A 54,013-nucleotide genomic window follows, 5' to 3' on the forward strand; every position below is an offset into this window, starting at 1 on the left:
GCCGTCGCGCAAACCGTCGGCGATCAGTTTCTCGGCTTGAGTGGCACTGAGACCACCGATGCGGATACTGCCCAGCAAGGGAAAGGAAATGACGCCGCTCTCCGACACCCGGGTTTCCAGGGTCAGGTCTTGATTCTGGTACACGGTGATGCGCAGCACATCGCCCGAACCCAGGCGATATTCAGCCGGAGCGCTGGCGCCGGGCAAGGCGGCAGCCGGGGCTTGCGCCTGCGCCGAGGCAGCCACCGACAGGGCACCCAGCAATGCCAGGGCCGCCGCAGCCACCCGGGCCGGGCGCGAAGGAGCGAAGGTCAGGAAAGACGACGTCATGTTGAAACTCACTTGAGACCCATGCCCTTGGAGATGTCAGCAGCATTCAGACCGCTGGCGGCCGGAGCAACCGGATCGGCAGCCACGGGCGCCGCCGTCGGAGCCGGCGTGGCGGCTGCGGCCGGGGCGGAGGCGGCGGCGCCCTTGGCACCCGGCGCGCCTTCGGCAAACTTGCCGATGTAGTCGATCTTGGCGGCTTCGCGCAGGCCCTTCAGGTCCTTTTGCACCAGCTCAGCCTTGCGCTGATTGACCAGGAAGGCCTCGATGGCCGGGCGGGCCCGGGCCTCGTCGACCGGCTGGCTGCGCGAGCCGACCAGGAACAGCACGGTGATGCCATTGGCGGTCTGGGTGACCGCCGAGTCGCCGTCCTTCATGCGGGCGATCGACTCCAGGCCGTTGAGCGGCAATTGCTCGGCGGCGCGCACTGCCTGGTTGGCGGTGAAACGGAAATCATTGGATTTCAGATACTCGGCAAACTCGCCAATATTCTTGGCGCTTTCGAGTTTCTGACGCAGCTGACCAAATTGCTCGGGTTTGGCTTCAATCGCCAATTCCTGCAGGCTGTAAATACGGCGGTCTTTGAACAGCGCGGGTTTCTCGTTGTAATACTTGCTGACTTCTTCGCTGCTCGGCTTGGCCACCGATTCACCGATGCGCTCGACGTAGGAGCGGGCGATGATTTCGCGCTTGGCGGCTTCGATTTGCTGCACGACACGCGGGTCGCGGTCCAGTTTCAGCTCCTGGGCCTTTTGCACGGCCAGTTCCTGCTCGATCAGACGCTCCAGCACCTGGCGGCTGGCCGCTTCGGCTTGTTCGGGCTTGAGGCCTTGTTGGCGCTGCAGGACGAAGTTGATCTGGTGAACGGTGATCTCTTCCTTGTTCACCTTGGCAGCCGTTTGCGAGGCCTTGTCCGACTTCTTGTCGTCACCGCAACCACTCAGCATCACGGCCACCACGGCGGCGGCCACCGCGGCCACGCGCAGGCCCTTGAAAGCGGAAGCGTTCTCTTGATTCGTCAGGTACATGGCTTGTCTTTCTCTCTTCTAGCGCGGTGCCCCGAGCCGGGGCCCCAAAACTGATGCTGCAGCGCAGCAAGCTACCTCGCCCACGCTGGGACGAGCGAGTGTAACTTTGGAAAATGACAATTCGCCCCCCGGGAAACCGGCAATCAGGGGGGCGCCCCTCACGGATTACCCGCGGTATTTCACGGGCGTGCCCAAGAATGAATCGACAGCCCAGGGAATACCCTCGCGCCACCGGGATTCGGCGGCAGGCACTGTTTCATTTCGGTTTATGACAAATCAAGGGCTGGGGCGCCTTGCGCACAAATACTCAAGCTCCCCACCATCACATCAGCACTTGATGCCGACATGCAGAGCCACCACCCCGGCGCTCAGGTTGTGCACATCGACATGGCCGAAGCCGGCCGTCTTCATCATGGCCTTGAGCTCCTGCTGGCCCGGGTGCATGCGGATGGACTCGGCCAGGTAGCGGTAGCTCTCGGCGTCGCCGGCAATCATCTGGCCCAGCTTGGGCAGGATCTTGAAGGAGTACCAGTCGTAGGGCTTCTGCAGCGGCGCGGCCACCTTGGAGAACTCCAGCACCAGCAGGCGGCCGCCTGGGCGCAGCACCCGGCACATCTCGGCCAGAGCCACATCCTTGTGGGTCATATTGCGCAGGCCGAACGCCACGCTGACCAGATCGAAGCTGCCAGCCTTGTAGGGCAGCTTTTCCGCGTCACACAGATTGGTCGGCAGGATCAGGCCTTCGTCGAGCAGGCGGTTGCGGCCCTGGCGCAGCATGGCCTCGTTGATGTCGGTGTGCACCACCATGCCGGTTTCGCCCACCTTCTTGGCAAAGGCACGCGACAGATCACCGGTGCCGCCGGCAATGTCCAGCACCCGATCGCCGGCCTTGAGGTTGGCCACGGCCACGGTGTAGGCCTTCCAGGCGCGGTGCATGCCCATGGACATCAAGTCGTTCATGACGTCGTACTTGGACGCCACCGAGTCGAACACGCCGCGCACACGGCTGGCTTTCTCGCGCTCGTCAACGGTCTGGTAGCCGAAATGGGTGCTGCTCATGATGAATGGGTCTCGCGGGAAATGGGTGGGCTGAAGCGCTGTGGGCCGGTTTGGGCGAGGCTTCAGTTCAGTGATGGCTGTGGCTGGCGCAGCCATGGCCGCCGGCCGGCGCCGGGGCGGCCATGTCGGCATCGCGGCTCAGGCCGGCCGCGGCCAGGCGGGCTTCGTAATCGGCCCAAAGCTGGGCCTGCCGCTCGCCGAGCTGGTACAGATAGTCCCAGGTGAACAGGCCGCTGTCATGGCCATCGGAAAACTGCGGCCGCACGGCGTAGTGGCCGACAGGCTCCAGGCCAGTGATCTGCACCTCGCGCTTGCCGGTCTGCAGCACCTCCTGACCCGGGCCATGGCCTTGCACCTCGGCCGAGGGGCTGTAGACCCGCATCAGCTCGAACGGGATGCGAAAGCGCGCGCCGTCCGAAAACGCCACCTCCAGCACGCGGGACTGCTGGTGCACGGTGATCTCGGTGGGGCTGGGGGTCTTGGGGCTGAGGCCGGCCATGGTCAGGGTTGCAGTGGATGCAATTCAAAGCAGAGGCATGCAGGCGGCCCGAGAGACTCGGGAAGGAAGCGCAGACAAGGTCCATACCAGCGGCGCATCACAGCCCGAGCCGGGCCGCCACAAAGGGCGCCCAGTGTAACTTTGCCCCACCCTTGCCGGCGCACGCCCTGCCGGCAGCCCGGATATCACAGCCCTTGCACGGTCTGGAACAGGCCGCTGGGGTCCTGCGCCTGCTTGATCTGCTGAAGCCGGGCCAGATGGCTGCCATGGTAGGCCGGCAGCGGGTCGGCAATGCTGGCATCCGGGTAATTGAGATAGGCGCGGCCACTGCTCCAGGGCCGCATCAGCTCGCGCAGGCCGTGGGTCCAACGGGCCCCCTCCTCCACCGCCGATGCGGTGGCGAAAGGCGGCAGCTCCACCCCGTACTGGGCGCTGAACAAGGCCGCGCGGTGCGGAAATGCCGTGGCCTGATGTGAAAGCTGGGCGATGGCCCCACCCATCAGATTCAGGATCACCCCGCCCGAGCCCTGGCCGCGCCGCGCACGCAGGGCGTCGGCCAAGGCCCGCTGGCCCTCGGGCGGCAGGGCTTGGTCGTAAAAGTCCGAGCTGGCCGCCATGGTCACGCGACCGAGCCGCCCCTCCGGGTTCTGCGCTGGCAGATGGCATTGCGCCAGGCTCAGGCCGGCGCAATCGCCGAGCAAGACATCCCGGTAGCTGCGCGCCTGCAGCGCGGCCGGCGCCAGACCGGTCCGGTTGATGCGCGCCAGCAGCGCCTGCCAGATCGGAGAAAACTGCGCCGCGTCGCTGTGAGGGCCCAATGCCAATCCCCAGAGGCGCCCACCCTGGGGCGACACCGCCAGCTGCGACCAGGCCGAGCCGGGCAAACCTTGCTCCGGCCAGCGCTGCCAGGCGGCCAGCACCGCCTCCAGATCGTCCAGGCCGAAGCTCGCGCTGAACTGCAGCAATGGCCCCACCGCATGGCTTTGAAAGCGCAGCTCGGTCAGCACACCGAAGCGCCCGCCGCCGCCGCCGCGCAAGGCCCAGAACAGATCGCTGTTGCGGCCGGCATCGCAGACCAATGCCTGACCCTCGGCATTGACCACGGTGGCGCCAATCAAAGCGTCGCAGCTGAGGCCGTAGGCCCGGTCCAGCACCCCAAAGCCACCGCCGAGGGTGATGCCGGCAATGCCCACGCTCAAGCAGCTGCCCGAGGGGATGCAGCGGCCCTGGCTGATCAAGCCCTCGTAGACATCGGCCAGGGTGGCACCGGCGCCGACCACGGCCACCTCGCCCTCCAGCCTGACCCCGTTCATCGGCCCGACATCGAGCACCAAGCCCGGCCCGGTCGAGGCGCCCAGATAGCTGTGGCCACCGCCACGCAGGGCCAGAGGCATGGCCTTGCGGCGCGCAAAGGCCAAGCCCGCCGCCACATCGGCCGCACTGGCGCAGCGCAACAGACCCAGCGGACGCAGAGCGTCATAACGGGCATTGGCGACCAGGCGCCGGGTGTCGTAGCCGCTATCGCCGGGGCGCAAGACTTGCCCTGCACCTTGGGCTTGCACCTGGGCGGCCAGAGCATCCCAATCGGCATCCGGGCTGGGCCCCGGTGCGGGCGGCGGCGCCGGCGCAGCCTCCACCACGCCTCCACTTCGGCCGCCACCCCCGCCGCCACAGCCGGCCAGCCCACCCCCCAGCACCGCCGCCGCAGGCCAAGCCGCCCCGCGGGCGAGAAAACGCCGTCGATCCATCTTGCCCTCCTCCTCGAGTCGCAAAATACCAAACGACACCCAATTTAAGACCAGTCTAGAACCAAATTGATAACAACCATGTCAGGGCTTGTGCCGAGCCCGGTTGGCGGCGGACCTCAGGGCTGTGCGAATGGCAGCCTCGGGAATGAAAGAAAAGCGAAAGTTCTGCAACGGGCAACCGATAGAGCTTGAAGCCATGAAGTGTTGAGGCGGCGCAGCACAAACGCGGCGCCGGGAGCTGTTCCCCGGCGCTGCCGCGCGCCAGGCTTTGATGTCCCATTCCCCAGCCCTTCGATTTCCTGCATCCATGTTTCTTTCGCCCCTGCAAGCCCTGGCGCGCCTGCGCATCGGTACCCGCCTGGCCCTGCGTTCCGTGCTGGTGCTCTTGCTGCTGACCCTGGCTGGGCTGAGCCAGCTGGAACGCATGAACCAGCTCTCGGTGGCCCTGAACGAGCTGGCCAGCCAGCGCCTGACCCTGCTGCATTTGTCGGAGGACATCAGCGCGCAGGCGCACAAAACCTCGCGCAAGCTGCTGGTGCTGATCAGCGCGCCGCGCGAACAGCGCATTGCGGCCTACCGCGAGGCCGACGCGGCCAACCGGCAGATCGACCAGGATCTCAGTCGCCTTGGTCAGCAATTGCGCGGTGCGGCCAGCCGTCGGGCTTTTGCAGAATTGAGCCAGGCCCTCGATCAGTACCGTGCGGCCTATGGCCGCAACATCGACCTGATCGAGGCCGATGACCTGAACGCCGCACGCGCGATGATGGCGCGTGAGACCGAGCAGGCCCTGGACCAGCTGGCTCGCGCTGCCGACCGTCTGCTCGAACTCCAGCAGAAAGATACGGCCGACCATGCCCACGAGCTGCAGGACGAGATCCGCAAGGACCGCCAGTGGATGCTGATCCTGGGCGTGCTGGTGGTGGTCTTCAGCGGTGCGCTGGACGGCGTGGTGCGCCGCTCCATCACCGTGCCCTTGGGCCATGCCGAACAGGCGGCCCAGCGCCTGGCCGCCGGCGACTACAGCGCGCGCGCCGAGCTGCAGGGCCAGGACGAGGTGACCCGCGTCGGCCAGGCCCTGAACACCCTGGCGGCCGCCGTGGGCGAGCGCGAGCTGCGCCTGCGCCGCCTGGCCAACACCGATGCCATGACCGGCCTGGCCCAGCGCGCGCGCTTTCTGGTCGAGGCCAACGAGCTGCTGCAACAGCGGCGCAACCAGGGCGGCCTGGCCTCCTGCCTGCTCTGCCTGGATCTGGACCGGCTCAAGACCATCAACGCCCTGCTCGGCTTCGATGCCGGCGATGCCGTGATCCGCCGCGCCAGCAGCCATCTGGCCGAAGCCCTGGGGGCGCAAGCCCCGCTGGCCCGCCTGGCCGGCGGCACCTTCGCCGCCCTGCTGCAGGTGCGCGACGCCGCCGACGCCCAGCTGCAGGCCGAAAGCCTGCGCCGCGCCATCGAGCAGCCGCTGGACTGGCAGGGCCAACGCCTGGACCTGTCCATCTCCTGCGGCGCCGCGCTCTGCCCCGAGCATGGTCATGAGGCCGAGTCCCTGCTGCGCCAGGCCGAGCAGGCCTTGTTCGAATCCAAGCGTTCCAAGGCGGCGCTGCGTTTCTACAGCAGCGGCACCGAGCAAGCTCGCCAGCAAGACCTGACCCTGGCGTCGGACCTGCAAGCGGCCCTGCAGGGCGAGCAGCTGCATGCCTATCTGCAGCCCAAGCTGCGCCTGGGCAGCGGCGAGCTGGAAGGCGCCGAAGCCCTGGTGCGCTGGAAGCACCCGACCCGCGGCTGGGTGCCGCCGGGCGAGTTCATCCCCTTTGCCGAGCGCACCGGCCGGGTCAGCCAGCTGACGCGCTGGATGCTGGGCGAGGCCTTGCGCTTGCTGGCCGAGCCACGCATGGCCGGCCTGCACATCGCCGTCAACATCTCCACCCAGGATCTGCAGAACGGCGAGCTGCTGGACTTTCTGCGCGAGCGCCTGCAGCAGCACGACGTCGACCCGCAACACCTGACCCTGGAGCTGACCGAAACCGGCCTGATGGACAGCAGCGACGACCCGGTGGCCCTGCTGCATGGCCTGCGTACCCTGGGCGTGCGCCTGTCGATCGACGACTTCGGCACCGGCCACTCTTCGCTGGCCTATCTGCAGCGCCTGCCGGTGGATGAGCTCAAGATCGATCGATCCTTTGTGCGCGAGGTGGACCTCTCACCGCGGCGCTACGAGCTGCTGGAAACCATCGCCCGCCTGGGCCACAGCCTGGGCTTGACGGTCACCGCCGAAGGCATCGAGCGCGAGGGCGAGCTGGATGCGGTGCGCCGCGTCGGTTGTGACCAGGTGCAAGGCTTCCTGCTGGGCCGGCCGATGGACTTCGAGTCCTTCCTGGCCTGGCGAGATGCGCGCGAGGCTGCTGCTCCGGCATGAAAAAAAAGCCACGTGGGCATGGAGCACACGTGGCTGGGTCCTGCGGTGTGTGAGGCCCGAAGCGACGAATGTTTCGCCGGGCTTGGGGCCTGCCTGTCCTTCTTACTTGGCCTTCTTGCTGCGATCGGGCACCACGGTGGTGACCGTGGGCATCACCGCGCCGGATGAAATCGGCTTGGGCGGAGAGCTGTCCTTCTTCGGCTTCTTCGCTTCCTTGTTGCTCTTTTGCTGACCTTTGGCCATGAGTCGCTCCTCAGTTGGCGTGCCTGCGGCACAGATGGACGATGGGGTGTTTCCAGCGAACTCGAAAAACCGTGCAGCAGTGTGACATGAAGCGGGCTCAGGCCCGGGGTCGGCGCAGCCAGCTGCGCCTCAAAAACGCCTCAGACGCTGCCTCAGAAGGCGCCCATATAGTCCTTCTTGCCCAGCTCCACGCCGTTGTGACGCAGGATGGCGTAGGCCGTGGTCACGTGGAAGAAAAACTGCGGCAGACCATAGCTCAGGAGATAGGCCTGGCCGGCGAAGCGGCGCTCTTTCGGCGTGCCCGGGCGCAACACCACCTCGCGGCTGGCGGCCTCGGCAAAGGCCTCGGCAGGCAGGCCATCGATGAAGGCCAGGGTGGCTTGGATGCGCGCCTGCAGCTCGGCAAAACTCTTTTCCTCGTCCGCCACGCTGGGCACCTCGGCGCCAGCCAGGCGGGCGCTCACGCCCTTGGCGAAATCGCAGGCGATCTGCACCTGGCGCAGCAGCGCGAACATGTCCGGGAACAGGCGCGCCTGCAGGAACACCTGCGGGTCGATATTGCGCGCTGCGGCATGGGCCTCGGCCTTGCTCAGGACATCGGCCAGGCCGCCCAGCATCTGCTTGAAGACGGGCACGCTGGCTTGGTGCAGGACGGGGGTGGATGCGGTCATGGCGGCACTTTCTAAAAAGGCGGTTGGGGAAACATGGGAGCGATGGGCCTGCGGCCCGGCGCCGCGCATTCTGTCAGCCCCGTGTGAAAGCCGCTGGCGCCGCACCGAATGACCGGATAGGTCAGCATCTCAAACCTCATATATGCAAATTCGGATAAGCAATCTACAAATAAATGGTTTGTATATATATGAAGACTGCATAAAGTCCGCCCCCTGAGACGCAGACCTGCGCCTCAGCAACTGGGAGCAGATGTGGACTGGATGGCAATTGCAAGTGGATTTGGCGTCGGCGCCATCGTCGGTGTGACCGGCGTGGGCGGCGGTTCGCTGATGACGCCGCTGTTGCTGTCGGTGTTCCGGCTCAGCCCGGCCGTGGCCATCGGCACCGATCTGTGGTTCGCCGCACTGACCAAGATGTCCGGTTCGGTCGCCCACGCCCGCCACGGTCATGTGAAATGGGGCCTGACCGCCCTGCTGCTGGCTGGCAGCATCCCGGCCTCCATCGCCACCGTGGCCCTGATGCACGCCACCGACATCACCAAGGGCTGGGCCAGCACACTGACTTTTTCCCTGGGCATTGCCCTCTTCCTGACCGCCCTGGTGGTGGCCTTCAAGAAATCCTGGCAAGCCGTGGGCCTGCGCCTGGAACGCCACATCCCCGAGTCGCGCAAGCCGGCGCTAACGGTCGCGGCCGGCGTGCTGCTGGGCGTGCTGGTGTCCTTGTCCTCGATCGGTGCGGGCGCGATCGGCGCCACCCTGATCCTCCTGCTCTACCCGCGCCTGGAGGCGCGCTACATCGTCGGCAGCGACATCGCCCACGCCGTACCCCTGACCCTGGTGGCCGGCATCGGCCATGCCACGCTGGGCCATGTCAACTGGACTTTGCTGCTGCCCTTGCTGATCGGCTCCATGCCCGGCATCTGGTTGGGTGCCCAGCTGACGCGACGCCTGCCCGATGGTGTGGTGCGCGGCCTGCTGTGCGGCTCCCTGCTGCTGGCCGGCTGGAAAGTCATTCACTAAAGCCCCGCCCGGCCGAAACCCCTTCTCAGATCCTCAGATCCTCAGATCCACCGAACTCTTCCGACAAGCCCGCCATGTACCAGTACACCGACTTCGACCGCCAGTTCGTCCGCGCCCGCGCTGCGCAGTTCCGCGACCAGCTGGGGCGCAATCTGGCCGGCACGCTGAGCGACGACGAATTCCGCCCCCTGCGCCTGCAAAACGGCTGGTATGTGCAGCGCCATGCGCCCATGCTGCGCGTGGCCGTGCCTTACGGCGTGCTGTCCAGCACGCAGCTGCGCGCCCTGGCCGGCATCGCCCGTGATTTCGATCGCGGCTATGGCCACTTCACCACGCGCCAGAACCTGCAGTACAACTGGATCCCCCTGCCCCAGGCCGCCGATGTGATGGACCGCCTGGCCGATGTCGACATGCACGGCATCCAGACCAGCGGCAACTGCATCCGCAACATCACCAGCGACTGCTTCGCCGGCATCGCGCCCGACGAGATCGTCGACCCGCGCCCCTATGCCGAAGTGCTGCGCCAGTGGAGCACCCTGCACCCCGAATTCGCCTTCCTGCCGCGCAAGTTCAAGATCGCCATCTCGGGCGCGGCCGAAGACCGCGCCGCCATCGCCTGGCATGACATCGGCCTGCAGCTGAAGAAGAACGAGGCCGGCGAGGTCGGTTTCCAAGTGCTGGTCGGCGGCGGCATGGGCCGCACGCCCATCATCGGCCAGGTGATCAACGAGTTCCTGCCCTGGCAGCAGATCCTGGTCTATCTGGAAGCCATCGTGCGGGTCTACAACCGTTATGGCCGCCGCGACAATATGTACAAGGCCCGGATCAAGATTCTGGTTAAGGCCGAAGGCCAGGCCTTCTTCGACGACGTGAACGCCGAGTTCAAGCAGATCCTGGAGCTGGACGAAGGCGGCCGCGAGCACCTGATCCCGCAAGCCGAGCTGGACCGTGTGACCGCAAGCTTCGTCACGCCGGTCGGCGTGCAGCCGGGCGAGCGCAGCGACATCTTCGCCGGCGTGGCGGACGGCGCCTACAAGCGCTGGCTGGAGCGCAACGTCCACGGCCACCGCGTGCCGGGCTACCGCGCCGTCACCCTCTCGCTCAAGCGCGCCGGCCTCGCCCCGGGTGACGCCACCGATGCCCAGATGGACGGTGCGGCCGATCTGGCCGACCGCTTCGGCCTGGGCGAGCTGCGCGTCAGCCATGACCAGAACCTGGTGCTGACCTGGGTGCGTGAGGCCGAGCTGCCGGCCCTGTTTGAAGCCAGCCGCGCGCTGGGCTTCGCCACCCCGAACATCGGCCTGCTGACCGACATGATCGCCTGCCCCGGCGGTGACTTCTGCGCCCTGGCCAATGCCCGCTCCATCCCGGTGGCCGCGGCCATCACCGAGCGCTTCGATGACCTGGACGAGCTCTACGACATCGGTGACATCGACCTGCACATCAGCGGCTGCATCAACAGCTGCGGCCACCACCACAGCGGCCACATCGGCATCCTCGGCGTCGACAAGGACGGCAAGGAGTGGTACCAGGTCTCGCTGGGCGGCTCGGACGGCTCCACCCTCTCGGGCGCCTCGGTCCCGGGCAAGGTGATCGGCCCCTCCTTCGCGGCCGATGAGGTGCCCGATGTGATCGAGTCCATCGTCCAGACCTACCGCCGTGAGCGCGCTGACCACAGCGAGCGCTTCATCGACACCGTGCGCCGCATCGGCCTCGATCCTTTCAAGGCACCGGCTAACGCCGTCCGCACGCTGACCGGCGCGAATGCCGCTACCGAAGCCCAATGACCACCGCCCAGCCGACGACGACCATGAAATTCATCGACAGCACCCATCCCCAATGGCACCACGTGCTCGGCGAAGACGGCCCCATGCCGCACCCGGACCCGGCGCCCCACCTGCTGCTGAGCCTGGAGCAATGGCATGCCGTGCGCGACCACTGGCCCGCGGGCCTGGCCACCGGCGTGGAAGTGCCCAATGACTACGCCATCGAAGACCTGGCGCATGACCTGCCGCGCCTGGCCCTGGTGGCCCTGAAGTTCCCGAAATGGGTGGATGGCCGCGCCTACAGCCAGGCCCGCCTGCTGCGCGCCCGCTACCGCTTTGCCGGTGAGATCCGCGCCACCGGCGAGGTGATCGTCGACATGCTGCCCTTGCTGGCCCGCTGCGGCTTCGATGCCGTGCAGCTGCGCGCCGGCGAAAGCCAGGCTGCGGCCGAACGCGCCCTGGCCTTCTTCCCGGCCCACTACCAGGGCGATGTGGACCACGCACAACCGGTGTTTGCGCGAGGCGCGGCATGAGCGAGGGCGACGTCTCATCGCTGAGCTCGTCGCTGAGCAGCCTGCCCGGCGCCACGGCCAGTGCCTCGGCCGTGGGCCTGTATGCCCGCGCCACGCCCGGCTTTGAAGATCGCGTGGCCGCGAGCGTCGCCCAGCTTCGCGCGGCCGCCGAGCGCTTCGGCGCCGGTTTGATCCAAAGCAGCAGCCTGGGCGCCGAAGACATGGTCATCACCGACCTGATCGCACGCCACGGCCTCACCATCGATATGGCCACCCTGGACACCGACGCTCTGCATGCCGAGACCCTGGCCCTGCTGCCGCAGATCGAGGCGCGCTACGGCCTCTCGGTGCAGGTCTTCCGCCCGGTGGCCGAGCAAGTGGTCCATTTCGTGAAGACGCATGGCGAGCGCGCCATGTACGAAAGCCTGGCCCTGCGCAAGGCCTGCTGCGGCGTGCGCAAGCTCGAGCCCCTGGGCCGCATGCTGGCCGGCCGCACAGCCTGGATCACCGGCCTGCGCCGCGAGCAAAGCCAGAACCGCGCCGAGGTGCCCGCCGAAGAGCTGGACGGCCAAGGCCGGGTCAAGCTCAATGTGCTGGCCGACTGGAGCTGGGCCGATGTCTGGCATTACATCGCCACCCACCAGGTGCCGTACAACGCCTTGCACGACCAGTTCATGCCCAGCATCGGCTGCGCGCCCTGCACCCGCGCCATTGCGGTGGGCGAGGACTTCCGTGCCGGCCGCTGGTGGTGGGAAAACGACGATGCCAAGGAATGCGGCTTGCACAAGACGCATTCCCCGGCGACAGCCGCTACCGCGCAAGGCGCGGAAGTTGGCAGCGACGTTTCGGCGGAGGCTAACTTCGGCGACGCCGAAGTTAAGGATGCGACAGCGTCCGGCCGGAGCCACGACGAGAACGCCAAGGAGTGCGGCTTGCACCAAGCCCGCTCGAACGAAGAATTGAAGTCAGGAGCCACGGCATGAACGCCCCCCTCAATCTGCAAGCGCTGGCCGCCACCGTGGACCAGCGCCATCTGGACCACCTGGAAGAAGAAGCCATCTTCATCCTGCGCGAAGTGGCCGCTGCTTTCGAGCGCCCGGGCCTGCTGTTCTCCAGCGGCAAGGATTCCTGCGTGGTGCTGCGCCTGGCCGAAAAAGCCTTCAAGACCCGCGTGGCCGGCAATGTGTTCAAGGGCCGCCTGCCCTTCCCCCTGGTCCATGTGGACACCGGCCACAACTTCCCCGAAGTGATCGAGTTCCGCGAGAAACGCGTGGCCGAGATGGGCGAGCGTCTGATCGTCGCCCACATGGACGAGTCGATCAAGAAGGGCACCGTGCGCCTGGCCCACCCGCTGGAATCGCGCAACGGCCACCAGACCGTGACCCTGCTGGAAGCGATCGAAGAGCACCGCTTCGATGTGCTGATCGGCGGCGCCCGCCGTGATGAAGAAAAGGCCCGCGCCAAGGAGCGCATCTTCAGCCACCGCGACAGCTTCGGCCAATGGCAGCCCAAGGAGCAGCGCCCCGAGCTCTGGAATCTGTTCAACACCCGCATCCGCCCGGGCGAGCATTTCCGCGCCTTCCCGATCAGCAACTGGACGGAGCTGGATGTCTGGCTCTACATCGCCCGCGAAAACATCCCCCTGCCCAGCTTGTACTTCAAGCATGAGCGCGAAGTGATCCGCCGCAAGGGCCTGCTGGTGCCGGTGACCGAGGTCACCCCGCCCGAGGCCGGCGAGACGGTGGAAACCGCCACCGTGCGCTTCCGCACCGTGGGCGACATGACCTGCACCTGCCCGGTGGAAAGCACGGCCGCCACGGCCGCCGACATCGTGGCCGAAACGCTGACCGTGACCGTCAGCGAGCGCGGCGCCACCCGCATGGACGACCGCACGTCCGAGGCCTCGATGGAGCGCCGCAAGAAGGAAGGGTATTTCTGATCATGAACGCCGTTGCTGAACACCTGATCCACGACGCTGACGTGGACACCCATCACCGCGCCCTGCGCTTTCTCACGGCCGGCAGCGTCGACGATGGCAAGAGCACCCTGATCGGCCGCCTGCTGTTCGATTCCCGCGCCATCCTGGCCGACCAGCTGGACACCCTGGAAAAGCGCGCCGCCGGTGCGCCCATCGACCTGAGCTTGCTGACCGATGGACTGGAGGCCGAGCGCGAGCAAGGCATCACCATCGATGTGGCCTACCGCTATTTCGCCACCAAGACGCGCAAGTTCATCATTGCCGACGCGCCCGGCCATGAGCAGTACACCCGCAATATGGTGACGGCCGCCGCCGGCAGCGATGCCGCCGTGGTGCTGGTGGACATCACCAAGCTGGACACCTCGGTCGAGGCCATCGAGCTGCTGCCGCAGACCCGCCGCCACAGCCTGCTGGCCCATCTGCTGCGCGTGCCCAGCATCGTCTTCGCCGTCAACAAGCTCGACGCGCTGGAACAGCCCGGCCCGGCCTTCGCTGCGGTGGAAAAGGCCTTGCGCGCCTTTGCCGAGCAGGCCGGCATTGCCGTCACCGCCATCGTGCCGGTCTCGGCCCTGCGCGGCGACAACGTCACCCAGCCCCTGGCCGGTGAATGGGCCACCTGGTACCAAGGCCCCTCGCTGCTGCAGGTGCTGGAAAGCCTGCCGGGCGTGCAGGAGAAGGTGGAGGGTCAGGTCTTGATCCCGGTGCAATATGTCGCCCGAGACTCAGGTGAAACGGGTGAAGGCACGGGCCACCAGCCGCGCACCCTCTGGGGCCGCATCGCCCATGGCCAGATCCAGGCCGGCGACGAGATCCAGATCCTGCCCAGCGGTGAAAAGGCCATCGTGGCCGAGGTGCGCCGCGCCGGCGAGACCGTGAGCCACAGCGTGGCCGGTGAATCGGCCGGCGTGGTGCTGGACCGCCAGCTCGACGTCTCGCGCGGCGACTGGATCGTCACCCCGGGTTCGGCCCAGCCGACGCAAAGCTTCAAAGCCACCCTGGCCTGGCTGGACACCGAGCCGGCCGTGCCGGGCCGCAAATACTGGCTGCGCCACGGCAACCGCTGGGTGCAGGGCCGCATCAGCGCCATCGAGCACCGCCTGGACATCCACAGCCTGCAGCCGCTGGAGGCCGAGCAGCTGAATGTCAACGAGATCGGCCATGTGCAGATCGAGGTGCAGGCCGCCCTGCCGGTGGAGGCCTATGCCAGCAACCGCGTCGGCGGCAGCCTGATCGTCGTCGACCCCAGCAGCAACCGCACCAGCGGTGCCCTGCTGGTGCGCTGAAGCCCAGCGTCACGGCCTGAAACGAATCGCCCCATGAGCCCACAAACCGTCCTCTTCGTCAGCGCTGGCCCCGGCGCCGCCGACCTCATCACCGTGCGCGGCGCACGCGCCCTGGCCGCCGCCGAGGTGGTGCTGTTCGACGCCCTGACCGACCCGGCCCTGCGCGATCTGGCGCCGCACGCGGAATGGATCGATGTGGGCAAGCGCGGCTTTTGCGACTCGACCAAGCAGACCGCCATCAACGCCGCCCTGGTCAGGCAGGCCCTGACCGGCCGCCGCGTCGTACGCCTCAAGGGCGGCGACGCCAGCGTCTTCGGCCGCCTGGAAGAAGAGCTGATCGCACTGCATGAAGCCGGCATCGCCAGCGAAGTGGTGCCTGGCGTGACCGCCGCCATTGCCGCCGCCGCCCAGGTGCAGCGCCCGCTGACCCGCCGCGGCAGCGGCCGCAGCGTCAGCCTGACCACGGCCATGACCCGCGATGGCGAACTGCAGGCCGCCCGCAGCGCCGACACCGAGGTCTTCTACATGGCTGGCCGCCAGCTGGCCGCCCTGGGCCGCAAGCTGCTGGAGGCCGGCTGGCCGGCCGACACGCCGGTGCTGGCGGTCTCGCGCGCCGGCTGCGCCGATGCCCTGAGCAGCGACCACACGGTGGCCGAGCTGGCCGCGGCCTCGCTGCTGCACCGCGGCCGGCCGACCGTGGTCACCGTCGGCGCAGGCGCCCGGCCGCTGACCGCTGCGCGGCGCGGCGTGGGGGTTTCAGGCCACGCTTCGCCCACAAATTCCAGCAACACGCCGGGTCTTGCGCCCCATCAAGGCCTGACTCGCAGCCTCATTGATTAAAATCCGCCTTTTGCCGCTGCTTGGCGCCACGCCCGAAACGGGTGCAGCCCGGCAGCGACTCTGGCCCCAACTACACGAGCTGATCCACCATGACCCACGTCGTCCTTGAATCCTGCATCCGCTGCAAGTACACCGACTGCGTCGACGTGTGCCCCGTTGACTGCTTCCGCGAAGGCCAGAACTTCCTGGCCATTGACCCCGATGAATGCATCGACTGCGCCGTCTGCATCCCCGAGTGCCCGGTCAACGCCATCGTGCCGGAAGAAGATGTGCCGGGCAATCTGCAGCACATGATCAAGCTCAATGCCGACCTCGCCAAGAAGTGGCCCAGCATCACCAAGCGCAAGGGCGCCCTGCCCGACGCCGATGACTGGAAGGACCGCACGGACAAGCTGTCCGAGCTGATCCGCTGAACGACTTCGTAAAACTGCTGACGCGGGGCCTGAACGGGGCCCGGCCAAGAAATGGAATCCCAAGTGAACGTAGAGACGACGACCGCGCCCGCCGACGAACTCCTGGCCCCGGGCCCGGACACCATTGAGACCGATGCCGTCATCGTCGGCGCTGGCCCGGTGGGCCTGTTCCAGGTCTTCGAGCTGGGCCTGCTCGAGGTCAAGGCCCACATCATCGACTCCCTGGCCTACCCCGGTGGCCAGTGCATCGAGCTCTACCCGGACAAGCCGATCTACGACATCCCGGCCGTGCCCATCTGCACCGGCAAGGAGCTGACCGACAACCTGATGAAGCAGATCGAGCCCTTCGGCGCGACCTTCCATCTGGGCCAGGAAGTGACCACCGTGCTCAAGCAGGACGATGGCCGCTTCTTCGTCGCCACCAGCAAGGGCACCAGCTTCCTGACCAAGACCATCTTCATCGCCGGTGGCGTGGGCTCCTTCCAGCCGCGCACGCTGAAGGTCGAGGGCATCGACAAGTACGAAGGCACCCAGCTGCACTACCGTGTGCGCAACCCCGAGCAGTTCGCCGGCAAGAACCTGGTGATCGTCGGTGGCGGTGACTCGGCCCTGGACTGGGCCCTGAACTTCTGCGCCGGCAACGACGACGGTGGCGCCCACAAGGCCGAGAGCGTGATCCTGCTGCACCGCCGCGACGGTTTCCGCGCCGCCCCGGCCAGCGTGGCCAAGATGCGCGAGTTGTGCGAGGCCTACGAGATGCAGTTCGAAGTCGGCCAGGTGACCGACATTGTCGAAGCCGATGGCAAGCTGACCAATATCAAGGTCACCGGCGGCGACGGCGTGACCCGCGTCGTGCCCTGCGACCAGGTGCTGGTGTTCTTCGGCCTGTCGCCGAAGCTGGGCCCGATCGCCGAGTGGGGCCTGGCCCTGGAGCGCAAGCAGATCGTCGTCGACACCGAGAAGTTCCAGACCAGCGTGCCGGGCATCTTCGCCGTCGGCGATGTGAACACCTATCCCGGCAAGAAGAAGCTGATCCTCTCGGGCTTCCATGAGTGCGCTCTGGCCGCCTTCGGCGCCATGCCCTACATCAACCCCGACAAGCGCGTGCACCTGCAGTACACGACCACCAGCCCCAAGCTCCATAAAGTTCTGGGCGTCGAGTCTCCCGTGTTCGATTGATCCGGGCTCACCGATCACCAAAACAAAAGCCGCCCTCGAGGCGGCTTTTTCATGCCTTGATGGGGCTCAGCTGGGCAGGCGGATGATGAACTCCGCCCCGCGGCCCGGCGCGCTGTTCAGCGCCAGTTCGCCGCCCAGACGCTGCACCACCAGGCGCTGCGCGAGGTAGAGGCCCAGGCCCGATCCGCCCTGACCCATGCGGGTGCTGAAGAAGGGGTCGAAGACATGGGCTTGGTGCTCGCGGGCGATGCCATGGCCGCTGTCGGCCACGCGCAGCTCCAGGCCCTCGGGCAGGGCCCGGCCGTGCAGGCTCAGGCGGCGCTCGCCGCTCCAGCCCTGGAAGGCATGCAGCAGCGCGTTCTCGATCAGCTGGGCCAGCACCTGGCTGAGCGCCGCCGCATGGCCACGCAGGCGCAGCGGCTGCAGCCCGCTCAAATCGACCGTCACGCCGGCCTCGCGCAAGGCGCCGGTAAAGGCCTGCAAGGTGTTGTGGGCGACCTGGGCGGCATCCATCCACTCGGCCTCCTCACTGCTGTCCTGCAAGGCCAGGGCCTTGAAATTGCGCAACAGCACGGTGGCACGCTCGAGGCCGTGGCTGACGATGTCGAGATTGGCCTGCAGGTTCTGGCGCAGGCCCTGCACGTCCTGCCGGCGCAAGCGGTTGGCCTCGAAGGCCTGGCCGAATTCCTGCAGCCCGGCCTGGGCCGAGCTGGTGGCCAGCAAGGCATTGCCCAGCGGCGTGTTCAGCTCATGGGCCACGCCGGCCACCAAATAGCTCAGCGCGGCCTGCTTTTCATGCTCCATCAGCCGGCGCATGGCCAGCTCCAGCTCGCGGGTGCGCTGCGCCACCTTGAGCTCCAGCTGGGCATGGGCTTCGGTCAGGGCTGCCTCGGCCGCGCGCCGCACCGACATCTCGGCGCGCAGGCGGCTCAAGGTCTCGTTGAGCTCGCCGTTGCGCTGGGCCAGGGCCTGCTCCAGGCTGTTGCCCTGGCGTTGCAGCAGTTCGTTTTGCGCCGCCACGCGGGCATGCTGAACCAGGCTCAACATGCCCTGGCCGAAGTTCTGCTGCTGGGCGCGCAGATTGGCGCCGAGCAGCTGCACCTGGGCCTGGCGCGCCTCCAGGGCCTGGGCCAAATCGCCGCAGTCCTCGGCGCACTCGGCCAGGCGCAGCAGGGCGCGCCCGAGCAGGAAGAGCAAGCCGCCCTGCTCGCACATGGCCCGCACCTCGCGGAACATGAGCAGGGCCTCGCGGGCCCGGCCCGATTTCCAGGCCAGCAAGGCCTGGTTCTGGCGCAGATGGGCGCGGTTGAGCAGGGACAGCGGCTGCTGCGCCGCCAGCTGTTCCACCTCGCGCAGCAGCTGGGCGGCCTCGTCCAGCTGGCCGGTCCAGATCATCAGATTGGCCAAACTGAAGCGGCAGCGCACCCGCGTCGGCGGGCTGCCGATCAGCTCGGCCAGGGCCAGGGCGCGGCGGTAGATCGGGATGGCCTGGCGTGAATCGATGCCCTCGGCCGAGCCGCTCAGCTCGGTGTTGGCGTTCGCATACGCCGCGCCGACCGAGAGCAGCAAGGCGCAGCGCAGGCGCGGCGGCATGTCGCCATCCTGAACGGGCCGGTCGTCGCAGACATCCGGGCCTTCGAGCAGGGGTTCGAACTGGCGGATCAGCTCGACAAACATCTCGGCCGCCATCAGCACCCGGGCCAGCAGCAGACGGGCCAGCTGGCGCGAGCGCGTATCGCCGATGCTCTCGTACAAGGCATCGGCCTGGCCCACCGCCTGCATGGCGGCGGCGGTCAAGCGGGTGGCGCTTTGCACCAGGGCCATGCTGCACAGCACATCGGCACTGACCCGGGCCGAGCCCAGGCTCTGCGCACTCTCCAGCAAGGCATAGGCCTGCTCGGCCGCGGCCGGGCTGCAGCCGTTGAGCAGCTGCAGGCGCAGCTCGCGGGCTTGCAGGCGCAGCACCAGATCGGGCGTCAGCTCAGGCCGGGCCAGCCATTGGTGCAGGCTGTCCAGCGCCTCGTCCTGCCGCTCCTCCAGGATCAGCTCGTCGAGGGCCTGCAGCCAGGCCGGGTCGGCCTGCGCATCGGCAGGATGCGAACCGGCCGGCCCGACTGGTTCAGGCACAGGGCTGGGTGGCAGGCTGGGCGGGGCGCTGGGTGCCGGACGGAGCGTCATGGCCCGAGTGTCCACGCGGCCCGCAGCCAGAGCAAGCCCGGGAAAGAACGCAAATCGGGCGCGACGCTAGAATGCGCGCTTCGCTGGGGGTGCTGGCTTTCTGAAGGGAAAGCCGGCTGAGAAAGTCCCTTTGAACCTGATCGCTGGCTCCGGCCGGCATGCCGATCCCCGGATCGGCACGAGTTAAGCCCCGACCCACAAAGATAAACTCTCGCGCATCAAGGAGAACAGATGCGCGCGAAGGTCTATAGCTATCTCAGGTTCAGCGATGCGAAGCAGGCCGCAGGGGCCAGCAGCGACCGCCAGCAGGCCTACGCCAAGGAGTGGGCGCGACAGAACGGCCTCACCCTGGATGAGTCTCTTAGCATGCGTGATGAGGGCCTGAGCGCCTATCACCAGAAGCATGTCAAACGTGGCGCCCTGGGCGCGTTTCTCCTGGCCGTCGAAGACGGCAAGGTGCCCACCGGCTCCGTGCTGGTCGTGGAAGGCCTGGACCGCCTGAGCCGGGCCGAGCCCATCGTGGCGCAGGGCCAGCTGGCCCAGATCATCAATGCCGGCATCACGGTGGTCACCGCGAGCGACAGCAAGGCGTACAGCCAAGAAAGCCTCAAGGCCAACCCCATGGATTTGGTCTACAGCTTGCTGGTGATGATCCGCGCCCACGAAGAGTCCGACACCAAGAGCAAGCGCGTGCGAGACGCTATCCGCCGCATGTGCCGCGGCTGGATTGATGGCACATACAAGGGCCTGATCCGATACGGCCAGACACCGGGCTGGCTGCGCGTTGAGGGCGGGAAATGGACCCTCATCCCCGAACGCGCCGAGGCCTACCGTCTGGCCGTGGACAGGTTCCGAGCTGGCCACGGCCTGGGGCCAATTGTCCGAGAGCTGCACGAACGCGGGCTTAGCCTGGGCGGCACTGCGGCCGCATCCGGTCACCTCTTGCGCATGCTGGTGCATCCGGCCCTGAAGGGAGAAAAGCGCATCGAGTTGGACGGCGAGACTTTCGTGCTGGAGGGCTATTACCCGGCCGTCATCAGTCCGGCAGAGTGGGATGAGGTTCAGCTGCTGGCTGGCCAGCGCTCACGCAAGATGATCCGCAACAAGGTGCCGGCCATCCTCACGGGCTTTGGCGTCACCATCTGCGGCTACTGCGGCAAAGCCAAGAAGACGCAGACCATGGTCGCGCGCATGCGAGAAGATGGCTCGGTGCCCGATGGAAACCGCAGGCTGCAATGCACCAGCGACAATACAGCCACCCCCTGCCCGGTGCGCAGCTCATGCTCAGCGGCCCCAATAGAGCGGGCGCTGATGCGCTGGTGCAGCGACATGCTGAACCTGCAGTCCCTTTACTCCAGCGATGCCACAGCTGCGCCCCGGGCCGCAGTTGCAGCCGCCCAGGCCAAACTGGCGCGCATCGATACGCAGCTGGAGCGCCTGACCGAGGCGATGCTGGACGACAGCGCCGGCACGCCTCAGGTGTTTGTCCGCCGAGCCAGAGCCCTGGAGGATGAACGGCAGACCGTAGAGCGAGACCTACAGGCAGCTGAGCGCGCATTGGCTGAAGCTGGCCGATTCGACCCCAGCGGGTCTGAGGAGCAATGGCGCGAGCTGGCGGCCGGCGTTGAAACCCTGGACACCGAGGCCAGACTCAAGGCCCGACAACTCATTGCAGACACCTTTGAGCAGATCGTGGTCTACAGGGTCGGCATCCAGCCCGACACACCCAAGGGAACAATGGACATCCTGCTGCGCGCCAAAGGCGGCAAAAGCCGCCTGCTGCAGATCGACAAGCGGGGTGAACTGCTGGCAGGCGCCGAGTTCACCCCACAGCCGGCCTGAGTCAGCGCGGAGGCTCACCCCGAGGCGGGCCGTCAGCCGACTGCCCGGCGCGCGGGTTGCTGCTGCCGTAGTAGTAGCCCAGCACCAGGCCCAGGCCCATGTCCAGCGTGCCCAGGGTGCGCATGATGATTTCGCGCATCTCCTGGGGCACCACATGCGCCAGCAGCCACGCCTGCACCGCGAACCAGCCCAGCACAATGACCGCAGCCAGCAGGCGCGGCGTCCAGCTGTCGCCCGTGGCCACCTCGCGCTTGCGTGCATCGGCGCGGTCCTGGCCAGCAGCCTGGGTGAGCGCCAGCACGCTACCAAAGCCAAGCTCGCGCATGCGCAGCTGAAAGCCCTGCTCTGCCTCGCGCAGCTTGGCCAGCTGCTCAGGCGAAGCCGCCGCCACGGCCTGCGATACCTGCTCAGCGGTCGCACCCTCTGCCCCCAAGGCCTCGGCCGCCGTCTTGAGCGCCTGCACCGCCAGGCCGCCCGGGCCTGCTGCTGCGGCCGCGATCCAGGGCGCGACCTTGCCCATGAGCTTCTGCAGCTCCATCACGCACCGCCTTTCTGCAGCCAGATCAACAGGGCCGCGATGGCCCAGCCAGGCAAAGCCGTCGCAATGGCATCAGCCAGCTCGACACCATGCATGCCCGGATTGATGCGGTTGTCCTGGGCATCGGCGGCCTCTTTGGTCACCCCGGCCGCCGTGGCCGCCACAAGGGCGCCCGAGGCGGCACCCAGCATGTCAGGCGGCGCCCCCACGACGATGGGCACCAGGCTGGCCAGCACGATGCCCACCAGGGCGGCCAGCAGGCCAGCCATGGCATGCGCGAGCTTGTCTTTCGGAATCGTCATCTCAAATCTCCTGAATGCCCAGCTGGGGACCAGCGGGGCCAATGGTTATCACGCGGTTGACCGGCTTGGCAGGCTGGCGCGTGGAGGTATGCACCCAGGCCGTGCGCCCGGGCTTTTCATAGATCAGCTGACCGATGCCCAGCCCGCGAACCAGAGGCGCCAAGGCCAGAGCGATGAGGTAGGGCGAGCCGAAGTCCGGCGCCGTCCAATCGACGGCCATGGCGCGCGGGTGGTCGCTGCTGGCACTGCTGCCCACGGCCCGATTCAGCTCCAGACTGCGATAGCCGCTGCTGATGAGGATGGGCACCGGCTTGCCCGCGAGGCCGGAAAGCGCCTCTCGAATGCGCTCCATCATCTGGGCGGTACGCCGGGCCTCCTCCAGCAACACGGCCGGCAGCTCGTTGTAAATGCCACGCTCAGCGGCCGTGGCGCTGGCCACGAATTCAGCCAGCGTGAAATGCTGCGAGAGCTTCATAGCGTCCCCTTCAGTTATGGCGGCAGGCGCCCCGGCAACCCGTGCGGGCCTGGCGGCCCTCGCGCTCAATCGCAGCAATGCGCATTGCATGCTCACGCTCATCACGCCGGTCTTGCCGCGTGCGGAAGTACAGATTGACCGCAAAGCCGGCCAGGCCCAGCACCAGGCCCATCAAGACAGCAAAGCCATCCGACAGCACCCAGCCCAGGCCGATGGTGGCCACACCGCCATACGTGGCCTTGGTGGCCGAGGCCGCTACGGCCGCTTCGACCGCTTCAGTTGTTTTCATGCGCGCATGTCTCCGTCATTCATAGACCAAAGAAGCGGCCCGCGAGGCAAAGCCAGGCGGGCCGGATGAGAGAGCAGGTAAGAGAGCGCGCGAGGGCCTGGCAATCAGCCAGCCTGAGGCCCCGTCTGTTCGCCGGACAGTGCCTGCAGCTGAGCCTGGGCCTGCTGCTGGACTTCGGCCACCAGGGCAGCGACCGCGCCATAGGGCAGCTGAGCAGCGCCCTGCAGCAGCGTATTGACAGCGCTCAGGGGCAGCTGCAGAGAAATGGTGGGTTCTTGTTGCGATTGGAGATTCATGGTTTTGATTGGAAGTCAGGGAACAGTCGGCGAAGCCTGGGCGGCGGCGGCAGCCGCGCGGCCATCCCGCGCCTTGGCCGCCGCCATGTAGAGCGAATGCAAAGCCGTGTGCAGCTGCGCATGCGTCATGGCCTGGCCCGTGGCCTCACCCGTCGCAGGGTTGACCAGCGGGAACTCGCCCGCAGGGTCAAACTCCACCGCAACCGGGTCAGAGCCAAAGACTTGCTGCGCGGCAATGACGCGGCCGGCCACGGCCACCACATCGACCTCATCAAACACGATGCGCGGCGCGGCCTGACCCGGCAGCGGGTTGTAAATGGTGGCGCCGCATGCGCGCCGCCAGCTCTTTGCACTCGCGGTGCTTTCTCGATAGTCGGGCATAGCCCCTCCTTTGTTTAGCTCTCTCGGTCTGCAGTGATGGTGAACACACCCGAGCAAACAATGGCAGAGCCGGCACTGTTTGCGCTGATTTCAAAGAGCAGGGTTCCGCTCCGCACCGACGAGGCACCGCCCGTGCCTGACGAATAGAGCCAGGTGCGCGCCTGGCTCAGGGGCAGCCAGACGCCTTGGCCAGGGCCAGTTGTCGGCACAGCACCCGCTTGCAGCGTGGCGCGTATCCAATGGCTCGCCCCAATGCCAGCTTCGGACGCGTCAAACCATGCGCTGTAGCTGTATCGCGCGGGGCCGGCGTACTCCGCCATGGTGATGACGCCATCTGTCTCAAATGAAACGCTGGCAGAAACAGCTGAGGCCCCAATCCCTGAGGCCTGAACGGAGCCGCCGAAGTTCACAGGCGCACTTGCACCCGAGAGCCTCCACGCGGTCCCATCGTGGACGTACACGGACTTGGATTGCCGCCAGGCGGTCCCATCGTGAACATAAATCCGCTTGGCTCTGCGCCAAGCCGCGCCATCATGGAAATGGATCTGGCGCGGCATCAGTACATCACCCAGATATCGCCCTGCACGCCGCCAGACGGCGCAGCAGTGCTGACCTTGATGGAGCCCAAACCGATGCCGTTATCGCTGCCGTCAGAGTTGGCATACACACGGCCGTTCACGTAGTTCGACTTGTTGAAATAGAAGCGCGGCCGGTCTGTCTGAAAGTGGAAGAAATCGGCATTCATCGAACCGATATCGCAGTACCCAGAGGGCGACGAGAGTCGCAAGGCATAGCTATTGCCCCGCGAGAACCGGGTGCCGTTGTCCACGATGTCCAGAGTAGTCGCCACGCGCATGGAGTTGCCGTACACATGTGGCAACCCCCCATTTCGCTCAATGACCGCCCACCAGCCGCTGCCATTCTTTACGTAATAGTCACCTTGGCAGTAGAAGTGGCTGAGGGTTTGGACATAGCCATCAAAAGTGCTATTTGCTGTGAGATTCGCATACTGCGAAGGATTGAAATTCCCCTCATGCCAGACAGCCCGCCAAGGGTTCCACACGTTGCCGTCACCATTGCGGGTACGGAACGCAAGGGCGTTCCCTGCCGCATAGGGCGCATGAAGCTGAAGCCCGTAGCCACTGGCATCAAAGTGAACCAGCGGCCCCGGCCAGGGCGCGTTGTTGGAATAGGTGAACGCCGAACGGTTGCCCGCGAGAGTGTTCGCGTCCGCACCCGGATTTGCAATCCAGCCCACGAACCGGAACGGGTCAACGTTACCCGCATGCCAGACATCATTGCCCCGGTACCTGAACGTCCCGGCGAGGCTTGCCACCAAGACATCAGACCAGGCCACATCCGAGCCGATAGTGCCTACTGGTGCCGCTTGCACCACCAAACCATCAGCCAGATGCACCAGAGTCACCTTGTCCGCAAGCGCATAAGTGTGCCGATTTGTGGTGCCAGTGAAGTCCACACCATAGGCCAGGCCACCGTAATTGCCCCCCGAATATCCGAACTTGACCGCTCGTGCGTTGCCGCTGTTTTGGCCAGCATATGAAAACTCGCGCATCAGCTCGATAGAGCCGCCAGCGCCAATCTGCAGATTTCCCCGCAAGTTGCCGAGCTGGACGTTCCCCAACGCATGGTCAACATAGAACTGCACAGCGCCACCAGCCGAGGTATTCCTGCTTGAAAACAGCCGCCCATAGTCACCGACCACGCGCACTGCACCAGCACTAGGGCTGATCCCAAACACTGTGCCCGCCGCACCCGCCTGAAAATGCACCGAGCCCGCATCCATCTGGGCTGTCGCCAAAGGATGCGCCCCAATAATCCAGGCCTCAGGCTCAGTCGCCCCACCCAGACTGAAATAGCTCCAAGAGTTCGCACTGCTGGAGCGGACAGAGAACGCACGGAACGAACCCGCCCCAGTGAAGAGCCCACCGCCCGCCAGGGGTGCATAGCTGGCCGGGTTGAAGTTGCCGGTATGCCAGACCGCCTTGCCGCCCACAGACAGCACCGTGAAATTGGCCGCCGCCAGATCGGCCTTGGTGGCAGGGTTGAAATTGCCCGCATGCCAGACCGAATTGCCGCCGACCTGCAGGGCCGTGAAGTTGGCATTCGCCAAGTCAGCCTTGGTGGCCGGATTGAAGTTGCCCGCATGCCAGACGGCATTGCCGCCGACCTGCAGCACCACCGAGTCCCAATTGGCCGCATCCGCCGATGGGTCGCCCGGCGAAGCCCCTGCAGCCTTGCGCCGGTACAGCATGCGATTGACTGGCGAGAACACCACCGCATCCTTGGGATAGACGGTGGCCGCCACCCACGCTGCCGCGCCCGCATATCCTGCCGCTAGCTCGGCGCTGGCCTGGGCTGCAGCTCGGGCTGTCGCCGCCGCAGCGCTGTCCCCCGCCGCCGCTGCTGCCTTGGCAATGGCCGAGGCCTCGGCCGCCTCCACCTGATCGAACGCAGCATTGAGCTGCGCGACCATGGGCGTGAGTGCCGCCACATGGGCATCAGCCGCCGCCACAAAATCGGCGGGCGACTGCCGGCGACTTGGCGCAGCCGGCAATGCGCTGATATCAACAATTGGCATCAGATGAGCCCCTCAATTTCTAACGAACAATCCACCCACACCGGGCCGGATATCACGATGTCCACATCCTTGTAAAAGCCGTAGACGATGGACGCGTCATAGAGCGCGGTGGCCACCCATACCAGGGGGACAGCCCGGTATTGCGTCAGCAAGCGCACGACGCGATCGACATCGCCCGCACGCATGCGAATGGGCGCCCTGGCTCGCTTGCTCGCCGGCCGCTCGACCACACGCATTTCGCCGAAGCCGTCGCGCTGCTTGACCGAGTAGTCGGTGATGCCCAGGCTGAGCCCGTAGCGGGTTTCGCCCAGCACATGCTGCTGTCCCAGCACGATCACGCCGACGCTGGCCGTGCCGGTGGGGTTGCTGATCTCAACGCGCACCGTCGCATCGTTGTAGGGCGGCAGATCGAACAGCACCAGGTCACGGCGCCGCAGGATGGGCTCAAAGAAGTACGCATACCAATCATTGACGCCACTGCTGGCCACCAGATCGACGGTGCGGTCATACACCAGGCCATCGGTCGCATCGGTCACGCGCACCCGCACGCTGGTGGCCTCCATGTCCATCAGCGCCACCGCATTGACGCGGCCCGAGCCACGCACGGTGACATCAATCAAGCCCGCCTGCTGGGTGCTGGTGCCCACCGACGCATCAAACGCCGCCCAGCGATTGGTAGAGCCGATGTCCAGCCAGGCGCCGGGCTGGCTGGCCGGGTCTCTGCCCAGGTTGTTATCAATCAGGCTTTCATAGCGCCGATGGGTCGCGGTCACGATGACCCGCGCGCCCTTGGCATACGTGGTGCCTGCAGCCCAGGCGGGATGGTCGGTTTCGGGCACGTTGCTGGCGAGCAGCGCCGGGCCGTCCACCTTCATGGGGCGGATGACTTTCATTCATTCAGCTTTTGAGAAGAAGCCCGGCATCACGCCGGGCGGTTGAACATCACGCAGCCGCGCGAACCAGCAGCGCGTCACCATCCGGGCTCACACGCTCCAGCACCTTGGCCACACGCCCGGTGCCGGCCGCAATCGCAAACTGACTGGCCTCCTGCTCCGAGCGCAGGCGCGACACCTCGGCCCGCAGCTCGCGCACCTCCCGCACCAGCTCACCCAGAGGCGAGGCCGATGGATCAGCAGGCACGACAGGCGGCGGCACACCACCGGCCTGCCCGCCTGTGACGGCCCCCACAGGAACCACCCCCGGTGCAGGCAGACGCAGCGCAGCCAAGGCTTGCAGCTGCCCCAGCGTGCCCTCCAGGCTGGCCATGGTGGCCGCCTGCAGGCGCTTCAGCTCGACCGAGCTGCTCGCGCTGGCCTCGGCCGCCGTGAGCAAGGAACTACTGAGCGCCGGCAGTCGCGCCGCCGCCTCTTGATCCCCAGCCCGCGCTGCTGCCGTATCCAGCGCAAACTGAGTCTGCAGACTCGACAGCCCCAGCTCGGGCGAGTCGGTCAGCAGCCCCTTGATGCGCTTGATTTCGTCAGCCAAGCCATCGCCGAGGCCCTTCCAGGCATCAGCCGCCTTGGCCGCCGCATCGGCCGCCGCTTGCGCTGCAGTCTTTTCATCCTCCAGCGCCCACAGCCGCTCTTGCAGTGGCCGCAGGCTGGCGTCCAGCTTGGCCAGCTCGCGGGCGCGCAGCTCGGCCGTGTTGCCCTGCAGCTGCAGCAGCTGCCCCTCCAGGCTCTCGCGCTGGCCGGCCAGTTGCTGCTGAGCCTGGGCCGCTGCTTGCGCTGCCGCCTGCTCATCCTCCAGCGCCCAGATGCGCTGCTGCATGGGCCGCAGGCCGGCATCCATCTGCGCCAGCTCACGGGCGCGCAGCTCGGCCGTGTTGCCCTGGAGGCGCAGCAGCTGCCCCTCCAGGCTCTCGCGCTGGCTGGCCAGTTGCTGCTGAGCCTGGGCCGCCGCTTGCGCCGCCGCCTGCTCATCCTGCAGCGCCCAGATGCGCTCTTGCATCGGCCGCAGGCTGGCGTCCAGCTTGGCCACCTCAATGGCACGCAGCGCCACGGTGTTGCCCTGCAGCTGCAGCAGTTGAACCTCCAGACCCTGCCGCTGGCTGGCAAGCTGGGCCGCCGCTTGCGCTGCCGCCTGCTCCTCCTGCAGCGCCCAGATGCGCTGCTGCAGCGGGCGCAGGCTGGCGTCCACCTTGGCCAGCTCCGCTGCGCGCAGCGCCACCGTGTTGCCCTGCAGCTGCAGCAGCTGCCCCTCCAGGCTTTGCCGCTGGCCGGCCAGCTGGGCGGCTGCTTGCGCAGCTGCCTGCTCATCCTCCAGCGCCCAGATGCGCTGCTTCAGGGGCCGCAGGCTGGCGTCCATTTGGGCCAGCTCGCGGGCGCGCAGCTCGGCGGTGTTGCCCTGAAGCTGCAGCAGCTGGCCCTCCAGGCTGGCCCGCTGCTCTGCCATGGCATCGGCGCCCTCGGCAGCGCTGGCCAGAGCGCTCTGCAGCTCAGCGAAGCTACCCGACAGTGAAATGACCTTGCCGAACAGCTCTTGCCCTGCCGCCGTGCTGGTATCAATGCCGCGCACCAGCTTTTTGAAGCCCTCGGCCGAAGCCGGCATGGCCACGCCCGCCGCAGCGAACTGAGCCGCCACACGGCGCGACATTTCTGCCGTGCGCTCGGCCTCGGTCAAGAAGCTGTCAAAGTAAGCCTGCAGGCCCTCGCTCAGCGCATCAGCACCGCCCGCGCCACGGATCATGTCCACGCTCAGCGCGGCCACATCTGCACCAATCGCCCGCAGGCCGTCGCGCATCGTGGACAGTCCTTGCCACAGCTGGGCCAGCTCTTCAGCCGAACCCGTGAAGGCCTGGACGATCTCAGCCACACCCGTGGTCAGGCCGTAATTGGCTTTCTCCCAGGCCAGCAAGCTGCCCCGGATCAACTCAGAGCCGACATCGCCCTGCTTGTTGACGATATCGCCGTAGGCCATGGCCGACACGCCCAGCTTCTCCAGCACAGCGCGGGCGCCCTCCACCCCCGAGGCGACACGCACCACGGTTTCAAAGTAGCCCTCGCCGACCTTCTGAAAATCCTGCAGCCCCGGCAGCGCAGTGCTCGCAATGCGATCAGCCGCGGCGCCGAACACAGCGGTCAGGCGCTCTTGAATCTGAGCACCATTCAGTCCCTCCAGATTGATCTTGCCGATGCTGACCACGAACGTGGACAGCCGGCGCCGGACATCCTCCAGGCTGCGATCCAGCGGCCCGGCCGCCATTTCCACACCCTTGGCGAACTGCTCGAACATGCGGCGGAACTGCTGCGACAGCTCAGGGTCTGCACCCTGATATTGCGTGCTGCTCTTGTTGCTGTAGGTCACCCCGAAGAACTTCTTCTTCTTGGTGACATCGACATAGCTCTGCAGATTGGCGCCACCGTTGACGATGCTGCCCAGGGTCTGGTCCCCCATGTAGAGGCCCGTTCCGTTGATGGAGGTTTTGGTGCCAAACAAAGCACTGGCCACCTTGCCCACCACAGGAATCTTGCTGGCAAAGCTGATGAGCCCTGGCAGCTTGGTCCCCGTCTGCACGCCGAAGTTATCCCCGGTGGTCAGATTCTGGTCACGCACGATCAAGCCAGACAGGCCACTGATGCCGCCTGCAATCGTGTTGAGCGCGGACAGCATGCCCTGGCTATAGCGCAGGCTGATGTCGCTGTTCTTGGCCAGGTGATCCATGGCGCGATTGAGGCTTTCACTCTTGGCCGAGTTGTCGCCAAGCACCGTGCCGGTGCCGGTGTTACCCGGATCAGGCGCAGAACCGCCACCGCTGATGCCACCCACGATGAAGCCGAGGCCCGCCATGATGGCTGCCATCGACGCCATACGGGCGGGCGCCGTATAGGGGTCACCCCCCGCTTGGTTTGCCACACCAGCAACGGCTGCCGCCTGCCCCTTGAACATGTTCGCGGCGGCCTCCTTGATCGAAGCCCAAACACCTGAACTGGCGCTGGCCTCATCACCCGCGATCTTGGCCGAGGTAACCGTGCTGACCTCCATCAAGCGCTGCGCAATCGCCTTGATGGACATGGCCAATTCAAACGCCCGATACACCTTCTCGGCGTTCTCCAGCGCCTTGTAACCCTTGGCCCCCTCCTTGAAGAACCCCTTGGCCGCTCCAGCGATGTTGCCGTAGGCATTCATCTGCTTGGCCGCATCCCGGTCAGCCAACTGCGCCGCCAGGCGGGAGTATTCCTTCAGGTCCTTCTCTTTCAGATCGGCGAGCTTGGCATGGTCTTTGGCCGAGGCCTCTTGCGCCAGCGCCAGGTCACGGAAGCCCGCGACAAAAGCGCCCAGGCTCTGGCTGGCCTTGTCGAAGCCGGCCGCCAGATTGGCGCCAATGTCCTTGCCCAGCGAGCCCTCCAGCTCTTTCACCAAGTCCTTGGCGCTGTCGCGGTCATCCTTGCGGCGCACCAGGCCGGCGAGCTTCTCGCGCGCCGCGATCTCCGCATTGATGGCAGCCAGGCGCTCGGTCTGGCCAGAGCCAGCCGCTGCCCAGGCTGCATCCTTGAGGCGCTCAATCTGGACCCGCTCCATGGCTTCGGCCAGCGTCATAGTGCCGGCTGCCACCAGCTCCAGCGCCGCCTCTTCCTGCTGCATGGCCAGGACCTTGGCCATGGCCTGGGCTGCGCTCTGCTCGGCATCCTTGATGAGCGCGGCATAGCGCTTTTCGTGCGCCTCTTGCGCATCCTGCAGCGCCTTGGCCTCAGCCTCGGCCGCAGCCTTGATGCCGGGCTGCTGAGCCCAGAGCGCTTCCTGGGCCGTGTACAGCTGGTCAAGAACGATCTTCCGGGCTTGGTATGCAGCATTGAGGCTGTCCCATTTTTCCGAGAAGTCACTGGCCAGGCCGCCACCTTGAGCCGCCAAGTCTGCAGCCAACTTAACGCCAGCCTTGACCATCTCGGCAGACGCGTCCTTGACGGGCTCAGCGAACTTCTTGTGGATCGCCTTTTCAATGTCTGACGGGATGACGTTGCCGAACTCTGCCCTGGCCTTCTTGAGCTCCAACTGCAATTGCGCCGCCTTGTCACCCAGCTGAGCAAGCCATTTGAGACGCTTGTCGCCTGCATCGCGCTCCGAGGCCAGGCGCTGTTGCGCCGCCTTCTCTTCGGCGTTCAGCTCGCCAGTACGCAACGCAAACTGCAATGCAGCACGCTCGTTCTCAAGGGCCAGCGTTGAGGCATTCATGCCGCGTTTGACGGCCAACTCATCCTCAATTTCCACGAGGCGCTTGCGGGCATCGGCAGCAGCCTGAACATCGGCATCCGTGCCCGCTGCCTGTGCGGCCTTGCCCGCCCCAGTCAAGCGATTGCGCTCGCGCAGCAGCGCCACCTCACGGGCCAAGCGATCATTGGACTCATCCAGACGATCAATCAGAGCCGGCGCACCCTCGCCCGCCTTTTTGCTCGCACCGCCCCACAAGGCCCAAGCCGTGGCCCCAGCCGCGAGCAGCGTGGTCACCAAGCCCAATGGGCCACCCATCAGGCCAAGGGCACTCGATGCAACGCCAGACGCAACCCCGCCCGCCGTGGTCGCCGCACTCAATGCCGACTGCGCTGCCGTGCGCGCGAGCTGCGCCTGCATCACACGCGATTCAGCCACGGCGAGCGCGGATGCGCTGCCCACACCCAGGTTCATCGCCTGCGCTGCCGCCACCTGAGAGGCGGCCTGGGCCATATTCGCCTCAGTCAGCAACACGGTGTTGCGCAGTTCCTGCACCATCTTGGCGTTGCTGGAGATGCGTGTGTCCACCATCGCAACCATGCTCTGCAGCAATCGGCCGCCCATCACACCAGCAAGGCCAGCACCGGCCACGGCCACCACATCCAAATGCGAACCGATGGCGCGAATGGCTCCTGCCACTTGCTGGCTGGCACCCGACACTTTGTCAAAGTCCCCCACCAGCTTGAGCGCGTCATTGCGCATCAGCGTGGTGGCCTGGCCAATCGTCACCGGCAGCTGGGCCGTGGAATTCTTCAGCTCATCGCTGGCCTTGACCACGGCCGCAAAGAAGTCCTTGCTGGAAACCTTGCCCTCGGTCACCAGCTCCTTGAGCTTGGACAGGCTGCCGCCCGTGCCATCGATGTGCTTGGCGGCGGCAGCGAGCAGCGGCCGGGCACCGTCCAAGATGCTGTTGAACTCTTCCGCCTGCAGGTTCGCGCCGCCGATGGCCTGCCCCAGCTGCAGCAGGGCACCAGCCGACGCCGCAGCGCTGGTGCCATTGAGCGCCAATGCTGCAGCGGTGGCCTCGGTGAACTTGGCCACATCGGCCTGACTGGCGCCCAGCTCGGCGGCCACCGAGGCAGTCTTGGTGTAGAGCGTGCCGACCTCAACCAGACCCGCCCGCTGGCGCTCCGCGATGCCGGCAATGTCAGCCTGTGCCTGCGCATACTCACGCGCGCTGCCGGTGGCCAGCTTCAGCCGGCCATCCATGCTGGCCACCTCATCGGCCATGCCTGCCATGGCCCGGGTCACCTGGCCCACACCCAGGCCGCCCAGGATGGCGCCGGTCGCGCTGCCGATGCGGCCCACGGCCGACGCCAGCCGGTCGGTGGCCTCAATGGCACGCGCGGCCTCGCCGACATGCGCATTCCCGAATCGGACGCTGGCTTGCCGCATCACATCCAGCTCTGCAGCCACGCTGGCCGCGTGGGCACCAAAGAGGCGCTCGGTGCTGCCCAGCTGGGCCTGCAGCCCCGAGGGGTCTACGGCCAGGCGGTACTTGATTTCACTCATCGACGCTCTTTCTTATCGTTCACCTCGCGCCAGCCGGTCAACCAGCCGCGCTCGATGTGCTGCAGCTCGACAAACCGCGCGCGCCGCTCGGCAGGCTTCAGGCCCAGCAAGCGCAGGCAAGACTCGACACCGGCATAGGCCAGCCCCACCGGGCCACCCATGCCAACCACCCATTGGGTCTGCACGCCCAGGAACAGCTCAAACGCAGGCAGATGCTCCGGCCACAGATGCCATTCGCGCCCGGCCTGCAGGGACTCGGGCGACTCCATGTACAGGCCAAACGCCGCCAGGGCCTCGGCCGCTTCGTCGCGCCGGGCCTCGGCCTCAGCACCCAGCTGCAGATCGCCGCGCGCCAGCAGGCGCCCGGCCTCCGTCAGTTTTTTTCCTTGGCTCCGAAGTGCTTGAGATAGGACTGATAGGCCGTGTAAGCCAGGCCCGGAAACTCCAGCATGGCGGCCAGAGCCTCGGGGCTGTAGGCGGCCGGCTGGCCCGTGGCCTCTTCCAGCACCAGGGTTTGGCCCTCCCAGCCGGTGGCGACATCGGACACGAACTCGCGCACGGTCTGCTCATCCGTGTTGACGCGCTGAGCGACTTCGCTTTGCTGCAGGCGCTTGCACAGCAGGGTGAACGAGAAAGGAACGGTCTTGGAGCCATCGGCGGCCTGGAACTTGACCGGGACACGCACGAGATTGGCCACAGCGAACTTGAACGACATAACAGAGACTCCAAACAGAATTGATGATTGCGGCTGCCAGCTCAGGGCCAGGCAGCTCGGGGACACAAAAGATGGGGATTCAAGAGAGACAGGGCGCACCGGGCTGGGCCCGGTGCGCCCTGCCGGGTCACTTCACGACGATGCGCAATTCGTCATTGCCGGCCAGCGGCGCAAAGCGCAGGTCATAGGTCGACATGGCGCGGCCGTTGTAATCCTCATAGGCCGGGCTCAGGCGCTGCACCGCAGGGCCGAAGATCAGGATGGTGTTACCCACCACCGTGCCGAACTGATAGGACAGCGTGGCCAGCGAGTTGGCCTTGACGGCCTGCATGAAGGTCACGTAGTCGGCCGCACTCAGGTCCAAGCTGACCTTGCCCGTCACCTCGCGCTTGGTGATGTCGATACCCTCCGAGCTGGTCAGCGGCGTGAACTGCACCTCATTGCCCAGGCTCAAGGTCAAACCCTTGCCGGCATAGGGCGAGCCGCCCGTGATGGCGCCCGCAGCCAGCGCGCCGCCGAAGGTCACATCGCCGCTGTTCGCATCGTTGATGACGACCGGCGTTTTCCAGGCCGTCAGCGTGGTGGCTGGCGTGGCCGTGGCCGCAATGCCGCCATCGACGCCGCTGAAATTGAACGCCAGCTTCGGAATGGCGCCCAGCTCGGCCTTGATTTCGCAGGTGCCGCGAGCGCCGAGCAGCTTGTGCAGCACGCCATCCATGTAGTAGTAGATGGTCACAGACGGAATGTTCTGTGTGATCGGCGAATACTCAACCCGGGCCGGCGTGCTGGCCACCGTCTCGGCAAAGCCGCAGGCGCGCAGCAGCGGCGCCCAGGGCGGCGCGGTGCCCGCCGCCGAGCTGCCGGCCAGCTCGACCTCAAAGCTGGCCTGCACGAACGCCGTGCCGGCCAGCTGCTCGCTGGCACCGAAGTAGGCGCGAATCAGATCGCGGTCCACGTTGCTGACATTCAGCGGGGTGATGTTGCAGTTCGACACCAGCAGGGCATTGGCGGCGCCCGTGGGCGCCGCGTCAGTCCCTACGGTGGCCTCAACCGCCGCCAGGATGGCGGTCATGCGCATGTAACGAGGCATTCAGTTGCTCCTCTAAGTTGCGATGGGGTTGCCTGCGCGATCAGCGCAGGCGCTTCTTCGGCTCGGCCGGGGCGGCCTCGCCTTCGGCGGGAGCTGCCTCGCCATCGGCGGGGGGCGCATCCTCGGGCCAGCCCAGGCCTGCAGCCTCGGCGGTGGCGCGATCAGAGGGGCGCAAGCCGCCGTCTTCATCGCGGACCCACTGGCCACCCACGGGCGGCAGCGGCTCAGGGTTGCCCTCGGTGGGCTCGATACGGAAAACCTTGCTCATCAGATAACTCCGATTGATGTTGAAAAAAGCCAGGCCGCTCAGGCGGCGGCAGCCAGCGAGCGCGCGGCCGTGCGGTGCTGCACGCTGATGGCCAGGCGGGCCACAGCCACGGACGTATCCGCTTCCTGCAGCTCCCACTCAATGCGGGCCGCCTCCATGCTGTCGGCCACGCCCGGCGCGGCCTGGGGCAGCTGCTCCAGGCGCGCAAACACCGCTGCCAGCAGCGGGTCCAGCGCATCCTCGGGGTCTTGCTCAGGGACCGCCCGCGCCTGCAGCTCCAGCACCAGGGTGGTGGCCCATTGCCCTGGCCCGCTGGTCATGCCGGGCTGTCGCTGAGCGACGGCGGGCAAGATCAAGACCGAGCAGGCCTGGCTTTGTTGCAGAGGCCGAAAGCTGCCCCGATACACGCGGCCATCCGCCAGAGCTGGCGGCTGCAGCAGCAGGTCCTTGGCGGCCCGGGTCAGATCGGCAAATGCGGTGGCACTCACAGCGCATCCTTCAGCTTCAGCACCGTCAAGCCGGTGCCGTCAGACATGGTTTCGCGCACCGTGAACCGGCGCTCACCACCGGGCAGCTGCAGCCGCAGCGGCATGTCCACCACCTGGGCAGGCACCGCCGCCGACTCCAGCCGCAGCTGCGGCTGGGCCGCAGCCACGCCATAGCCGCCCAGAGAATCGACGGCTGCCGGCTCATCAAAGAGGCCCTGAACCGGCACGCCGCCCAGCAGGCCGGACACGCCCTCAACCTCAATCAGAAACCGCAGATCAGCCGCACTCTCACCGGCCGCCATGGCTTAGGAGGCCTTGCCGTCAGCACCCTTGCTGTCAGCCGGCTTGTCTTCGGCCGACTTGGCAGCGGGCACGACACCGGCCGCCTGCAGGGCGGTGGCCACGGCCGCCGCGACGGTGGCCGCCAGGCGCTCATTCGCCTGGGTGGCCGGGTCGCCCGACTTGGCCTGCTCTGCGGCGCGCTTGGCCGCCGCCTTGGCGCGGGCGGTGTACTCATCCACCAGCTCCTCGGTGGCCACACGCACCTTGCCGGCCGCCGCCAGCTCCATGGCCAGATCGGCCGGCACATCGCGCAACACAGCGCCTTCCGGGATGGGCTTGCCATCGATGCGGGTGGGTTCGATGACGATCAGAGTCACCGGCTTTGCGTCTTGCTGAAACATAGTTAGCTCCAAAAAGGAAGCCCGCGCAGGCTGCACTCAGCCAGGCGGGCATTCAGGGGAAAAACGAGAACGAGCAGGCGCAGCGATCAGCCGGCCAGCGCGTCATCCATCACGGCAAAGTCACCCGCGCGGCGGGCGCCGACATCGACGTAGGCATTCAGGATGAGGCGATTCAGGCCGTTCGCGGCCAGAGTCACTTCATCCAGCAGCAGCTCAATGGCTCCGAACTGGGCCATAACCAGCATTTCCCAGTTGCTGCCAAAGGTCAGCGAGCTGCAGATGCCGTTGCTGGTGCCCTTGGTCAGGTTGTTGGGCACCAGATTGGTCACCTCGGCGCGATAGCCGTTGAGCGGGGTGTTGCCGTTCTCCCAGATGAAGGGCAGATTTGCTGCCTTCTGGGTGGTCTTGAAGATGCCACGCGTGCGGGTGTTGATGAGGTAGCCGCTGCGCGCATCAGGCTCGGCGTTGACGTTGGCACAGGCGCTTTCCAGCGCCACCGCATGCGCCCAGGTCGGGGCGGCGCCGTTGACGCCGCCGACCACCGAGCCCACGCCCGCGATATTGCGCAGGCCGCGCGGCTGATTGGCCGCACCCGAGCCATTGAGCGCTGCCGTCTCGAACTGCAGCTGGTACTCGGCCAGCACATCCTGCCGCAGCAGCGGCTCCACGGCCATGGCCGACTGAATCACGGCCTGCTTGCTGAACTCGACCACACCGCCGATGCGCTTGGGAGACAGACTGACCTTGCCGGTGTTGACCTGGGTGGTGGCAGCGCCGGCCACTTCGGTCAGCCAGCCCAGCGAGGTGCCCGACACCTTGCGCGGCAGATCAACGTTGCCAGTCAGGCCAAACAGCATGGTGGCACCCAGGCGCCCCATGGCCAGGCGATTGCGCAGCACATCGGCAAACATGTCATCGCGCAGCGTGGTGGGCACCAGGTTGCCCGCCTCGGCGGCGTTGCCCACGTTGAATGCACGGCTCATCACATCCATCGGCAGCAGCAGACCGCGCGAGCCACCGCCAAACTTCTTGGCGGCAGCCTCGCTGGCCTCGCGCTCCAGGCCAGCGCCCTTCCAGTCGCCAGTCACCATGGCGGCCACGGCGCGGGCGATGCTGTAGCGAGCCACATCCTTGTCGCCCATGCCGATGTGAGCATTGCGGGTGTCGCTGTGCTTGTTCTTCATTCGCTCAATGACCAGCTCTTGCAGCTTCTCGGGCGCGTGGCCATCGCGGCAGGCCGTCTGCACATCAGCGATGCCGATGTAGGCGGCGTACTTCTCGCCCAGGGCCAGCAAGGCATCGCGGCGGGCCAGGTCTTGCGCGGCAGCTGCCACGGGGGTGGGGTTGTTCTCTTCCATGGATCGGGTCTCTTTCGGAGTTGCGGGAAGGGTTGAAGGAAGCGCCGAGAGCGGCGCCTGATGAGAGAGAGGGTTCGCGTCAGCACTGCGGCCGACGCCTACAGAGTGGTCTGCAGGGACGGTCACCATGGACAGCTCATAAGGCTCCCAGTCGGTGATTCGGTAGGTGCGAATGCCGTCTTCTTCGGACTCCAGCACCATCGCGGACACGGCATAGCCGACCGAGACATGCCGCAGCACACCGTTTCGGACCTGCTGCCAGCGCTTCTCGGCCTCTTCCGAGGTGTCGAAGCGAACGACCGCACGGCAGACGCGATCGGCGCCGATGCTGACGCTCTCGACCACACCGATGAGGCCATCGCGGTTGTGGTTGAACAGCAGCGGCGCGCCATCCATGAGCCGCGCCAGGCGGATGCTGTCGGTGGTGCAGTCCAGCACCTCAAAGCCGAACCAGCGCGGATAGGCTTCCTCGCTGGCCCAGGCGATCTCGACGGTGCGCGCCTCTTCGTTGATGGCCTCTTTGTTGACCTTGGCATAGGTCCGCAGCACATCCGCTGCATGCAGACGCGCAGCGAGTTGCTGCGGTGTTTCGCCTACCGGCGCCGACAGCGCACGCTCGGCCACGGCAGGCCCGGCCACAGCCAGCGCCGCTGCCACAAGGGCAGCGCGCGTTAGATTGGTCATTGCTCGACCTCCTTTGTTTCTTCTTCTGACGATTCGTCAGGATCAGGCGCGGCCGGGTCCGCAGGGGATGGACGCGCCCCGGCTGGTGCCGCGCCCAAAGTGACGCCGTGCGCGGCCAGGATTTCGTTTTCCTGGGCCAGCTCGGCCACGTTGTCTTCAAAGTCGCCGCCCTTGGCTGCGACCACCTGGGTGCGGGTGACAAAACCCTCTTCGCGGGCGATGCGCGCCGCGTTGACTTCCTTGAGCGGGTCCACCCAATCCCAGCCGCGCCCCCTGAACTGCGCACCGCGCAGGTACTTGTCCAGCTTGGTGGCTGGCAACGCCGCGCCGCTGGGCAGGCGAATCGCGCCCGCCAGCAAGCTCAGCTGCAGCCACTCCCGAAACACCGGCACCACCCAGGCACCGATGAACCAATGGGCCACGCCACGCCAGCCGTCGCGCTCGGCCAGCTCGGCGATGCGGGCCGAGCTGTAATTGACCTTGGTCATGTCGCCCGACAAGTTGTGATGGGCGACGTTCAGGCCGGCAGCGATGTCCTGCTTCACGGCTGTGGTGAAGGGGCCGAATGCATCGCTGGGGTATCTGGGATCGAAGCCGACGAACTTCACGCCAGGCGGCAGCAGATCGACGGCCCCAGGGCGCAGCTCTTTGCTCAGCTCGCCATCGGCATCAGGCGACACACCCAAATCTTCAGGACTGAGCGGGCCCCCCTCCCCGGGCGACTGCTCCAGAAAGCCCATCTGACTGGCACCAGCACGAGCCGCGAAAACCGCCGACTCGCTGAAGCCAGCCAGCATGTGCGAGCCCAGCAGCACGGCATGGGACCAGGGCACACCACGCGCCTGCTCAGGATCGATGGCGACGAAACCATGCAGCACATCGGATGCGGGCACGCGGTCCGCGCTTCGCATGCCGCGCGCATCCAGAGGATTGGCGCGCAACAGGTGGTAGAACTCGGCGCGCCCAACGCTGCTGCGCTCCACGCCCATGACGACCTCATTGCCGTTGCCCTGCGCGTCGGTATTGGCGTTGACATCCAGGCGATCTGTGGCGAGCAGCTGCAACTGGTAGCGCCACTTGTTGGACGCCCCTCGCAGATGGCGCCCCAGAAACTCGCCGTCCCGAGCCACCATCTCCAACTGCAGCTGACAGGCCGCCGCAAAGCTGAACTTGCCCGAGGCGTCACAGTTGCCCGCTTCGCAGAACTCGCTCCAGGCGGCCTCAATCGCGTCATTGGCCAGCTTGTCCAGCTGCCACTTGTAGCCATCCGGCCCCTTGACCCAATCGCCGCATTGCATACGCAAGGGGTAGCCGGTGGGGCCGACGCCGCCTGTCTTGACCAGATTCAGGAAGCGGCGGCCCTGGCCCGTGTTGCGCGACCAATGCCGGCTGCGCGCTTTCAAGGTGGGCAGAGCCCCGCGCAACAGGCTGTTGATGGACGCATCCCAGGTGGGCCAGCCTGCCGCCAACACGGTGGACTGCGAGGCCGCAAAGCTGCGCTGCTGCATGCGGCCCACTGCGGACTGAACACCGCCAGACGCACGGCGGGCCTCCATGGCAGCCCGGAACTCTTGCAGGATGACGCTACCCGGTTCCTTAAACGATTTGAACCCGCTCATGGTCAGCGAGTCCCGAAGTAGATGCGGCCGCCCTGCGGGCGCCCCTCTTCGCGGTCCACTTGGCGCTGCCAGTAGCTCACCACACGCAGCACATCCTGGGCGCTGTTGAACTCTTGCTCACGGTCGGCGATCTTGTAGCGTCGCCGCGTGGGCGACCAAGCAGCCATGGCGGCCTTGGCATCGTCCAGCGCGCGCCGGGCCTGGCTGCGCGTATCCAGCCCAGGGCTGGCCTGACGCGGATCAGGCAAGACCTGGCACTGACCCTGGGCGACGGTGCAGACGTTCACACCATCCGTGGCGCTGCAGGCCCAGGTATAAGCGCCGGGCGCCCAGCCGGCCGTAGTCGCCGCCGACACCCGCGCCCGATGACCGGAGCCCTCGGGCGTGGTGTTGAAGCGCAAGACCGCCGCAGCTTTGTCGCGCGGGATCAGCACAAAGCTGAGCTGCCAGCCCGCTGACGGTGGGTAGGCGGTGCGCGACTCCAAGAAGCTGAGCGTGTCGCCCGCAATGAGGGTGGGATTCATGGTTTCTCTCTCCAGGTTTTGCAGCTATTTCCAGCCGCGCACAAAGCTCTGCTGCGGCTGCCGCCGAGGCGGCGGCCTGGGCACCGAGGCCCCATGGCCACCAAAGTCAAAGACCGGCAGCGACACATCAAGCCCGGGCTCGGGCTCGGGCTCTACGGGTTGCGCTGCGGTTGCGCTCGGGTTGCACTCGGTTGCGCTTGGTTGATCTGCGCTCGCTTCTGGTTGCTCTGGCGTTGCGCCGGGTTGCGATTCGTCACCAATGCGGTGAGCCTCGTCACCAATGCGGTGAGCCTCGTCACCAGCCCGGTGAGCCTCGTCACCAGCCCGGTGAGCCTCGTCACCAGTCCGGTGAGCTTCGTCACCAATTCGGTGAGCTTCGTCATCAGTCCGGTGAGCTTGGTCATCAGCCCGGTGCGTTTGCTCACCGCCAGGGGCAGGGCCTGCCTCAAACAAGTCAGGGTGGCGCGGCTCAAAGAGCCGCTCACGGGCGCGCCAGACCGCCTCGGCGTGCTGCCCGCTCATCGTGTAGAGGTAGGCGGCGTAGGCGTACACCTCGCAGTCCCAGGCCTCATTGCGCACGCCGCTGGGACACTCCCACCAGAGCACGCGATTGCCGCTCTTGCCGTCCTTGCGCCACACCCGGCGCTCGGCGCGAATCTGCTTGTAGTAGTCCTCGCCGAAGCCGAGGGGCATGTGGTAGTAACCGCCGCCCTGCTCGGGTATGGCCAGCCGGCCATCAATCAGGTTCTTGATGGCCTGAGTGCCGACCCAGCGCAGCTCCGCGCCACCCGGCACCGGCTTGCCACGCCAGGTGTACTCATACGTTTTGGGCCGCCCGAGCTTCGGGTGGTCATAGGCTTTGGCGCCCCGTATCGCAAACCAGTGACGGCCGCGCAGCTTGGCGGCCCGCGTGAATGCGTAAACGTCTTCAGCGTGGTGGCCGCCTGCATCAATGGCCGCCGCGTCAATGCGCATCACTTGCCCGCTGGCGTGCGCAATGGGCGACTCCAGCAGCTGAGCCAGCTTGGCCCAGGTTTCAGGCTGCGACGGGCTGCCGAAGATTTCTCCGTGCCAGACGCCCCAGCTCTCCTCGCCACGGCCAAAGGCACGGACCACAACCGCCAGGCGGTTGTCCTGGGTATCGACACCGGCCACGGCCACCAGCCCCTTCTGAGGGCAGCTCATCAGCGCGTAAGCCTCGGCGCGCTTCTTCAGGTCATCAGACCCGACTTGGTTGCGCACCGTCTCGCTGTAGGTCTCCCCCAACATGTTGTTGGTGAAGGTCTTGAGCTTGTTCTCATCGCCCTTGGCTGCCAGCCAGTCAATGACCAGCTGCGGCCACGGCCGCCAGCCGAGAGGCGCGCCCAAGGCATTGAGGCCCAGCCAGCTGGCCACACCGGGCTCGCCCACGGCCGTGGCCTCCCAGTACGCCAGGCCGGCCGCTTTGGCCTCCTGCTCGGTCATGCCGGGCGCCCGGTCCGCGTAGTTGCGAGCCTTCCACTCGGCCTCGGTGCTTTGCACACCGCATGAAATGCAGCTGTAGCGGGCGCTGTCCGGGTCGCCCTCGGTCCATTTCACCTGACCCCAGACCAGCGTCTGGGCGTGCCCGCAATCGGGGCAATGCATGAACCATTTGCGCTGATCGCCGCGCTTGACCTGGGCCGCGATGTTGCTCGCCCCCTCAACTGTGGGCGTTGAGTCGCCGTAAATCTTGGCCCTGCGCCCAAAGTTGGCGGCCCGGGCCATGGCCAGGCTCAGCGTGCCGCCCTGGCCATCGATGTCAGCCGGGTATTCGTCGCACTCCTCAAACTTGATGTAGCGATAGGTCGCCGACTTCAGCGCGCCTACGCGATTGGCGCCGACCAGACGCATGACGCCGCCTGGGAAGCGCTTGCGCAGTTTGGTGTTGTTGGCGCCCTTCTCATCCGCCGAGCGGATGCGCTTGCGCAGCTCTTTCGTGTTGAGCCGCATCGGCTCAAACCGGCTCAGCTCCCACTGCTTGCCATCGTCCAGAGTAGGGAACACCACCAGCAGCGAGCCGGCAGCGGCACATATCCAGGCGCCAATCATGTTCTCGCCCGACACCGAGCCGCCCACTTGGTGGGGCTTCTGCCACCATCCCTCGCGGAACGAGCTGCCCGGCGACATCGTGCGCTGGATGTCGATCAGGTAGGGCGTGCGGGTGTTGCGGAACGGGCCGGGCTCGGGCGTGTCAGGCGGCAGGATGCGGTTGTCTTCGGCCCACTGATCCACCAGCACCTTGGCATCGGGCCTCAGGGCCTCGGCGATCTGACGGCGAACGTCATCAATGGGCTTCCTGGCCCTCCTCATCGTCGCCGTCATCGTCTTGGTCCTGCATGACGCCACGCGTCAAGATTTGGTCTGCAAAGATGGACAGGACCCGCTCCAGCTCATTGGTCACGATCTGCTCGCACATCAGAGGATCTGTCTCGACGCTGAGTGCGTCCTTGGTCCGGGCGCCGATGTGGCCCAGGCTGTCGCGCAAGGCGCGAAATTCCGTGTAGCGCAGCCGCGCCACCTCTTGCTTGTCCACCAGCTGGCCGCGCTCTTGCTCCAGCTGCAGGGCCTCGCGGTCGCGCCTGATCTGTTCTCGCTCGGTGCGCGCCTTTTTGTAAGCGGCATCGTCCGTGGCCTGCGGCTCATCGTCATCGGCGCCGCCTGGGCCATCGACAGGCGCCGACTGACGCGCCGACACATCGACGCGGCCGGTCTTGGTGCGGCTGACATCGAGATTTGCACTGCGCCAGGCCTCGGCGGCCTCGTATGAGTCCACCGGCATGCCCGCTTTCACGGCCTTTCCGACCGCCTGTTTGCTGATCCCGAGCAGCTCACCGAGCTGGGAGTAACTGAGCTTGCCCATCCGTCTACCGTCAACCGTCCACCGTCAACCAAGTTAAGAAGCCACCGAAGGCATTTACGACCTGGCCCGAATGACCCCACATCGCCAAAAGCCCGGGAAGGACCCAAACTGCACCAAAATGCAGCAGCCCGGGCTCAACGCGGGGCATAGGCCGAGGCGCGGACCTGAGCGATGGCTGCACGGCGCGCATCCGGCAGCGCATCCAGCGCCGCTCGGTTCGCAATGGCCGTGAAGTCGTAGCGAGGCCGATAGGCCACCGCCTGTTTGAACAAGAACACCGGCAGGATGCCCCGCCCGATGAACTCGCGGATGTAGATGCCAGGGCTCAGGCCGCCACCGGCCTTGGCCACGAAGTAGCGGCCGCCCGCCCGGCGCTGCGCGCTGATCTGCTTGCGCGCATCGGCAGGCATGTTGCGAGTGTGGCCAGCTGTCAGCGTGATGCGCAGCTGGCTCAGTATCTGGATGATCTGCCCGCGGCTCGGGTTGCCTGCAGCATCGCGCTTGCAACCAGCCCCGGGCACACACTGATAGCCGGTCGGCATATGCCCCGCCATCTGCAGCGCCTTCTCAAAGCGCTTGACCCGCCGAGCGCCGCCCGACACCTGAGGCGACAGATAGACCGCCGCAGGCGTGGCCATGCGACTGGCCGCCATATCGTCCTTGAACCAGACTTCAGCAGCTGGCCGCGCCAGTGTTGCCTTGCGCAGGAAGAGCGAGCGCATGGTGTAGGCGGTCGGCCGGTCCAGCACTTGAGGCAGCGCCTGGACCTGCGCCGCCTTCACGGCCTGCGCCACCTTGGTGGCGGTCAGTACACCAGCAAAGCGCACCTGCCGGTCAGACTCGCCCAGCGCAGCCCGCACGGCGCGCATGTCCAGGTCATACGTGAACTTCACAGCGCACCCAATCCACCAAGGACAAAAGGAAACGCCCCGGCAAGCCGCGAAGCTCACCGGGGCGTTACCGCCTCTCTGCACCTACTCTCATGCCCCCGAGGATCAGCGTTGAACGCGCCAATCCCCAAGGTGCCTGAACTCTAGCGCTTTGTGATATTCCCTAAAACTACCGACTGCAGGCGGGCACCCACGGCCTGCTTGTCCTGCCGAGCCTGGGCGAGGTCGGCCAGCCAGTTGCTGATGCCCTTGTGCGCCCGGCAAACCCTGGACCGCACGGTGGCCACGGGCACGGCCAGAGCCGCCGCATGCTCTGGCATGCCGCCCCGCCCCAGGTAGACCACCTCCACCGTGCGGCGCAGCTCAGACGGCAGAGCCAGCACGGCCCGGTCTGTTTCCTCGGCCTCAATCGCCATGGTGGGAATGGGCACCTCATCATGCGGCCCTCGGGACACCCCGGCCAGCGCCGCAATCATGTTGACCGAGGCAAAGCCCAAGCCACCCACACCCGGCCCGGCCTTCCAGCGCGACCAGTTCAGCAGCCGCCGCTCCATGTCTTCCAGCTTCTTCATCAGCTGAGCCCTCCACCGCCATAACCACCGCTCTTGGCGGCACCCGACCCAGGCCCAAAGCTGGGCACCGGCCCGTCCCAGTTCTCAAACCGCTGGTAGGCCCCAGCGAAGTAGAGATTGACCACGCCCGTCTCACCGTTCTTGTTCTTGGCCACGTTCAGCTGCGCCCACTGGGCGTTTTCTCCCGTCTTGCGCCGCTGGGCCTCCCGGTGCAGCAGCATCACGATATCGGCCGCCCCCTCAATGTCGCCGCTGTCTCGCAGATGGTGCATCTGCGGCAGCTGTCCCATCGGCATTTCATCGGCCTTTCGACTGAGCTGCGAGAGCAGCAGCACGGTCACATCCTCATCCTTGGCCAGCCGCTTGAGCCCGTTGCTGATCTCACCGAGCAGCTGGTTTCGGTTTTCCTTGTCGCCCGTCATCAGCTGCAGGTAGTCCACCACCACCAGCTTGAGCGGCCGGCACTGCTCGCCATGGCGCGGCAGCAATGCCCGCTTGGCCTGCTGCACCTTGCGCCGAACATCCCCCAGCGTCAGGCCCGCTTGGTCATCCAGCAGCAGCGCCCGCTCCTGCAGGCTATCGGCCGCCTCGGCCAGGCCCGACCACATCCTGTCTGGCTCTTTGGCATGCACCGGATTGCGCAGATCGGACAGATTGACCCGGGCGAGGTTCGCCACGGCGCGGCTGCACCAAGTAGCCAGCGAATCCTCCTGGGTCAGCAACAGCACACCCCAGGACCGCGCCACATGCAAAGCGATGGTGCCGGCCTCGGCCGACTTGCCCATGCTGGGCCGAGCCCCCAGCACGATCAAGTCCCCACCACGGATGCCCCCGCCCAGCTGCGCATCCAGATCGCGCAAGCCAGTCTCGACCATCGACACCCGGCCCTCCACCAAGTCCTCCATGTGCTGCATCAGGTCTTCCATCGCATCGCGCACCGGCACCGGCCCGCGCTGCTCGCGCCGCTCGGCCAGGCGCAGCAGCTCGCCCGTGGTGCGGCCCACAATGGCCGCCACATCATCGACCTGATCGCCCAGGGCCTCGGCCATGGCCGCCGCATGCAGCTCGGCCGCTACGCGCAACAGCTCGCGGCGGGACCACAGCTCTGCCAGCCGCGTGGCGTAGTAGCCCGCGCTGCCCGTGGCTGGCACGCACTGCGCCAAGTCGTTGAGGTAGGCCAGCTCATGCCCGCCCGCATCGAACACGGTCACCACATCGACCGGCCGGCGCCGGGCAATCAGGCCGCGAATCGTGGCGTAGATCGCTGCATGCTCGGGGTAGTACCACACCGCCCGCCCGGCCAGCGCAGGCTCTGCCGCCTCCCAGGCAGCCATGCCACCGACCAGCAGCGCACCCAGCAGCGATTGCTCCATCTGCTCGCTGTGCGGCGGCACCATGGCTGCGCCGCGTCGGCCTTCTTCGCTCCCACCGCTCACGCCGCAACCTCCCCGGCCGCCTCAAAGAATCGCTGCGCCTGCAGCCCCTCGGTGGTCAACACCGCGCCGCCCTCGGCCGTGAAGCGCCAGAGCCGATAGGCGCAGGACTCCACCGACTCCCGGAACGCCTGCCGCCAATCGCGGCGCCGCTTGCCCGAGCCCAGCCGCCGCCGCTTGAACTGCTGCCACGCCAGGGCCACCAGATCGGGCGGCAGCCCCACGCTCTCGGCGTAGGCAAACACCGGGTCAGTGCCCGGAATGGCCACCTCCTCACGACGCTTGCACAGCGCCAGCCAATCGGCCAGGGTCAGCAGCGGCCTGCCACCCTCCCCACCCCCTGAGCCGGCTTGAGAATCGCTCACAGAGGCCGGGTCCAGCCCCCGAGAGGGGGTTGGGGGAGTATTTGTATTTGTGCTGGCCTTCTTGGTAATTCGGGGGCAGCTGGTGCCGGGTTTAGTGTCGTCAGCTGCCGGGTTTGTGCCGGGTTTGTCTGGGCATTTACCGGCAGGCGGTTCCGGCTTTTTGGGCGGCTCCACACAAGCCACAGCCAGCTGCAAAGCCCCGGCCTGCAGCTCATACTCATTGCTGCGGCCACGGCCGCCGCCGCGCCGCGTGCGCAGCACACCCATGGCCTCCAGATCGCGCAGAGCGCCACGCACGCAGCGCTCAGAGAACGCCGTGCGCTCGGCCAGCCGCGCCAGCCCGGGCCAGCAGCAGCCGGCCTCATCCGCCATATCGCCCAGCTGCATCAGCACGCCTTTTTGCGGCGGCGTCAACCGCTTGCGCGTGATCGGGTTGAGCGTGGCCCGCGCCACCGCTCGCTTGACGGCCCAGCGGGCGTCTGTGGATTGATACGTCATCGTTGATGCATCCAAGAATCAAAGGACAAACCGACCCCCTGCAGGCCCGCAACGGACCACGCACAAGGTCAAAAATGAAAGAGAGAAGAAGGGAAGGCGCTACGGCGACACGGGCGCGCTCCTACTCGCTCGGGCCAGGCGCCCAGCGCCCCAAGGCTGCGGCCAGCTCGGCCGCGCCATCGCCACCAGCCTCTGCGGCCGGCTTCGACTTGCGCGCGCCGTACAGCTTGAGCGGGCGGCGGCTCCAGCGCGTGCGCTGCTCCCCCACCGCCTCAATCTCTTCGGATTGCTTCATGTTCTCCACGGCCTTGCGCACCAGGGCCAGCTCTGACGGCGCCCGGGTGTTGATGAGGCCGGCCGCCTCCAGCCGGGCAGCCAGATCGCGCCACGAGGCCGGTTCAACCTGCGCCGCGGCGGGTGGCGAGAAATACTCGGCCACCGCCTTACGAATACTTCCACGAGGACGCATGGCGTGTTTCCAGTCAGTTAGGCTCACGCCTCTTTGTCAACTTCGCCGGAAACTCGCCCATGCAAGAACTCAACAGCAGCCCGATTCGACTTGTCGGCATGGTTTGGTACAGCCTGGAGGACTACGCCCAAATCAAGGCCACCATGGCTGACGGCAACAACCTGCCGCCGACCTACTCCCAGTGGCGGCTCAGCGCCGAGCAAGGCGAACGCCAACTCCGCAGGCAAGGTCACCTTGTCGTCAGAGTGCCGCTGGATCTGGACGCCTTCCGGGACTTCTGCGCCAGGCGCGGCCATGACCTCAACTCCGAGGGCCGCCGCGAGTTCGCCGCCTTCCGCGCGAAAGAGATGCACGGCACAACCCATTGAGACAGGCCCACCCATCTCGGCCGCATGAGCCGCACTGATGAAAGCCTGCGCCGCATCGATCATGCGTTGCATGTGATAGGTGCTGACGCGCATGCGAACGACAGTTCCGTCAGGCATGTCGAAGGCCAGACCCATCGAGCCGTCTGAACGATCCACCGGCAAAACACATCGCCATGCGGCAGGCTGATAGCTCTTCGGAATCACAGCCCCACCCCCTGCCGCGCATTCAGCGCCGCATTCTTTGCCGACACCTCGTTGATGAGCCCCTGGCCAGCGACCATCAGCTCGCCCCAGGCCTGGGCCACGCTGGCCAGCTCCACATTCGTCACACGCCCGTCTTGCACGGCGTCGGAGTAAACCGCCACCAGCTCGCCAAACTCCTTGGCCATGGCCACCACCGTGGCCGCACTGGCCGCGTTGATCGCCTCGCCGGGCAACGGGATGGCCATATGGCCAAACTCCAGGCAGATCGCATGCATCAAGCGCACATCCCCGCTGCGCCGCATCGCCCGCAGCGCATCCACCAGCCCCAGCTTGGCAGAACTGCCCGGCCGCTTGGGCGACAGCTCATTGCGCAACACCCCGCGCCGCTTGCCCAGCAGCGGCCCGAGCTTGTCCACGCCACCCGCAAAACCGGCCGCCATCTGGCGCGCTGCCTCCATCACCCGCGCCCAGGCGAACTCTTCCTGGCTGGTGGTCATCAACTTCGGGAACATGTGTTCTCCCCCTAACTTGTTTACACAGCGGGGCAAATGCGCGGCCAGACAATGTGGCCATGTTTCGCACACCCACCCCCTTGACGAATTCAGTTCAACGGGTTACCCCGCAGGACATGCCAAGCCACATCCGGCCGCATGTCTTCGCACAGATGAGGCTTCCCAGCCTTGCGCGTTTCCTGCTCAATAAGCAGACACCAGTTTTCAGGCACGCGGGTGCGCAGCCATGCCTGGACGGTCTGCGCCCGGGCACCCGGAACGTTGAGCACCCGGGCGGCCGCGCTCGGCCCTCCAAGTGCAGTGATGGCGGACCTCGCTGCGGCCGCGGCAGTAGCTGGGATGTTTTTCATGTCGCCAGTATGCCAGTTTTTCTGATATCTCAGCGAGTCTTGCATTGCGCCAATCTCGGCACGCGGAAAACTGACTGGTATGTCAATAAACGCCCAGATTAAGAAGCGCCGCCTAGCTCTAGGCCTGTCACAGACGCAACTCGCTCAAGCGGTTAGCGCGCTGGAAGGACTATCTCAACCCCTTGGGTACACCACCGTTCAGCAGTGGGAGTCAGGAGCGACAGCCCCTAAACATAAGCGCCTGCAGTACGTAGCCGAGGCACTTCAGACCACCGTGCCAGAGCTACTCGGCCACAGCCAAGAGGAAGATTCGCCCGCGCCGCGAACGCCCTGGCCTCTGCAATCCACGACGCCTGAGCGACTGGCCCAGCTCCCGCAAGCCACCCTGGACCGAATCGACGCCTTCATCTGCGAGGCCGCAGGCCTGCCCCCGCCGATTGACTGGCGCCACACCGCCCGCTCGCTGGCTGCCGCCGTGGACATGCAGCTGCGCACCGACCACCACACCCAGTTTGTCAAAGCGCTGGAGCAGCACTTCGACAGCCTGGTCAGTGCCTCGCACGGCAACGAAACCCCACAAGCCACCCGATCCAAGCCACGCACCGCACGCACATGAACACGCCGCAACCCCAGAAAATCGAGATCAATGACCCGATGGAGTGCGACATCTATCTGGGCTCTACCCCCACCATCCCGGCCGAGGGCGCGGGCCGGGTGTGCCGGCAATGCGGGCACGCCACCTGGGTCAAGACCGAGCGCTGCATGTGGTGCGGCTTTGACCGCTGGGCCTCGCCCGCCAAGATCGGGATGGCCATCGCCCTGGCCCTGATCGTGGCCGCCCTCTGGGTCCGCCATCCGATGGCCTGAGCCCTAGCCTGCTTTCGTTACACTCGCCCGCTCAGGTAGGAGCTTGTAACGAAATGAAAGCAAAAATTTCACAATCCCAAGAGGCCGCCGCTGCCTTTGTCAAGAAAGTGTGCGCCCCCAGCCCCGCAATCCAAAAAGAGCACGCCGCACCAAGAGCGCCAGCAGGGATCACAATCAATCGGCCGAGTCGCTGCACCATCGTCATTGGCGGCCACCCAGCCCCGCGGAGCAGGCGAAGCAAAGCATGAGGAACAGCGACTCAGGGCGAACCCGTGCAATCGCGATTGCGACGATAGCCTCTCTGGCATTGGGAACCGCAGTCGCCATCCTCAATCGCGAGCGCATCGCAGAGGTGTATCAAAGCCGCGTCACTTACGCCCCGCACAAGCGTGCGCTACTCGACTCTTTGAAAGACCCAGATTCCGCCAAGTTCAGAAATGAAACTCTTCGCGGCAACTTCGTGTGCGGCGAAGTCAACTCGAAGAACGGATACGGAGCATATGGAGGCTACAAGCGCTTCATAGGATCGCGCGAGGGGCTGGCGACAATGGAGGGCGACACTACGGACGACATCAATTTGGACGCCTTGCCGTTGATTTTGAGAGGAAGCGTTATTAACGAGGCGCTCTCCAGAGAGGTCGCCTTACTTGAGCACCATGTCGCCCAACGCAAGTCAGGCGCCCAACTACCCCCCTTCCGAGCACCACCCGAGCTGACATTCGTCGCTGCATGGAAAGTGCTTTGCACCACGTAGTCACAGCCACTCACACAAGCGCCCAGGCAAGCCCTGGGCTTTTTTTTACCCACAAATATCAGATTTCCTTGCAATACTAGTTTTGCTGACATATGCTTGCGCCGTCATTCATCGGAGACGGCCATGCAGATCAACCTTTCACCTCGCCAGCTCAACCCCTTCGGCCACCTGAGCCGCCTCTTCCGCTGGTACGAACTCCGCATCCTGCGGTCCCACCTCACCGACCTGAGCGAACAGCTGGCCCAGCTGCAAGCCGGCATGGCCCTGGACCGCGTGGTGATCGCCGCGCACCGCAACCAGTGGCTGCTGACCCCCACGCTCGACGCACGCCTGCTGGCCGACCGCCGCCTGGAAGTGCAGCTGACCACGGACATCGAGAACGTGAGCCGGGCCATCGCCGAGCTGGAGGCCCAGCAATGAGCCGCCCCTCAGTGCAAGCTGGCCCCGGCGACGTTGCGCGCCTTGCTGCTGTCGATACCCAGGCCACCCATCAACACACGAAGCTCCGCGCCTATCTGCTCCGCACTCATTCGGCGCTTGCAAAACGCATACAGCAAATAGCCGTTGTCTTCCGGCTTCTCAAGCCCGCTGAATCGAATGAACAGCAGGCAGTGACTGCCAGCGCCGTGATCCACGATGGCGCCGACCCAAGGCAAAGCCGCACGCTTGGGGTCTTTGGCGGCAGGCCCACCCACGGCAAGAGCAGGCTCATCGAACAGCGATTCGTCGATACGACGCTCATTCGGGATTGCACGGATCGCCTCATCGTCATTCAGCTCGGCGCTCATGCCGACGCCGGCCAACCATCGATTCAAAACAGTAGTCAAGTCAACACCTCTAACAGTGAAATTGGGCGCACGATGTTAGCGCCGCCCACTACGCCCGCAGCCACTCTGCGCGCCAAGAAGGGAGGCCAAGCATGAAGGCCCGTCCCATCAGCGTGGCCGTGGCCAACGCACTGGCGCAGCTGGTGCTGGAGCGCGCCCGCGACCATCTGCGCATCTGCCGCGATCAGATCAGCGTGCCCGATGCCACGTATATGCGCGTGGCCAGCGAAGACATCGCCGCCACCCTGCTTGGGGCCGTCTGCGGAACCGAGCCTGAGCTGGAGCTGCGCCGCCTGCTCGGCGACGGCCGCCGCCACAGCGCGAGCTTTGGCCCCGCCATGCGCAACGAGGCCGAGCACCAGGCGCTCGCAGCCCGCACCGCCCGAGGCCAGAGCCGCCTGCGCGCCGCCCGTGCGCCGCGCCGCTACATCGACCACACCCACCCGCAAGACTGACCAAACCACCAGAAGGAGCAAGGGCCATGACGAACTATCGCCCCTGGACCGAGGCCGAGCTGACGCAACTGCGCGCCGAGTACCCCACATCGACGCGCGCCCAACTGGCCGCCGCACTGAACCGCAACCCTGACTGCATCGGCGTGAAGGCCCGCGCTCTGGGCCTGCAGCGCCCGGCCAGCGCACCGGCAGACCTGCAAGCCGAGCTGCACGAGATGCTGCAGGCAGCCGACAGCGAGGGCCGCACTGTCGTGCAGCTCAGCGAGGCCACCGGCCAGAGCTGGCGCCGCGTGTTTGACGCCCTGACCCGCCTGCTCGGCGCTGGTCAGGCCTTCCGCCACCGCTACATGAAAGCCGACCTGTACCACGCCACCGCCGCCGCCTGCGAGGCCGCACACGAACGCCTGCAGACGGCCCGCCGCGCCGAGCTGAAAGCCAAGCGCGCCGCCTACCAGCGCGACCGCGAGCGGCAGCGCCCCAAGCGCATTCGCACCACCAAGGCCAAGCCGGCCACCAAGCCCCGAAAGGCGCGCCAGCCCGGCCGCCCTGGCGCCGAGCAGATCGTGCACCAGACCGGCACGCTGGCCCCGGTGCGCATCACGGCGCGCGGACCCGCCTACCTGCCAGGGCCGATGCACATCCCCGCGCATGTGACGGTGCAGCGCCACACACCCGCAGCAGCACAGCCCGAACTGAGCAGCGAAAGCCCAGGCTTCAGCCGCGCCCGCCCAGGCATCTACGGCCCAGGCCAGCAGCCGCGCAGCTGGGTGGCCGCAGCCCTCGGCGCCCGGCACGGAGCCTGAATGGACCTGGACCAGTGGCTGCGCGAGAACCAGCCCGAGGCACGCGGCCTCAAGGCCCACAGCCAAGCCCTGCACCAGCTGCGCAGCCTGGGCTACACGCAAGAGCAGATGCGCGCATGGCTGAAGACCCAGGGCCTGAGCGTCTCGCGCCAAGCCATCAGTAAATTTTTTTGCAACGCCGTGCAACCTGCGGCCACGCAAGGCAACCGCCCGCAACCCGAAGCAACCGCTAAGCAAACCACATGCAACCCATTGACGAACCGCAACGCCGCGCCCCCACCCGCGCCCGCCGAGCCGCTAACCCTCAAGGCACGCGCACAAGCCGTCGGCGACCGATACCTGCAGCAGACGCTCAGCCCCACGGCCACGCAGCTGCTGCAGACCTCCCCACCCCGCAAATCCTGACCACCACTCACGCCAAGACCATGAGCAACCTCAACACCATCGCCCTCATCAGCTACAGCGGCAACGCCGGCAAGACCACCCTGGCCCGCAACCTGTTCGCACGCCACATGCCCAAGGCCGCACTGCTCAGCATCGAGAGCATCAACGCGGACGGCCAAGAAGCACTAACCCTGCGCGGCAAGCAGTTCGCCGAGCTGCTCGACGCCCTGGCCCTGAGCGAGGGCGGCGTGATCGTGGATGTGGGCGCCAGCAACGTGGAAGACTTCCTGCAGCGCATGACGCAAACGCGCCGCTCGCACCAGCAGTTTGACCTGTTCGCCGTGCCCGTCATGCCGGGCGCCAAGCAGACCCGCGACTGCATCGCCACCATCGAAGCCCTGGCCGCCATCGGCGTGGAGGGCAGCCGGGTGCATGTGATCTGCAACGGCATGGACGCCACCGACACGCTGCAGACCGCTTTCGGCCCGCTGCTCGCCTACCTGCAGGACACCGGCCGCGCCCGCCTGAGCAATTGCCACATCAGCGACAGCGAGGCCTTCAGCCGCTTGGCTTCTGCAGGCCTGACGCTGAGCCAGGCGCTCGACATCGACGCCCGCCAGCTGCAAGCCGAGCTGCGCGCCGACACCACCCCCGAGGCTCGCTTGGCCGCCAGCCGCAGCCTCGCGCTGCACGGCCTGGCCGAGTCGGCCGCCGAGGAGCTGGACGCGATCTGGCAAGACCTGACCGCCTGAACTCCTGACCTGGGCAACTGGAGCCAACCATGAGCACACCGCAAGCCATCAGCTTTGAAATCCCCCGCGAGGACACGCAAACCATCCGGCAAATCGTGGACCGCGCAGTTGCGTTGGCGAACTGCCACGGCACCGAGCTGGACCGAATGAGCCTTCACATGGACATCACCGCATGCCATGCAAACGGCTGCCCGCTCAAGTTGCGCGAGCTGCTGGAAGCAGCCGAGGACTTCAGCTTTGCACACGATGTCTTTGGCATCAGCCGGCACATCGACCGCCGCACCGGGAAGCTCACCGACTGCTTCCTGCCCCGCTACAGCGCCTGAGCAAAACCGTAGGAGCACCGACATGATCGGAACCACACCGACCGGCACCATCCCTGGCGCCATCATCAGCGCGGTGGCCCATGAGGGCCTCACCGTCACCGTGAACGGCCGGCCGGCCCGGCTGGCCATCATCACCGAGGATGGCCAGATCGTGGCCAGCGGCCCCGAGGTGGCCCGCGAGGCCAAGGCCGTGGCCAACACGGCCCTGCAGAACATGTGGGCAGGCAAGGGCTGGCTGCGCGAGCTGAGCAAGCCCATCCCGCTGAACGGAT

Annotated in this window: 59 protein-coding genes and 2 pseudogenes (2 of these 61 cut by a window edge); 24 read left to right on the top strand and 37 right to left on the bottom strand. The window is 66.4% G+C overall.

Features of this window, described 5'->3' with window-relative positions:
* From epsE to AC1Q6P_RS02295, 5 genes are all read right to left on the bottom strand, one after another.
* Window positions 1-330 carry the 5' end (the start) of a polysaccharide export protein EpsE gene (epsE, locus tag AC1Q6P_RS02275; RefSeq protein ID WP_492662856.1) on the bottom strand. It extends 540 nt beyond the left edge of the window, so the window shows 330 of its 870 coding nt (coding positions 1-330); the start codon lies at window positions 328-330; the stop codon falls past the left edge of the window.
* 8 nt (window positions 331-338) lie between these two features.
* The gene (locus AC1Q6P_RS02280) at window positions 339-1,355 is read right to left on the bottom strand and encodes an EpsD family peptidyl-prolyl cis-trans isomerase (RefSeq protein WP_102767581.1); all 1,017 of its coding nucleotides are present in this window, start codon (window positions 1,353-1,355) and stop codon (window positions 339-341) included.
* Between the two features lie 327 nt (window positions 1,356-1,682).
* A complete protein-coding gene (ubiE, locus tag AC1Q6P_RS02285) occupies window positions 1,683-2,414 on the bottom strand; it encodes a bifunctional demethylmenaquinone methyltransferase/2-methoxy-6-polyprenyl-1,4-benzoquinol methylase UbiE (RefSeq protein WP_171825719.1) in 732 nt (243 codons plus the stop codon).
* A gap of 67 nt (window positions 2,415-2,481) precedes the next feature.
* Window positions 2,482-2,913, bottom strand: coding sequence for a gamma-butyrobetaine hydroxylase family protein (locus tag AC1Q6P_RS02290; RefSeq protein WP_492662857.1), 432 nt, complete (start codon window positions 2,911-2,913; stop codon window positions 2,482-2,484).
* A 185-nt stretch (window positions 2,914-3,098) separates the two neighbouring features.
* Entirely contained in the window at window positions 3,099-4,661 is a 1,563-nt protein-coding gene (locus AC1Q6P_RS02295) for an FAD-binding oxidoreductase (RefSeq protein ID WP_492662858.1), read from the bottom strand.
* Window positions 4,662-4,968: 307 nt separating this feature from the next.
* On the opposite strand from AC1Q6P_RS02295, the gene AC1Q6P_RS02300 reads away from it, so the two are divergent.
* Entirely contained in the window at window positions 4,969-7,077 is a 2,109-nt protein-coding gene (locus AC1Q6P_RS02300) for a putative bifunctional diguanylate cyclase/phosphodiesterase (RefSeq protein ID WP_492662859.1), read from the top strand.
* 102 nt (window positions 7,078-7,179) lie between these two features.
* Here AC1Q6P_RS02300 and AC1Q6P_RS02305 read toward each other — a convergent pair whose 3' ends face one another.
* Together AC1Q6P_RS02305 and AC1Q6P_RS02310 are read right to left on the bottom strand one after the other, a co-directional pair.
* The gene (locus tag AC1Q6P_RS02305; protein WP_171825715.1) at window positions 7,180-7,320 is read right to left on the bottom strand and encodes a hypothetical protein; all 141 of its coding nucleotides are present in this window, start codon (window positions 7,318-7,320) and stop codon (window positions 7,180-7,182) included.
* A 152-nt stretch (window positions 7,321-7,472) separates the two neighbouring features.
* Window positions 7,473-7,991: a DUF1993 domain-containing protein gene (locus AC1Q6P_RS02310; RefSeq protein ID WP_492662860.1), complete on the bottom strand. Its 519-nt coding sequence runs from the start codon at window positions 7,989-7,991 to the stop codon at window positions 7,473-7,475.
* A gap of 261 nt (window positions 7,992-8,252) precedes the next feature.
* Between AC1Q6P_RS02310 and AC1Q6P_RS02315 the strand changes: the two genes are divergently transcribed.
* From AC1Q6P_RS02315 to AC1Q6P_RS02355, 9 genes and pseudogenes are all read left to right on the top strand, one after another.
* Window positions 8,253-9,011, top strand: a complete 759-nt coding sequence (locus AC1Q6P_RS02315; protein ID WP_492662861.1) for a sulfite exporter TauE/SafE family protein — start codon at window positions 8,253-8,255, stop codon at window positions 9,009-9,011.
* 74 nt (window positions 9,012-9,085) lie between these two features.
* Window positions 9,086-10,798, top strand: coding sequence for a nitrite/sulfite reductase (locus AC1Q6P_RS02320; RefSeq protein WP_492662862.1), 1,713 nt, complete (start codon window positions 9,086-9,088; stop codon window positions 10,796-10,798).
* 23 nt (window positions 10,799-10,821) lie between these two features.
* Window positions 10,822-11,310, top strand: coding sequence for a DUF934 domain-containing protein (locus tag AC1Q6P_RS02325; protein WP_492662863.1), 489 nt, complete (start codon window positions 10,822-10,824; stop codon window positions 11,308-11,310).
* Window positions 11,307-12,074, top strand: a pseudogene (locus AC1Q6P_RS02330) (phosphoadenylyl-sulfate reductase); the annotation flags it as partial. The gene AC1Q6P_RS02325 and the pseudogene AC1Q6P_RS02330, both read left to right, overlap by 4 nt.
* A gap of 194 nt (window positions 12,075-12,268) precedes the next feature.
* Window positions 12,269-13,228, top strand: coding sequence for a sulfate adenylyltransferase subunit CysD (gene cysD / locus AC1Q6P_RS02335; protein ID WP_492662864.1), 960 nt, complete (start codon window positions 12,269-12,271; stop codon window positions 13,226-13,228).
* 2 nt (window positions 13,229-13,230) lie between these two features.
* A complete protein-coding gene (locus tag AC1Q6P_RS02340) occupies window positions 13,231-14,550 on the top strand; it encodes a sulfate adenylyltransferase subunit 1 (protein WP_492662865.1) in 1,320 nt (439 codons plus the stop codon).
* 33 nt (window positions 14,551-14,583) lie between these two features.
* The gene (gene cobA / locus AC1Q6P_RS02345) at window positions 14,584-15,390 is read left to right on the top strand and encodes a uroporphyrinogen-III C-methyltransferase (protein WP_492662866.1); all 807 of its coding nucleotides are present in this window, start codon (window positions 14,584-14,586) and stop codon (window positions 15,388-15,390) included.
* Window positions 15,391-15,479: 89 nt separating this feature from the next.
* A complete protein-coding gene (gene fdxA, locus AC1Q6P_RS02350; protein ID WP_271008677.1) occupies window positions 15,480-15,803 on the top strand; it encodes a ferredoxin FdxA in 324 nt (107 codons plus the stop codon).
* Between the two features lie 51 nt (window positions 15,804-15,854).
* Entirely contained in the window at window positions 15,855-16,982 is a 1,128-nt protein-coding gene (locus AC1Q6P_RS02355) for an NAD(P)/FAD-dependent oxidoreductase (protein ID WP_171825706.1), read from the top strand.
* Between the two features lie 66 nt (window positions 16,983-17,048).
* Here AC1Q6P_RS02355 and AC1Q6P_RS02360 read toward each other — a convergent pair whose 3' ends face one another.
* Window positions 17,049-19,160: a sensor histidine kinase gene (locus AC1Q6P_RS02360; RefSeq protein WP_492662867.1), complete on the bottom strand. Its 2,112-nt coding sequence runs from the start codon at window positions 19,158-19,160 to the stop codon at window positions 17,049-17,051.
* A gap of 231 nt (window positions 19,161-19,391) precedes the next feature.
* Here AC1Q6P_RS02360 and AC1Q6P_RS02365 point away from each other — a divergent pair, with 231 nt between their 5' ends.
* The gene (locus tag AC1Q6P_RS02365) at window positions 19,392-21,002 is read left to right on the top strand and encodes a recombinase family protein (RefSeq protein ID WP_492662868.1); all 1,611 of its coding nucleotides are present in this window, start codon (window positions 19,392-19,394) and stop codon (window positions 21,000-21,002) included.
* A gap of 1 nt (window position 21,003) precedes the next feature.
* On the opposite strand, the gene AC1Q6P_RS02370 is transcribed toward AC1Q6P_RS02365, so the two are convergent.
* From AC1Q6P_RS02370 to AC1Q6P_RS02495, 26 genes are all read right to left on the bottom strand, one after another.
* Window positions 21,004-21,540 (bottom strand): hypothetical protein, encoded by a 537-nt coding sequence (locus AC1Q6P_RS02370; RefSeq protein WP_492662869.1) that lies wholly within the window; start codon window positions 21,538-21,540, stop codon window positions 21,004-21,006.
* Window positions 21,540-21,842, bottom strand: coding sequence for a hypothetical protein (locus AC1Q6P_RS02375; RefSeq protein ID WP_492662870.1), 303 nt, complete (start codon window positions 21,840-21,842; stop codon window positions 21,540-21,542). The genes AC1Q6P_RS02370 and AC1Q6P_RS02375 overlap by 1 nt, the downstream gene beginning before the upstream one ends.
* A gap of 1 nt (window position 21,843) precedes the next feature.
* Entirely contained in the window at window positions 21,844-22,317 is a 474-nt protein-coding gene (locus AC1Q6P_RS02380; protein ID WP_492662871.1) for a D-Ala-D-Ala carboxypeptidase family metallohydrolase, read from the bottom strand.
* A 10-nt stretch (window positions 22,318-22,327) separates the two neighbouring features.
* Complete coding sequence (locus AC1Q6P_RS02385) at window positions 22,328-22,606, bottom strand: holin (protein WP_492662872.1); 279 nt, start codon at window positions 22,604-22,606, stop codon at window positions 22,328-22,330.
* Window positions 22,607-22,710: 104 nt separating this feature from the next.
* Window positions 22,711-22,902 (bottom strand): hypothetical protein, encoded by a 192-nt coding sequence (locus AC1Q6P_RS02390; protein WP_492662873.1) that lies wholly within the window; start codon window positions 22,900-22,902, stop codon window positions 22,711-22,713.
* A 15-nt stretch (window positions 22,903-22,917) separates the two neighbouring features.
* Window positions 22,918-23,283 carry a hypothetical protein gene (locus AC1Q6P_RS02395; RefSeq protein ID WP_492662874.1) on the bottom strand — a complete coding sequence of 122 codons (366 nt, stop codon included), beginning with the start codon at window positions 23,281-23,283 and terminating at the stop codon, window positions 22,918-22,920.
* A 556-nt stretch (window positions 23,284-23,839) separates the two neighbouring features.
* Window positions 23,840-25,882, bottom strand: coding sequence for a hypothetical protein (locus AC1Q6P_RS02400; RefSeq protein ID WP_492662875.1), 2,043 nt, complete (start codon window positions 25,880-25,882; stop codon window positions 23,840-23,842).
* Window positions 25,882-26,757: a carbohydrate-binding protein gene (locus tag AC1Q6P_RS02405; RefSeq protein ID WP_492662876.1), complete on the bottom strand. Its 876-nt coding sequence runs from the start codon at window positions 26,755-26,757 to the stop codon at window positions 25,882-25,884. The genes AC1Q6P_RS02400 and AC1Q6P_RS02405 overlap by 1 nt, the downstream gene beginning before the upstream one ends.
* A gap of 67 nt (window positions 26,758-26,824) precedes the next feature.
* Entirely contained in the window at window positions 26,825-32,602 is a 5,778-nt protein-coding gene (locus tag AC1Q6P_RS02410; protein ID WP_492662877.1) for a tape measure protein, read from the bottom strand.
* Window positions 32,599-32,871: a DUF1799 domain-containing protein gene (locus AC1Q6P_RS02415; protein WP_492662878.1), complete on the bottom strand. Its 273-nt coding sequence runs from the start codon at window positions 32,869-32,871 to the stop codon at window positions 32,599-32,601. The genes AC1Q6P_RS02410 and AC1Q6P_RS02415 overlap by 4 nt, the downstream gene beginning before the upstream one ends.
* Window positions 32,872-32,975: 104 nt before the next feature.
* Entirely contained in the window at window positions 32,976-33,317 is a 342-nt protein-coding gene (locus AC1Q6P_RS02420) for a hypothetical protein (RefSeq protein ID WP_492662879.1), read from the bottom strand.
* Between the two features lie 127 nt (window positions 33,318-33,444).
* Complete coding sequence (locus AC1Q6P_RS02425) at window positions 33,445-34,407, bottom strand: phage tail tube protein (RefSeq protein WP_492662880.1); 963 nt, start codon at window positions 34,405-34,407, stop codon at window positions 33,445-33,447.
* A 40-nt stretch (window positions 34,408-34,447) separates the two neighbouring features.
* On the bottom strand, window positions 34,448-34,675 hold the full coding sequence (locus AC1Q6P_RS02430; RefSeq protein ID WP_492662881.1) for a hypothetical protein: 228 nt from the start codon (window positions 34,673-34,675) through the stop codon (window positions 34,448-34,450).
* Between the two features lie 38 nt (window positions 34,676-34,713).
* Complete coding sequence (locus AC1Q6P_RS02435; RefSeq protein WP_492662882.1) at window positions 34,714-35,163, bottom strand: hypothetical protein; 450 nt, start codon at window positions 35,161-35,163, stop codon at window positions 34,714-34,716.
* Window positions 35,160-35,411: a head-tail joining protein gene (locus tag AC1Q6P_RS02440; RefSeq protein WP_492662883.1), complete on the bottom strand. Its 252-nt coding sequence runs from the start codon at window positions 35,409-35,411 to the stop codon at window positions 35,160-35,162. Before AC1Q6P_RS02440 ends, AC1Q6P_RS02435 begins: the two co-directional genes overlap by 4 nt.
* 57 nt (window positions 35,412-35,468) lie before the next feature.
* Window positions 35,469-35,822 (bottom strand): hypothetical protein, encoded by a 354-nt coding sequence (locus AC1Q6P_RS02445; RefSeq protein WP_492662884.1) that lies wholly within the window; start codon window positions 35,820-35,822, stop codon window positions 35,469-35,471.
* 110 nt (window positions 35,823-35,932) lie between these two features.
* The gene (locus AC1Q6P_RS02450; RefSeq protein ID WP_492662885.1) at window positions 35,933-37,888 is read right to left on the bottom strand and encodes a phage major capsid protein; all 1,956 of its coding nucleotides are present in this window, start codon (window positions 37,886-37,888) and stop codon (window positions 35,933-35,935) included.
* Window positions 37,885-39,507 (bottom strand): phage portal protein, encoded by a 1,623-nt coding sequence (locus tag AC1Q6P_RS02455; protein WP_492662886.1) that lies wholly within the window; start codon window positions 39,505-39,507, stop codon window positions 37,885-37,887. Before AC1Q6P_RS02455 ends, AC1Q6P_RS02450 begins: the two co-directional genes overlap by 4 nt.
* A 2-nt stretch (window positions 39,508-39,509) precedes the next feature.
* Window positions 39,510-40,031 (bottom strand): hypothetical protein, encoded by a 522-nt coding sequence (locus AC1Q6P_RS02460; RefSeq protein WP_492662887.1) that lies wholly within the window; start codon window positions 40,029-40,031, stop codon window positions 39,510-39,512.
* A gap of 24 nt (window positions 40,032-40,055) precedes the next feature.
* Complete coding sequence (locus AC1Q6P_RS02465) at window positions 40,056-42,362, bottom strand: terminase gpA endonuclease subunit (RefSeq protein ID WP_492662888.1); 2,307 nt, start codon at window positions 42,360-42,362, stop codon at window positions 40,056-40,058.
* The gene (locus tag AC1Q6P_RS02470; protein WP_492662889.1) at window positions 42,337-42,831 is read right to left on the bottom strand and encodes a hypothetical protein; all 495 of its coding nucleotides are present in this window, start codon (window positions 42,829-42,831) and stop codon (window positions 42,337-42,339) included. The genes AC1Q6P_RS02465 and AC1Q6P_RS02470 overlap by 26 nt, the downstream gene beginning before the upstream one ends.
* A 215-nt stretch (window positions 42,832-43,046) precedes the next feature.
* On the bottom strand, window positions 43,047-43,805 hold the full coding sequence (locus AC1Q6P_RS02475; protein WP_492662890.1) for a hypothetical protein: 759 nt from the start codon (window positions 43,803-43,805) through the stop codon (window positions 43,047-43,049).
* A 140-nt stretch (window positions 43,806-43,945) separates the two neighbouring features.
* Window positions 43,946-44,374, bottom strand: a complete 429-nt coding sequence (locus tag AC1Q6P_RS02480) for a hypothetical protein (RefSeq protein WP_492662891.1) — start codon at window positions 44,372-44,374, stop codon at window positions 43,946-43,948.
* A complete protein-coding gene (locus AC1Q6P_RS02485) occupies window positions 44,374-45,810 on the bottom strand; it encodes a replicative DNA helicase (RefSeq protein WP_492662892.1) in 1,437 nt (478 codons plus the stop codon). The genes AC1Q6P_RS02480 and AC1Q6P_RS02485 overlap by 1 nt, the downstream gene beginning before the upstream one ends.
* Window positions 45,807-46,670, bottom strand: coding sequence for a helix-turn-helix domain-containing protein (locus AC1Q6P_RS02490; RefSeq protein WP_492662893.1), 864 nt, complete (start codon window positions 46,668-46,670; stop codon window positions 45,807-45,809). Before AC1Q6P_RS02490 ends, AC1Q6P_RS02485 begins: the two co-directional genes overlap by 4 nt.
* A 121-nt stretch (window positions 46,671-46,791) precedes the next feature.
* Complete coding sequence (locus AC1Q6P_RS02495; protein ID WP_492662894.1) at window positions 46,792-47,139, bottom strand: hypothetical protein; 348 nt, start codon at window positions 47,137-47,139, stop codon at window positions 46,792-46,794.
* Window positions 47,140-47,198: 59 nt separating this feature from the next.
* Here AC1Q6P_RS02495 and AC1Q6P_RS02500 point away from each other — a divergent pair, with 59 nt between their 5' ends.
* The gene (locus AC1Q6P_RS02500) at window positions 47,199-47,507 is read left to right on the top strand and encodes a hypothetical protein (RefSeq protein ID WP_492662895.1); all 309 of its coding nucleotides are present in this window, start codon (window positions 47,199-47,201) and stop codon (window positions 47,505-47,507) included.
* Between the two features lie 24 nt (window positions 47,508-47,531).
* On the top strand, window positions 47,532-47,654 hold the full coding sequence (locus tag AC1Q6P_RS02505) for a hypothetical protein (RefSeq protein ID WP_492703042.1): 123 nt from the start codon (window positions 47,532-47,534) through the stop codon (window positions 47,652-47,654).
* 53 nt (window positions 47,655-47,707) lie between these two features.
* On the opposite strand, the gene AC1Q6P_RS02510 is transcribed toward AC1Q6P_RS02505, so the two are convergent.
* Both AC1Q6P_RS02510 and AC1Q6P_RS02515 read right to left on the bottom strand, forming a co-directional pair.
* Window positions 47,708-48,223 carry a phage regulatory CII family protein gene (locus tag AC1Q6P_RS02510; protein ID WP_492662896.1) on the bottom strand — a complete coding sequence of 172 codons (516 nt, stop codon included), beginning with the start codon at window positions 48,221-48,223 and terminating at the stop codon, window positions 47,708-47,710.
* 89 nt (window positions 48,224-48,312) lie between these two features.
* Window positions 48,313-48,618, bottom strand: coding sequence for a YdaS family helix-turn-helix protein (locus AC1Q6P_RS02515; protein WP_492703044.1), 306 nt, complete (start codon window positions 48,616-48,618; stop codon window positions 48,313-48,315).
* Window positions 48,619-48,652: 34 nt separating this feature from the next.
* Between AC1Q6P_RS02515 and AC1Q6P_RS02520 the strand changes: the two are divergent.
* From AC1Q6P_RS02520 to AC1Q6P_RS02540, 5 genes and pseudogenes are all read left to right on the top strand, one after another.
* Window positions 48,653-48,847 (top strand): annotated as a pseudogene (locus tag AC1Q6P_RS02520) (helix-turn-helix domain-containing protein); the annotation flags it as partial.
* Window positions 48,848-49,189, top strand: coding sequence for a hypothetical protein (locus AC1Q6P_RS02525; RefSeq protein ID WP_492663042.1), 342 nt, complete (start codon window positions 48,848-48,850; stop codon window positions 49,187-49,189).
* Window positions 49,186-49,440 (top strand): hypothetical protein, encoded by a 255-nt coding sequence (locus AC1Q6P_RS02530; protein ID WP_492662898.1) that lies wholly within the window; start codon window positions 49,186-49,188, stop codon window positions 49,438-49,440. The genes AC1Q6P_RS02525 and AC1Q6P_RS02530 overlap by 4 nt, the downstream gene beginning before the upstream one ends.
* A 244-nt stretch (window positions 49,441-49,684) precedes the next feature.
* Window positions 49,685-50,194: a hypothetical protein gene (locus tag AC1Q6P_RS02535; RefSeq protein WP_492662899.1), complete on the top strand. Its 510-nt coding sequence runs from the start codon at window positions 49,685-49,687 to the stop codon at window positions 50,192-50,194.
* Window positions 50,195-50,317: 123 nt separating this feature from the next.
* A complete protein-coding gene (locus tag AC1Q6P_RS02540; RefSeq protein WP_492662900.1) occupies window positions 50,318-50,614 on the top strand; it encodes a hypothetical protein in 297 nt (98 codons plus the stop codon).
* Between the two features lie 8 nt (window positions 50,615-50,622).
* Here the strand turns inward: AC1Q6P_RS02540 and AC1Q6P_RS02545 are convergent, their stop codons facing one another.
* Window positions 50,623-51,021, bottom strand: coding sequence for a hypothetical protein (locus tag AC1Q6P_RS02545; RefSeq protein ID WP_492662901.1), 399 nt, complete (start codon window positions 51,019-51,021; stop codon window positions 50,623-50,625).
* Window positions 51,022-51,113: 92 nt separating this feature from the next.
* Here AC1Q6P_RS02545 and AC1Q6P_RS02550 point away from each other — a divergent pair, with 92 nt between their 5' ends.
* The 6 genes in view from AC1Q6P_RS02550 to AC1Q6P_RS02575 are tightly spaced (at most 29 nt apart) and all read left to right on the top strand, a layout consistent with a single transcriptional unit that may run on beyond the window.
* A complete protein-coding gene (locus AC1Q6P_RS02550; protein ID WP_492662902.1) occupies window positions 51,114-51,476 on the top strand; it encodes a hypothetical protein in 363 nt (120 codons plus the stop codon).
* Between the two features lie 26 nt (window positions 51,477-51,502).
* Window positions 51,503-52,279: a hypothetical protein gene (locus tag AC1Q6P_RS02555; RefSeq protein WP_492662903.1), complete on the top strand. Its 777-nt coding sequence runs from the start codon at window positions 51,503-51,505 to the stop codon at window positions 52,277-52,279.
* Window positions 52,280-52,684, top strand: coding sequence for a hypothetical protein (locus tag AC1Q6P_RS02560; protein ID WP_492662904.1), 405 nt, complete (start codon window positions 52,280-52,282; stop codon window positions 52,682-52,684).
* A 20-nt stretch (window positions 52,685-52,704) separates the two neighbouring features.
* Complete coding sequence (stbB, locus tag AC1Q6P_RS02565; protein WP_492662905.1) at window positions 52,705-53,415, top strand: StbB family protein; 711 nt, start codon at window positions 52,705-52,707, stop codon at window positions 53,413-53,415.
* Window positions 53,416-53,444: 29 nt separating this feature from the next.
* Entirely contained in the window at window positions 53,445-53,741 is a 297-nt protein-coding gene (locus tag AC1Q6P_RS02570) for a DUF6874 family protein (RefSeq protein WP_492662906.1), read from the top strand.
* Window positions 53,742-53,763: 22 nt separating this feature from the next.
* A protein-coding gene (locus tag AC1Q6P_RS02575; protein WP_492662907.1) for a hypothetical protein crosses the window boundary here: on the top strand, window positions 53,764-54,013 show its 5' portion. Its footprint extends 2 nt past the window's final position; only the first 250 of its 252 coding nucleotides appear in the window; the start codon lies at window positions 53,764-53,766; the stop codon is cut by the window's right edge — 1 of its three bases falls inside, at window position 54,013.

It is taken from the genome of Roseateles sp. GW835-FHT13E02 (genome assembly GCF_058794035.1).

Coding starts and splice junctions, on each gene's coding strand:
- AC1Q6P_RS02280 (WP_102767581.1), bottom strand. CDS start 1,355: ATGTACCTGACGAATCAAGAGAACGCTTCCGCTTTCAAGGGCCTGCGC.
- ubiE (WP_171825719.1), bottom strand. CDS start 2,414: ATGAGCAGCACCCATTTCGGCTACCAGACCGTTGACGAGCGCGAGAAA.
- AC1Q6P_RS02290 (WP_492662857.1), bottom strand. CDS start 2,913: ATGGCCGGCCTCAGCCCCAAGACCCCCAGCCCCACCGAGATCACCGTG.
- AC1Q6P_RS02295 (WP_492662858.1), bottom strand. CDS start 4,661: ATGGATCGACGGCGTTTTCTCGCCCGCGGGGCGGCTTGGCCTGCGGCG.
- AC1Q6P_RS02300 (WP_492662859.1), top strand. CDS start 4,969: ATGTTTCTTTCGCCCCTGCAAGCCCTGGCGCGCCTGCGCATCGGTACC.
- AC1Q6P_RS02305 (WP_171825715.1), bottom strand. CDS start 7,320: ATGGCCAAAGGTCAGCAAAAGAGCAACAAGGAAGCGAAGAAGCCGAAG.
- AC1Q6P_RS02310 (WP_492662860.1), bottom strand. CDS start 7,991: ATGACCGCATCCACCCCCGTCCTGCACCAAGCCAGCGTGCCCGTCTTC.
- AC1Q6P_RS02315 (WP_492662861.1), top strand. CDS start 8,253: ATGGCAATTGCAAGTGGATTTGGCGTCGGCGCCATCGTCGGTGTGACC.
- AC1Q6P_RS02320 (WP_492662862.1), top strand. CDS start 9,086: ATGTACCAGTACACCGACTTCGACCGCCAGTTCGTCCGCGCCCGCGCT.
- AC1Q6P_RS02325 (WP_492662863.1), top strand. CDS start 10,822: ATGAAATTCATCGACAGCACCCATCCCCAATGGCACCACGTGCTCGGC.
- cysD (WP_492662864.1), top strand. CDS start 12,269: ATGAACGCCCCCCTCAATCTGCAAGCGCTGGCCGCCACCGTGGACCAG.
- AC1Q6P_RS02340 (WP_492662865.1), top strand. CDS start 13,231: ATGAACGCCGTTGCTGAACACCTGATCCACGACGCTGACGTGGACACC.
- cobA (WP_492662866.1), top strand. CDS start 14,584: ATGAGCCCACAAACCGTCCTCTTCGTCAGCGCTGGCCCCGGCGCCGCC.
- fdxA (WP_271008677.1), top strand. CDS start 15,480: ATGACCCACGTCGTCCTTGAATCCTGCATCCGCTGCAAGTACACCGAC.
- AC1Q6P_RS02355 (WP_171825706.1), top strand. CDS start 15,855: ATGGAATCCCAAGTGAACGTAGAGACGACGACCGCGCCCGCCGACGAA.
- AC1Q6P_RS02360 (WP_492662867.1), bottom strand. CDS start 19,160: ATGACGCTCCGTCCGGCACCCAGCGCCCCGCCCAGCCTGCCACCCAGC.
- AC1Q6P_RS02365 (WP_492662868.1), top strand. CDS start 19,392: ATGCGCGCGAAGGTCTATAGCTATCTCAGGTTCAGCGATGCGAAGCAG.
- AC1Q6P_RS02370 (WP_492662869.1), bottom strand. CDS start 21,540: ATGGAGCTGCAGAAGCTCATGGGCAAGGTCGCGCCCTGGATCGCGGCC.
- AC1Q6P_RS02375 (WP_492662870.1), bottom strand. CDS start 21,842: ATGACGATTCCGAAAGACAAGCTCGCGCATGCCATGGCTGGCCTGCTG.
- AC1Q6P_RS02380 (WP_492662871.1), bottom strand. CDS start 22,317: ATGAAGCTCTCGCAGCATTTCACGCTGGCTGAATTCGTGGCCAGCGCC.
- AC1Q6P_RS02385 (WP_492662872.1), bottom strand. CDS start 22,606: ATGAAAACAACTGAAGCGGTCGAAGCGGCCGTAGCGGCCTCGGCCACC.
- AC1Q6P_RS02390 (WP_492662873.1), bottom strand. CDS start 22,902: ATGAATCTCCAATCGCAACAAGAACCCACCATTTCTCTGCAGCTGCCC.
- AC1Q6P_RS02395 (WP_492662874.1), bottom strand. CDS start 23,283: ATGCCCGACTATCGAGAAAGCACCGCGAGTGCAAAGAGCTGGCGGCGC.
- AC1Q6P_RS02400 (WP_492662875.1), bottom strand. CDS start 25,882: ATGCCAATTGTTGATATCAGCGCATTGCCGGCTGCGCCAAGTCGCCGG.
- AC1Q6P_RS02405 (WP_492662876.1), bottom strand. CDS start 26,757: ATGAAGGTGGACGGCCCGGCGCTGCTCGCCAGCAACGTGCCCGAAACC.
- AC1Q6P_RS02410 (WP_492662877.1), bottom strand. CDS start 32,602: ATGAGTGAAATCAAGTACCGCCTGGCCGTAGACCCCTCGGGGCTGCAG.
- AC1Q6P_RS02415 (WP_492662878.1), bottom strand. CDS start 32,871: ATGGAGTCGCCCGAGTCCCTGCAGGCCGGGCGCGAATGGCATCTGTGG.
- AC1Q6P_RS02420 (WP_492662879.1), bottom strand. CDS start 33,317: ATGTCGTTCAAGTTCGCTGTGGCCAATCTCGTGCGTGTCCCGGTCAAG.
- AC1Q6P_RS02425 (WP_492662880.1), bottom strand. CDS start 34,407: ATGCCTCGTTACATGCGCATGACCGCCATCCTGGCGGCGGTTGAGGCC.
- AC1Q6P_RS02430 (WP_492662881.1), bottom strand. CDS start 34,675: ATGAGCAAGGTTTTCCGTATCGAGCCCACCGAGGGCAACCCTGAGCCG.
- AC1Q6P_RS02450 (WP_492662885.1), bottom strand. CDS start 37,888: ATGACCAATCTAACGCGCGCTGCCCTTGTGGCAGCGGCGCTGGCTGTG.
- AC1Q6P_RS02455 (WP_492662886.1), bottom strand. CDS start 39,507: ATGAGCGGGTTCAAATCGTTTAAGGAACCGGGTAGCGTCATCCTGCAA.
- AC1Q6P_RS02460 (WP_492662887.1), bottom strand. CDS start 40,031: ATGAATCCCACCCTCATTGCGGGCGACACGCTCAGCTTCTTGGAGTCG.
- AC1Q6P_RS02465 (WP_492662888.1), bottom strand. CDS start 42,362: ATGAGGAGGGCCAGGAAGCCCATTGATGACGTTCGCCGTCAGATCGCC.
- AC1Q6P_RS02470 (WP_492662889.1), bottom strand. CDS start 42,831: ATGCCGGTGGACTCATACGAGGCCGCCGAGGCCTGGCGCAGTGCAAAT.
- AC1Q6P_RS02480 (WP_492662891.1), bottom strand. CDS start 44,374: ATGAAGAAGCTGGAAGACATGGAGCGGCGGCTGCTGAACTGGTCGCGC.
- AC1Q6P_RS02490 (WP_492662893.1), bottom strand. CDS start 46,670: ATGACGTATCAATCCACAGACGCCCGCTGGGCCGTCAAGCGAGCGGTG.
- AC1Q6P_RS02495 (WP_492662894.1), bottom strand. CDS start 47,139: ATGCGTCCTCGTGGAAGTATTCGTAAGGCGGTGGCCGAGTATTTCTCG.
- AC1Q6P_RS02500 (WP_492662895.1), top strand. CDS start 47,199: ATGCAAGAACTCAACAGCAGCCCGATTCGACTTGTCGGCATGGTTTGG.
- AC1Q6P_RS02505 (WP_492703042.1), top strand. CDS start 47,532: ATGAGCCGCACTGATGAAAGCCTGCGCCGCATCGATCATGCGTTGCAT.
- AC1Q6P_RS02510 (WP_492662896.1), bottom strand. CDS start 48,223: ATGTTCCCGAAGTTGATGACCACCAGCCAGGAAGAGTTCGCCTGGGCG.
- AC1Q6P_RS02515 (WP_492703044.1), bottom strand. CDS start 48,618: ATGCAAGACTCGCTGAGATATCAGAAAAACTGGCATACTGGCGACATG.
- AC1Q6P_RS02530 (WP_492662898.1), top strand. CDS start 49,186: ATGAACACGCCGCAACCCCAGAAAATCGAGATCAATGACCCGATGGAG.
- AC1Q6P_RS02535 (WP_492662899.1), top strand. CDS start 49,685: ATGAGGAACAGCGACTCAGGGCGAACCCGTGCAATCGCGATTGCGACG.
- AC1Q6P_RS02540 (WP_492662900.1), top strand. CDS start 50,318: ATGCAGATCAACCTTTCACCTCGCCAGCTCAACCCCTTCGGCCACCTG.
- AC1Q6P_RS02550 (WP_492662902.1), top strand. CDS start 51,114: ATGAAGGCCCGTCCCATCAGCGTGGCCGTGGCCAACGCACTGGCGCAG.
- AC1Q6P_RS02555 (WP_492662903.1), top strand. CDS start 51,503: ATGACGAACTATCGCCCCTGGACCGAGGCCGAGCTGACGCAACTGCGC.
- AC1Q6P_RS02560 (WP_492662904.1), top strand. CDS start 52,280: ATGGACCTGGACCAGTGGCTGCGCGAGAACCAGCCCGAGGCACGCGGC.
- stbB (WP_492662905.1), top strand. CDS start 52,705: ATGAGCAACCTCAACACCATCGCCCTCATCAGCTACAGCGGCAACGCC.
- AC1Q6P_RS02570 (WP_492662906.1), top strand. CDS start 53,445: ATGAGCACACCGCAAGCCATCAGCTTTGAAATCCCCCGCGAGGACACG.